At 71.0% G+C, this 56,820-nt stretch carries 54 protein-coding genes (1 of these 54 cut by a window edge); 31 read left to right on the top strand and 23 right to left on the bottom strand.

All coding sequences use genetic code 11. From position 1 onward, the window contains the following. Positions 1–26 precede the first annotated feature (26 nt). Complete coding sequence (locus KV381_RS10460) at positions 27–230, top strand: hypothetical protein (RefSeq protein ID WP_030077965.1); 204 nt, start codon at positions 27–29, stop codon at positions 228–230. Between the two features lie 206 nt (positions 231–436). Further along, a complete protein-coding gene (locus KV381_RS10455) occupies positions 437–694 on the top strand; it encodes a DUF6243 family protein (protein ID WP_030077967.1) in 258 nt (85 codons plus the stop codon). An 82-nt stretch (positions 695–776) separates the two neighbouring features. On the opposite strand, the gene KV381_RS10450 is transcribed toward KV381_RS10455, so the two are convergent. Further along, on the bottom strand, positions 777–1,580 hold the full coding sequence (locus KV381_RS10450) for an alpha/beta hydrolase (protein WP_218785104.1): 804 nt from the start codon (positions 1,578–1,580) through the stop codon (positions 777–779). Between the two features lie 204 nt (positions 1,581–1,784). Beyond that, positions 1,785–2,711, bottom strand: coding sequence for an SDR family oxidoreductase (locus KV381_RS10445; protein ID WP_218787198.1), 927 nt, complete (start codon positions 2,709–2,711; stop codon positions 1,785–1,787). A 118-nt stretch (positions 2,712–2,829) separates the two neighbouring features. Between KV381_RS10445 and KV381_RS10440 the strand changes: the two genes are divergently transcribed. Continuing rightward, on the top strand, positions 2,830–3,471 hold the full coding sequence (locus KV381_RS10440) for an XRE family transcriptional regulator (RefSeq protein WP_218785103.1): 642 nt from the start codon (positions 2,830–2,832) through the stop codon (positions 3,469–3,471). A 75-nt stretch (positions 3,472–3,546) separates the two neighbouring features. Here the strand turns inward: KV381_RS10440 and KV381_RS10435 are convergent, their stop codons facing one another. After that, entirely contained in the window at positions 3,547–4,836 is a 1,290-nt protein-coding gene (locus KV381_RS10435; protein ID WP_218785102.1) for a hypothetical protein, read from the bottom strand. 61 nt (positions 4,837–4,897) lie between these two features. After that, a complete protein-coding gene (locus KV381_RS36405; protein WP_373307669.1) occupies positions 4,898–5,200 on the bottom strand; it encodes a hypothetical protein in 303 nt (100 codons plus the stop codon). An 88-nt stretch (positions 5,201–5,288) separates the two neighbouring features. Here KV381_RS36405 and KV381_RS10425 point away from each other — a divergent pair, with 88 nt between their 5' ends. Both KV381_RS10425 and KV381_RS10420 read left to right on the top strand, forming a co-directional pair. Further along, complete coding sequence (locus KV381_RS10425; RefSeq protein WP_086777394.1) at positions 5,289–6,233, top strand: MerR family transcriptional regulator; 945 nt, start codon at positions 5,289–5,291, stop codon at positions 6,231–6,233. Between the two features lie 77 nt (positions 6,234–6,310). Then, entirely contained in the window at positions 6,311–6,877 is a 567-nt protein-coding gene (locus tag KV381_RS10420) for a GNAT family N-acetyltransferase (RefSeq protein WP_373307674.1), read from the top strand. A 99-nt stretch (positions 6,878–6,976) separates the two neighbouring features. Here KV381_RS10420 and KV381_RS10415 read toward each other — a convergent pair whose 3' ends face one another. Next, positions 6,977–7,582, bottom strand: coding sequence for an SMI1/KNR4 family protein (locus KV381_RS10415; protein ID WP_158688283.1), 606 nt, complete (start codon positions 7,580–7,582; stop codon positions 6,977–6,979). A gap of 81 nt (positions 7,583–7,663) precedes the next feature. Next, positions 7,664–10,336, bottom strand: a complete 2,673-nt coding sequence (locus tag KV381_RS10410; RefSeq protein WP_218785101.1) for a hypothetical protein — start codon at positions 10,334–10,336, stop codon at positions 7,664–7,666. Between the two features lie 417 nt (positions 10,337–10,753). Between KV381_RS10410 and KV381_RS10405 the strand changes: the two genes are divergently transcribed. The 3 genes from KV381_RS10405 to KV381_RS10395 all read left to right on the top strand — a co-directional run bounded on the left by KV381_RS10405 (position 10,754) and on the right by KV381_RS10395 (position 12,629). Next, positions 10,754–11,167, top strand: a complete 414-nt coding sequence (locus KV381_RS10405; RefSeq protein ID WP_218785100.1) for a hypothetical protein — start codon at positions 10,754–10,756, stop codon at positions 11,165–11,167. Positions 11,168–11,260: 93 nt separating this feature from the next. Beyond that, entirely contained in the window at positions 11,261–12,061 is an 801-nt protein-coding gene (locus KV381_RS10400; RefSeq protein WP_181008123.1) for a HEAT repeat domain-containing protein, read from the top strand. A gap of 178 nt (positions 12,062–12,239) precedes the next feature. Then, complete coding sequence (locus KV381_RS10395; RefSeq protein WP_230543882.1) at positions 12,240–12,629, top strand: hypothetical protein; 390 nt, start codon at positions 12,240–12,242, stop codon at positions 12,627–12,629. 67 nt (positions 12,630–12,696) lie between these two features. Here KV381_RS10395 and KV381_RS10390 read toward each other — a convergent pair whose 3' ends face one another. Then, on the bottom strand, positions 12,697–13,011 hold the full coding sequence (locus KV381_RS10390; protein ID WP_032785432.1) for a hypothetical protein: 315 nt from the start codon (positions 13,009–13,011) through the stop codon (positions 12,697–12,699). Positions 13,012–13,158: 147 nt separating this feature from the next. On the opposite strand from KV381_RS10390, the gene KV381_RS10385 reads away from it, so the two are divergent. Continuing rightward, complete coding sequence (locus KV381_RS10385; protein WP_218785099.1) at positions 13,159–13,821, top strand: ATP-binding protein; 663 nt, start codon at positions 13,159–13,161, stop codon at positions 13,819–13,821. On the opposite strand, the gene KV381_RS10380 is transcribed toward KV381_RS10385, so the two are convergent. From KV381_RS10380 to KV381_RS10365, 4 genes are all read right to left on the bottom strand, one after another. Beyond that, on the bottom strand, positions 13,806–14,210 hold the full coding sequence (locus KV381_RS10380; protein WP_103539061.1) for a hypothetical protein: 405 nt from the start codon (positions 14,208–14,210) through the stop codon (positions 13,806–13,808). The genes KV381_RS10385 and KV381_RS10380 overlap by 16 nt on opposite strands. Positions 14,211–14,281: 71 nt before the next feature. Continuing rightward, a complete protein-coding gene (locus tag KV381_RS10375) occupies positions 14,282–15,049 on the bottom strand; it encodes a hypothetical protein (protein WP_098024384.1) in 768 nt (255 codons plus the stop codon). 155 nt (positions 15,050–15,204) lie between these two features. Beyond that, positions 15,205–15,738, bottom strand: a complete 534-nt coding sequence (locus KV381_RS10370; RefSeq protein WP_103539059.1) for a GNAT family N-acetyltransferase — start codon at positions 15,736–15,738, stop codon at positions 15,205–15,207. Positions 15,739–15,753: 15 nt separating this feature from the next. Further along, positions 15,754–16,647 carry an NADP-dependent oxidoreductase gene (locus tag KV381_RS10365; RefSeq protein ID WP_218785098.1) on the bottom strand — a complete coding sequence of 298 codons (894 nt, stop codon included), beginning with the start codon at positions 16,645–16,647 and terminating at the stop codon, positions 15,754–15,756. A gap of 70 nt (positions 16,648–16,717) precedes the next feature. Between KV381_RS10365 and KV381_RS10360 the strand changes: the two genes are divergently transcribed. The 3 genes from KV381_RS10360 to KV381_RS10350 all read left to right on the top strand — a co-directional run bounded on the left by KV381_RS10360 (position 16,718) and on the right by KV381_RS10350 (position 19,789). Further along, a complete protein-coding gene (locus tag KV381_RS10360) occupies positions 16,718–17,311 on the top strand; it encodes a TetR/AcrR family transcriptional regulator (protein ID WP_030078000.1) in 594 nt (197 codons plus the stop codon). A 247-nt stretch (positions 17,312–17,558) separates the two neighbouring features. After that, on the top strand, positions 17,559–18,572 hold the full coding sequence (locus KV381_RS10355; RefSeq protein ID WP_306438144.1) for a 3,4-dioxygenase subunit beta: 1,014 nt from the start codon (positions 17,559–17,561) through the stop codon (positions 18,570–18,572). Between the two features lie 248 nt (positions 18,573–18,820). Continuing rightward, a complete protein-coding gene (locus KV381_RS10350; RefSeq protein ID WP_218785097.1) occupies positions 18,821–19,789 on the top strand; it encodes a glutaminase in 969 nt (322 codons plus the stop codon). 411 nt (positions 19,790–20,200) lie between these two features. Here KV381_RS10350 and KV381_RS10345 read toward each other — a convergent pair whose 3' ends face one another. After that, positions 20,201–21,694: an MFS transporter gene (locus KV381_RS10345; RefSeq protein ID WP_373461012.1), complete on the bottom strand. Its 1,494-nt coding sequence runs from the start codon at positions 21,692–21,694 to the stop codon at positions 20,201–20,203. 101 nt (positions 21,695–21,795) lie between these two features. On the opposite strand from KV381_RS10345, the gene KV381_RS10340 reads away from it, so the two are divergent. Together KV381_RS10340 and dusB are read left to right on the top strand one after the other, a co-directional pair. After that, positions 21,796–22,749, top strand: coding sequence for a helix-turn-helix transcriptional regulator (locus KV381_RS10340; protein WP_373461011.1), 954 nt, complete (start codon positions 21,796–21,798; stop codon positions 22,747–22,749). Beyond that, positions 22,746–23,894, top strand: a complete 1,149-nt coding sequence (gene dusB, locus KV381_RS10335) for a tRNA dihydrouridine synthase DusB (protein ID WP_030622103.1) — start codon at positions 22,746–22,748, stop codon at positions 23,892–23,894. Before KV381_RS10340 ends, dusB begins: the two co-directional genes overlap by 4 nt. 92 nt (positions 23,895–23,986) lie before the next feature. Here the strand turns inward: dusB and KV381_RS10330 are convergent, their stop codons facing one another. Further along, complete coding sequence (locus KV381_RS10330; protein WP_030622106.1) at positions 23,987–24,742, bottom strand: GntR family transcriptional regulator; 756 nt, start codon at positions 24,740–24,742, stop codon at positions 23,987–23,989. 267 nt (positions 24,743–25,009) lie between these two features. Here KV381_RS10330 and KV381_RS10325 point away from each other — a divergent pair, with 267 nt between their 5' ends. The 8 genes from KV381_RS10325 to KV381_RS10290 all read left to right on the top strand — a co-directional run bounded on the left by KV381_RS10325 (position 25,010) and on the right by KV381_RS10290 (position 35,155). Beyond that, positions 25,010–26,188, top strand: a complete 1,179-nt coding sequence (locus KV381_RS10325) for an ABC transporter substrate-binding protein (protein ID WP_030078016.1) — start codon at positions 25,010–25,012, stop codon at positions 26,186–26,188. Continuing rightward, positions 26,188–27,102 (top strand): ABC transporter permease subunit, encoded by a 915-nt coding sequence (locus tag KV381_RS10320; RefSeq protein WP_030622108.1) that lies wholly within the window; start codon positions 26,188–26,190, stop codon positions 27,100–27,102. Before KV381_RS10325 ends, KV381_RS10320 begins: the two co-directional genes overlap by 1 nt. Then, complete coding sequence (locus tag KV381_RS10315; RefSeq protein WP_256995037.1) at positions 27,090–28,007, top strand: ABC transporter permease; 918 nt, start codon at positions 27,090–27,092, stop codon at positions 28,005–28,007. Before KV381_RS10320 ends, KV381_RS10315 begins: the two co-directional genes overlap by 13 nt. 5 nt (positions 28,008–28,012) lie before the next feature. After that, a complete protein-coding gene (locus tag KV381_RS10310; protein WP_256995036.1) occupies positions 28,013–29,176 on the top strand; it encodes an ABC transporter ATP-binding protein in 1,164 nt (387 codons plus the stop codon). Further along, positions 29,173–29,865, top strand: coding sequence for an HAD family phosphatase (locus KV381_RS10305; protein WP_030078024.1), 693 nt, complete (start codon positions 29,173–29,175; stop codon positions 29,863–29,865). The genes KV381_RS10310 and KV381_RS10305 overlap by 4 nt, the downstream gene beginning before the upstream one ends. A 340-nt stretch (positions 29,866–30,205) precedes the next feature. Continuing rightward, entirely contained in the window at positions 30,206–32,917 is a 2,712-nt protein-coding gene (gene ppdK, locus KV381_RS10300; protein ID WP_086778201.1) for a pyruvate, phosphate dikinase, read from the top strand. 657 nt (positions 32,918–33,574) lie between these two features. Then, positions 33,575–34,612, top strand: coding sequence for a helix-turn-helix transcriptional regulator (locus tag KV381_RS10295; protein ID WP_030078028.1), 1,038 nt, complete (start codon positions 33,575–33,577; stop codon positions 34,610–34,612). Between the two features lie 132 nt (positions 34,613–34,744). Beyond that, positions 34,745–35,155, top strand: coding sequence for a VOC family protein (locus KV381_RS10290; protein WP_030078031.1), 411 nt, complete (start codon positions 34,745–34,747; stop codon positions 35,153–35,155). Positions 35,156–35,221: 66 nt separating this feature from the next. Here the strand turns inward: KV381_RS10290 and KV381_RS10285 are convergent, their stop codons facing one another. From KV381_RS10285 to nirB, 3 genes are all read right to left on the bottom strand, one after another. Further along, a complete protein-coding gene (locus tag KV381_RS10285) occupies positions 35,222–36,388 on the bottom strand; it encodes an alkaline phosphatase PhoX (RefSeq protein WP_030078033.1) in 1,167 nt (388 codons plus the stop codon). A 155-nt stretch (positions 36,389–36,543) separates the two neighbouring features. Continuing rightward, entirely contained in the window at positions 36,544–36,903 is a 360-nt protein-coding gene (gene nirD / locus KV381_RS10280) for a nitrite reductase small subunit NirD (protein ID WP_030078035.1), read from the bottom strand. Beyond that, the gene (nirB, locus tag KV381_RS10275; protein ID WP_193463924.1) at positions 36,903–39,527 is read right to left on the bottom strand and encodes a nitrite reductase large subunit NirB; all 2,625 of its coding nucleotides are present in this window, start codon (positions 39,525–39,527) and stop codon (positions 36,903–36,905) included. The genes nirD and nirB overlap by 1 nt, the downstream gene beginning before the upstream one ends. 167 nt (positions 39,528–39,694) lie before the next feature. Here nirB and KV381_RS10270 point away from each other — a divergent pair, with 167 nt between their 5' ends. After that, positions 39,695–40,486 (top strand): TSUP family transporter, encoded by a 792-nt coding sequence (locus KV381_RS10270; RefSeq protein WP_030078038.1) that lies wholly within the window; start codon positions 39,695–39,697, stop codon positions 40,484–40,486. A gap of 18 nt (positions 40,487–40,504) precedes the next feature. Here KV381_RS10270 and KV381_RS10265 read toward each other — a convergent pair whose 3' ends face one another. From KV381_RS10265 to KV381_RS10250, 4 genes are all read right to left on the bottom strand, one after another. Continuing rightward, positions 40,505–41,137 (bottom strand): class F sortase, encoded by a 633-nt coding sequence (locus KV381_RS10265; RefSeq protein ID WP_218785096.1) that lies wholly within the window; start codon positions 41,135–41,137, stop codon positions 40,505–40,507. An 82-nt stretch (positions 41,138–41,219) separates the two neighbouring features. Then, the gene (locus KV381_RS10260) at positions 41,220–41,765 is read right to left on the bottom strand and encodes a hypothetical protein (RefSeq protein ID WP_218785095.1); all 546 of its coding nucleotides are present in this window, start codon (positions 41,763–41,765) and stop codon (positions 41,220–41,222) included. 370 nt (positions 41,766–42,135) lie between these two features. Then, positions 42,136–42,597, bottom strand: a complete 462-nt coding sequence (locus tag KV381_RS10255) for a DUF5990 family protein (RefSeq protein ID WP_193463922.1) — start codon at positions 42,595–42,597, stop codon at positions 42,136–42,138. A 57-nt stretch (positions 42,598–42,654) separates the two neighbouring features. Next, complete coding sequence (locus KV381_RS10250) at positions 42,655–43,458, bottom strand: aminotransferase class IV family protein (RefSeq protein WP_218785094.1); 804 nt, start codon at positions 43,456–43,458, stop codon at positions 42,655–42,657. A 70-nt stretch (positions 43,459–43,528) separates the two neighbouring features. Between KV381_RS10250 and KV381_RS10245 the strand changes: the two genes are divergently transcribed. The 3 genes from KV381_RS10245 (at position 43,529) to KV381_RS10235 (ending at position 45,116) form a co-directional block, all read left to right on the top strand. Further along, on the top strand, positions 43,529–44,164 hold the full coding sequence (locus tag KV381_RS10245) for an NADPH-dependent FMN reductase (RefSeq protein WP_218785093.1): 636 nt from the start codon (positions 43,529–43,531) through the stop codon (positions 44,162–44,164). Between the two features lie 92 nt (positions 44,165–44,256). Then, on the top strand, positions 44,257–44,598 hold the full coding sequence (cutA, locus tag KV381_RS10240; RefSeq protein ID WP_218785092.1) for a divalent-cation tolerance protein CutA: 342 nt from the start codon (positions 44,257–44,259) through the stop codon (positions 44,596–44,598). 8 nt (positions 44,599–44,606) lie between these two features. After that, positions 44,607–45,116, top strand: coding sequence for a gamma-glutamylcyclotransferase family protein (locus KV381_RS10235; RefSeq protein WP_107057947.1), 510 nt, complete (start codon positions 44,607–44,609; stop codon positions 45,114–45,116). On the opposite strand, the gene KV381_RS10230 is transcribed toward KV381_RS10235, so the two are convergent. Then, positions 45,113–45,928 (bottom strand): vancomycin high temperature exclusion protein, encoded by an 816-nt coding sequence (locus KV381_RS10230; protein WP_373461009.1) that lies wholly within the window; start codon positions 45,926–45,928, stop codon positions 45,113–45,115. The genes KV381_RS10235 and KV381_RS10230 overlap by 4 nt on opposite strands. 292 nt (positions 45,929–46,220) lie before the next feature. Here KV381_RS10230 and KV381_RS10225 point away from each other — a divergent pair, with 292 nt between their 5' ends. The 5 genes from KV381_RS10225 to KV381_RS10205 all read left to right on the top strand — a co-directional run bounded on the left by KV381_RS10225 (position 46,221) and on the right by KV381_RS10205 (position 53,305). Further along, entirely contained in the window at positions 46,221–47,141 is a 921-nt protein-coding gene (locus tag KV381_RS10225; RefSeq protein ID WP_218785091.1) for a sirohydrochlorin chelatase, read from the top strand. Positions 47,142–47,195: 54 nt separating this feature from the next. Beyond that, positions 47,196–48,554, top strand: a complete 1,359-nt coding sequence (locus tag KV381_RS10220; protein WP_193463917.1) for a deoxyguanosinetriphosphate triphosphohydrolase — start codon at positions 47,196–47,198, stop codon at positions 48,552–48,554. A gap of 138 nt (positions 48,555–48,692) precedes the next feature. Continuing rightward, a complete protein-coding gene (locus KV381_RS10215; protein ID WP_218785090.1) occupies positions 48,693–49,952 on the top strand; it encodes an NAD(P)/FAD-dependent oxidoreductase in 1,260 nt (419 codons plus the stop codon). A 93-nt stretch (positions 49,953–50,045) separates the two neighbouring features. Continuing rightward, positions 50,046–51,974: a DNA primase gene (dnaG, locus tag KV381_RS10210; RefSeq protein ID WP_193463915.1), complete on the top strand. Its 1,929-nt coding sequence runs from the start codon at positions 50,046–50,048 to the stop codon at positions 51,972–51,974. A 239-nt stretch (positions 51,975–52,213) separates the two neighbouring features. Next, entirely contained in the window at positions 52,214–53,305 is a 1,092-nt protein-coding gene (locus KV381_RS10205) for an RNA polymerase sigma factor (protein WP_030078059.1), read from the top strand. 15 nt (positions 53,306–53,320) lie between these two features. Here the strand turns inward: KV381_RS10205 and KV381_RS10200 are convergent, their stop codons facing one another. After that, positions 53,321–55,249 (bottom strand): ABC transporter ATP-binding protein, encoded by a 1,929-nt coding sequence (locus KV381_RS10200; protein WP_030622146.1) that lies wholly within the window; start codon positions 55,247–55,249, stop codon positions 53,321–53,323. After that, positions 55,249–56,820, bottom strand: the 3' portion of a protein-coding gene (locus KV381_RS10195) for an ABC transporter ATP-binding protein (protein ID WP_030622149.1). The gene runs 162 nt beyond the window's last position; the window shows 1,572 of its 1,734 coding nt (coding positions 163–1,734); the start codon falls outside the window, past its right edge — the gene reads right to left on this strand; its stop codon occupies positions 55,249–55,251. The genes KV381_RS10200 and KV381_RS10195 overlap by 1 nt, the downstream gene beginning before the upstream one ends.

Here is a 56,820-nt window from a genome sequence, read left to right as displayed (position 1 = left end):
CCCGCCACCGTTCCGGGAGGTACGCGATGCCGTCGATCACCACCAGCAAGGTCAGCAGATGGGACCAGCACGGCCGGGAGCACGTCGTGCAGGTGAAGAAGTCGGGCATGACACGCCAGTTGACCTGCTCCACCTGCGCCTGGCGCCGCTCGGCGCAGTTCCTGCCCTGGCTGAAGGCCGAGGAGCATCTGGCCGAGGCCCATCAGGCGACGGTCGACCCGACGGCCTGAGCTCCGACGGCCCGAGACCTGACGGCCCGAAAACCCGGTGCGGCGCGTGCGGGCGGCGCGGTACGGTTCCGGCATGTCTTCGTTCTTCCAGATCTACGAGTGAGAGCGCGGCGGGTGCGAACTCCCCGCCGCAGCCCGGGGACCGGCGCGACCGGCCCCCGAACACCGTCACCTGACTCACTTCACACCCCACAGGGGAGAACGCCATGGCCAAGAGCCGTAACAACCTGCTCGGCGTCGGCGGACAGCGCAAGAAGCTGTCCCGCGCCGACCAGCAGGGCGCGGGTTCCGCGCGAGGCGCCGACCGCAAGGCAGCCGAGGACAAGAAGCAGGAGCTGGTCCGCAAGATGCGCGAGCGCGCCGAGGCCCAGGCGGCAGCGACCGCCGAGCCGACCGCCGGGCAGAGCGGCGAGCCGACCGCCGAACAGGGCGGAGAGCAGGGCGCGTCGCCCGCGCAGAGCTGAGCCGGTACCTGAGCGGCTGAGCAGTACCCGTACGACGGTGTGGGCCCGGATCATCCGTGATCCGGGCCCACACCCATGTGTCTCAGGGGGCCGTGGAAGCGGTCCCGGACGCCGCCCGCTCCGCATGCAGATGCCGGGCGAAGAACCGGGCCCCTGTGTCGAGTTCGAACTGTGGGACACCGGTGTGCCCGCCGAGATTGGCGTGCAGGGTCTTCTCCCGGGAACCGAAGGCGTCGAACAGATCCAGGGCCGCCTGCCGGTCGTTCCCTTCGTCGTCCCACTGCAGCAGGACGTGCAGCGGAATGGTGACCCGGCGGGCCTCCTCGAACACGGCGGCGGGCACGAGGCTCCCGGCGAAGAGGCCGGCGGCCACGATGCGCGGCTCGACCACGGCCAGGCGGACGCCGATGGAGATCACCCCGCCCTCGTATCCGACCGGCCCGCCGATCCCGGGCAGCGCCAGGAGCTCGTCCAGGGCGGCCTGCCACTCCGGGACCGCCCGGTCGACCATCGGGAGGATCAGGGCGTCGACGATCTCGTCGCCGACCGGCCCGCCGCCCTCCAGCGCCCGGCGCAGGTCGGCGCGAGCCTGCTCGGCGGCGGCCCAGCGGGGGCGTTCACCGCTGCCGGGGAGCTCGATGGTGGCCGCGGCGAACCCGTACTCCGCCACGTAGTGCCGCGCCCGCGCCGCCAGCCGGGGGTACATCCTGCCCAGCCCCAGCGGTGGGTGGCCGATCAGGATCAGCGGCGCCGATGCGGATACGGGGAACATGGGGGATACGGGGGATTCGGCGGCGGGCGTCCACAGGATGCCGGGGATCGCGCCGAGGGTGAACGCACGCTCGACCACGTCGCCGTCGAGTCGCTGTTCGGAAGAGAAATGCACGGTCGTGCCTTTCGGGAGTGCGCGTGAACGGCGCTCCCGGACGACCTATCGCCCGACCGTGACCCCGAAGGGGAGCACCCATGTCGACATTGCGTTCACGGATACCACCCCCTCGGTCTTCAGCACGGCTCGCGAAAACGTAGCAAGGGGCGCGGTGATGGTCCAACCGGTTTTCGGGCGACGACGGCAGTTCGGCGACAGGCCCTAGCCCGGCAGCGCGACCCCGGCCAGCTCCTCCGAGACCCGCCACACCCGCCGGGCCTCCTCGGGGTCGGTCAGCCGGCTGTACATCGTCTGCTCGGCGGGCGGGCCGCCCATGTTGCCGGGGCCGCTCGGCCCGTACAGGGTGCCGCCCCGGGCGTCGGGCGAGGTGGCGGCGTACAGCGCGGGGAACTTCGCGCTCTCCACGGTGCCGACCACGAGCCCCCGGGCGGACAGCAGACGGATCATCCGCACGCCCAGCGTGTCCTTGGCCCGGCCCACCTCCGGCCGGGCGGCCAGCAGGCTGGTCGGGGCGATGCCGGGGTGGGACAGGTTGCTGGTGATGCCCCAGCCCTCGGCCCGGCTGCGCCGGTCCAGCTCCAGGCCGAAGAGCCCGAAGGCGATCTTCGACTGGCTGTAGGCGCGCATGCCGTTGTAGGACCGCTCCCAGTTCAGGTCGTCCCAGTTGATGGCGTTGCGGTTGGCGGCCACGCTGATCTGCGAGGTCACCCGGGCCTGCCCGGCCCGCAGGAGAGGCAGCAGCCGCAGGACGAGGGCGACGTGACCGAGATGGTTGGTGCCGAACTGCAGCTCGAAGCCGTCGGCGGTCGTCTGCCGGTCGGGCGGGGTCATCACCCCGGCGTTGTTGACCAGGAGGTGGAGGGGCCGGCCCTCGTCGAGGAGGGCGGCACCGAGGGCGGCGACGGAGTCGAGCGAGGACAGGTCGAGCGCCCGCAGCGACACGTTCGCGCCGGGCGCCTGCCGCCGGATCTCGGCGACCGCCGCCTCGCCCTTGCGCGGGTTGCGCACCGGCAGCACTACCTCGGCTCCGGCGGCGGCGAGCCGTGTCGCGATCCCGAGGCCGATGCCGTCGCTCCCTCCGGTGACGACGGCGCGCCGGCCCGAGAGGTCGGGAACGGAGATGTCGATGGTGGCGTGATGAGTCCTGGGGGCGGGTGACGCCGACGCCCCGGCCCATCCAGGACCTCCCGATCCACCGATCGACCGGCGGCTGGAGCGGGAGCGCGGCCCGCATCCGTCCGAGCAGATGATCGCCTCGATCGCGCAGGGGCTCCACCTCTCCCTGGACGAGCGCGACCACCTCTTCCGGCTCTCCGGACACATGCCACCCGCCCGGGGCACGACCGGCGAGCACATCAGCCCCGGCCTCCTCCGCATCCTCGACCGGCTGGACGACACCCCCGCCGAGATCGTCACGGAGCTCGGCGAGACGCTGCTGCAGACCCCGCTCGGCGTCGCCCTCACCGGCGACACGACCCGGTACACCGGCCTCGCGCGCAGCATCGGCTACCGCTGGTTCACCGACCCCGCCACGAGGACGCTGTACGCGGCCGAGGACCACGCCTTCCTCTCCCGGATGTTCGCCTCCGGCCTGCGGGAGCTGGCCACCCTGCGGGGGACCGGCTCCCGGGCCGCGCACTGCGCCGAGCTGCTGCGCGAGGAGAGCCAGGAATTCCGCCGGTTCTGGGACCAGCACGAGATCGGCATCCGCCCCGACCAGGTCAAACGCTTCGTCCACCCCGAGGTCGGCGTCCTGGAGCTGAACTGCCAGCGCCTGCTGGACCCGGACCAGTCGCACAGCCTGCTGGTGTACACGGCCGCGCCGGGCAGCGAGAGCCACGAACGGCTGCGGCTGCTCTCGGTCATCGGGACGCAGACGCTGCGCTGAGCCCGGGACCACGGGGTACGCCCGTCGGCCCCGGGCCCTGCCCGGCCCGCGAGCAGGACGCGTCGCCCACGCCGCTCAGCCGGCCTCGCCCAGGTGGCTCAGGGCCTCGCGGAAGTCGTCGAGGGCGGGGCCCAACTCGCGGGCGGCGATACGGAAGGCCGACCGTTCGATCAGGGTCCTGGCCAGGGTGCGCGGCCCCTCGGCCGGGTCGTACCGGGGCAACTGACGGGCCTGGGTGACTCCTTCGTCGAAGAGGGGGCGCACCTGCTCCGCGAACAGATGGGTGCGGTTCTCCCAGTAGACGGCGGAGCGGACGGTGAGGACGTTCTGCACCCGGACCAGTTGGGCCAGGCGCGCCGCCGGATCCTCGGCAGTTCGCCCAGCGAGGGCGTCCACCTCACGGCGCAGGGCAGCACGGCTGTCGAAGTAGCGCTGTCGGGCGTCGGGCGACCACTCCGTCGGATTCGTACCCGAGGGTGTACGTGGCCCGTCGGACCAGGACCCCACGCCCTCCGTACCGGAGACCGTCAGCAATACCGCCCAGAACGACGCCTCGTAGCCGCCCCAGGACACCCGCTCACCTGACGCGGCCCGTTCGGTCAGCTCCGTCAGTACGGCGAGTGCGTCCCGCCGCACGCGGGCCGCCTGGTCGTCCTGGCCGTGGAGGCCGAGCATCCGGGCGTACCCGATGAGCGCGTGGAGATGGCACACCACCGGGCCGCTTCTCCTCGCGGCTTCGGCCGCTTCCATGGCGACGAACTGCTCGAACGCGGCGCGTGCTTCGCCGGATCGGCCGGCGTCGTGGAGAGCGGCGATCCACTGCATCAGTGACCAGGCGAGGGCCCCGTCGCTGCGCCCCTCGGGCAGGAGCGCCGCGACCAACTCGTCCATGGCGTCGGCGGCCTCGGCGTACCGGCCCTCCTCGGAGAGCCCGGCGGCCCACTCGCTCAGCCCTTTGGCCACGGGCTCCCCGGACCGTTCGGCCTGCGCACGGCTGATGGCGAGCATCTCGGCGCGCAGGGCGAGGCCTTCGGTACGTCGCCCCCGGCGGTACAGCTCTCGCTGGCACGACCTGAGGGCCTGGTACAGGACATCCGCACGGACGGGCTCGGCCGGATCGATGCGTCGCGCCGCCTCGACCGCCTCCTCGCACAGCTCCAGCGAGGACGGATGCCACGTGCCGGAGCCGGCGTAGCCGAGATGCTGAAGCTTCCTGGCCAGGAGCGGCAGGTACGCGGCGGGACTGACCTGAGCGAGCACCCGATAGGCGTCGACTTCCTCGCGCAGTGTGCGGCGCCCCGACGCGAGCAGCACATTTCTCGCCCGCACGATGTCGTCCTGGTCGACTTTCCCCCACTGATTCATGACGGAGATTCTGGGTGCCTCGAACAAGGCCCCACAAGGCGGTTGAGCTGTGCCGTTACTCCTACGGAAATGCCTTCTGACCTGTCATGATGGGTGTGACATCTTCACGGCCGGAGTTCCACGCGACGCGGGCCGTCGGACTCGGCCAGCGGAACAAATGCGGATGCTGTCGGGCCAGTTCGCCGGTGATGGCCGCGTCGGTGGGGTCGGTCATCTCCCAACTGTGTCCGGGCGGATGTCCGTTGAACAATTCGCACGCGTCGTCCGCGTTGCCGGGGTCGCGGTCCGTGACTGCAAGGCCGTGGACGGCCCCGTGATTGCCGTCCGCGTCACCGCCTTCGCGGCGTACGTCGCGGGCGTCCAAGGCGGGACGTTCGACTGAGGAGCGGTTGGGCCGACGGAAGGCCGAAGGGGCTTGCGTCTCCCGTAGGGGGAGACCCAAAGGTGGGGGCATGAACGGCGACACGCTCTACTCGATCGGCGAGCTGGCCCGGAGGACGGGTCTCACCGTCAAGACCATCCGGTTCTACTCCGATCGCGGAATCGTGGCGCCGACGGACCGCAGCCCGGCTGGCTACCGCCTCTACACCGTCGATGCCGTCGCACGCCTGGACCTCGTGCGGACCCTGCGCGAGCTGGGACTGGACCTTCCCACGATCCGCAAGGTCGTGGACCGCGAGCTCTCGCTTCCCGCGGTCGCCGCGGCGCACGCCGAAGCGCTGGCGGTGCAGATCCGGGTCCTGAGCATGCGGCGTGCGGTGCTGACGGCGGTGGCCGAGCGCGGGTCCACACCGGAGGAGACGGAACTGATGAACCGGCTTGCCCAGCTGTCCCAGGACGAACGCCGACGTCTGATCGGCGATTTCCTCGACGCCGTCTTCGGCGGTCTTGACGCCGCCCCCGCCGCCCCCGCGTTCGCGGGGGTCATGCGCTCGATGACCCCCGAGCTGCCCGACAACCCGGACGCGGAACAGGTTCGGGCGTGGGTGGAGTTGGCGGAGATGTCGCAGGATCCGGATTTCCGCGCCCTGGTGCGGCGGATGATCGAGGACCTGGCAGCCGAGCAGGCGCGAAGCGGTACGACGGTCCCGCGCCGCGACATCGCCGCCGCCGTCCGCGACGAGGCCGGCCCGGCCCTGGCCGCCGGCCTGGACCCGGCCTCCGCCCAGGCCGATCCGGTCGTCGCGGCGTTCACGGCGCACTACGCGCAGCTCATCGGCCGCCCCGACGACGTCGATCTCCGCCGCCTGCTGGCGGCCCGGCTGGAGAACGTGAACGACCCCCGCAGGGAGCGGTACTTCCAACTGCTCGCGGTGGTCAACGGCTGGCCGGCCCCGGAGAGCCTGGCGCCCGTGCTCAACTGGTCCGTCGAGGCCCTGCGGGTCCGGACAGCGTGATGACGGTGTGGTCGCAAGGCGGCTGGGGCCGGACGCGGCCGGTGTCTGCTGAAAGCACCGCCGTACATGAGGGACCGCTGAATGCCCCCGTCGTACTTCAGGTGGCCGCGACGTCGGCCTCTCCCGCTCTCGTTCTTCGCCCCTGGCGCATGGCGGACGTTGCCGCATTGGTCGAGGTGAGCCGGGATCCCGCATTGCGTCGGTGGGCGGCCTCTGCCGTGGACGATGATGCTGACGGGGCACGGTGGGTGCAGGCCCAGCAGCGGGGCTGGGCGGCGGGCGACAGGTTCGGCTTCGCCGTCCTTGAGGCCCAAACCGCCGCAGGACGCGCACAGTTGATGGGCAATGTGGTCCTCAAGGATGTCGCCCACGGCAAACCGGCGGCCGAGGTGGGCTACTGGACCGCGGCGCACGCTCGCGGGCTGGGAGTGGCCCCCCGCGCTCTGGAGGCACTCACCAGCTGGGCCTTCGAGGCCTTCGGAGCCGCCGGGCTGGAGCGTCTTGAACTCCTGCACCAGGTGGACAACTTGGCGTCGTGCCGGGTCGCGCAGAAGAGCCGGTACGACTTCGACAGCGTCCTGCCCGCGACGCCGCCTTCCTTCCCCCTCGATGGCCACCTGCACATACGGCGCTTGAGTGCCTGAGTCCCTCCCGGCTCCTGCGGATCGGCTGAGGCTGCCCACACCACCGGGGCCTTCGGGCGTCCGGGCCGGGGAGCCGCCTGCCTCTACGACGCCGCGCCTTCAACCTCGGTCGGCAACGCGGTCCCAGCCCAATCTTCCGCTGTCATCGACGATGCGCCTGAAGCCATTGAAAGGATCGCCCGTTTCCAGCGCATCTGCTGCTGCCCGCAGGAAGCTGGAGAGGCTTCCCCACGCATGATCTGAAGGAAAGGAAATTTCGCCGATCTCATCGCGGGAGCCTATTCGCCCACGCCGCATGCCGGGGCGATCGTCGACGGCCAGATAACCCCCTCCGTCATCAGAAGCGACCGCGATCCACTCCGGGTGCCAGCGCGCGTGAATTCCATCTATTTCCAATGGGATATCCTGCGCCAGGTATTCCTGTCTTGTCTCGTTCTCGATTTCGACCTGCAGTTGTTGATGGTCGACAAGCGAACGAGTCCCGAGAAGTACATAGACAGGAGGGAGGCGCATGGGGTCGCTTCCGTTGTGGCAGAGCAGTGAGTCGGCCAACTCTGTCGGAAGTGTCAGCCCCAGATCGTTTTCCGCTGCTGCTATCTCCTCCCGCGTAGCGGGCGGAGGAAGGGCGCCATACGTGGCGGGCGCACACTCGCGAAGCCAAGATTCGATACGTTGCCATGTCTGGCTGACGTGCTCCTGAGTCACTTTGCCTCCACCGATCAGTAGTTGCCGTCGGTGGTGCCTCGCCTCCGGAGCGAGGCACCACCGACACGAGATATGACTGACCTACTCGAGCACGAACTGCTTGCTCATACGCGAGGCACCTGACGAGGGAACCAGCCTGAACGAGACGAATCGAGGCTTATAGATGCTCACGTCCCGGAACAGTGCTCCTTCGGGCGCCCATCGATTGTCGAAGCTGTTTACATTGTAGGACAGCGTCCAACGATCGCCCGACTGAAGTGTCGGGTGAGCGTGAGCATTGTACGCGAAGATGTTCGGATCTCCATAGCTTCCCCATGGACCGGTCTCCGGCATTCGGTAGACCTCGTCATTGCCGTCCCAGTACCCGAAGGCGCCGAATGGGTCGCAGCCCGACCAGATTCGAATCTTGTTGTTGAAGGCGAGCGTGCTGTCCTGGCTGATCACCACGAACTGCCCGTTCCAAGGGGTGACGCTATATTCGTTCGATACCCCTTCGAGGTACTCGTTTCCCTCTGTTTCGCCCCGCATCCAGGTGTTTTCGGTCAGTCCCAGTCTGAAGAATTGCCAGTCGTCCACCTTTGACAGGTCGCTGCCCTTGACACGCGCTATGCGCATCTTCTTGTTTGTTTGATCGTCGCTGACGCCGTAGATGTAGGTATAGCCATCCCCGCTGCGGGAGGCAGGCAGCAACGCGGATCCCCACGCAGCGCCTGTGGCAGAAGGTAGCGGATCTATCCACTTCGGCTTGGTCAGATCACTGAGCTCGAAAGTTGCGACAACATTGCGAACAAACTCAAAAGGCATCGCACTTCCATCACCGGTTCCGCGATATTCCTGGAACATGATCTGCAGGTACTGAGAACCGTCGATATTGGCGATCATGCCATCGCCGAGCCAGAACCATCTGTTGTCGATGGCGGGCGGCATGAACCCGGTAGGCTTGGTTTTGCTGCCGCCCGTGATCGTCGAAAGACTGTTTCCGTTCTGTACCAGGAACGAACTGTTGACGAATTTGGATGTGGTAGGTCTTGTCCCATCGCTGTTCTCCGGCCCGAGGAAGGTGTCGGAGAAGAGGAACAGGCGACGACCGTCGGGTAGGTCGAACGAATATGTGGAATCCCCACCTGTCCATCCGTCGGGGGTGCTTCTGGCGTAGCTGTTGAAGAGTTGCTCCGGCGCGGCGTTGGCTTGAATCTCCTTTACTTCTGGCAGGTCACTATTGGGGCATTGACGGTATTCTACGTTTGCTGCTACACCGCTCGGTCCGGGCGCCGGCCCCTGGTACTTGCTGCCGTCTGGATTTCTCAGTTCTACGTAGAATCGATCATTTCGGTCGTCGACGTAGAGGATTCTTTGAGCCTTGTAAAATGACTCCAGCCGACTTCCGGCCTTTTGGTTATGTTTTTTGTTCAGTGGCTTTACGGCGTAGTGGGAAGTGCCTGATCCGCCTGTCTTTGCACCTTGCCGCGTGGACTGGAACGGATACTCGTCGCAGTCGAGGGTCTGACCCTTGGTATAGCCGTCTCCCCAGTATTTTTTGCAGGTGTTGACTGCGTGGGTGTGATTCTGCTCCTTCTGGCTGCTGGGTAGGCGAACCAAGGGGGATCCGCTACCGACTGTGCCAGGTATGTACTTGTTGGATTCGGACACCGGGAAAGTCTTGTCCGGGGTATTCAGGGCGGACCATATGAGGTCTGCCGAATCCTGGACATCACTGTCAACGACCAAGGTGAATGTTTCTATCACTTGGTCGTAGACGCAGCCGTGCGCAGACCCTATGTAAGTGGCAGAGTCACATCTAAAACTTTCGCCTCCGTAAGTATTGGAGTCCACGATGTCGGACGTTACCGTCGCTTTGAAGCTATGCTCGTGGAAGACCAGCTTGTCGCCTGTCAGGACGCCGGAATCCGAAGTGAAGTCGAATAGTGCTGACTGGAGTCCGTCCCCGGATATCCATTCCTGAAGAGTGCGTGTGACTCCATTACGGCTGTCTGGCAGACAAGAACCTTGAGGAGTGTTGGTCTTGCAGTCGGCAGACATTCCCAATCTCGTGGTGAGAGAGGGGGCGCCGGTAATGCTGGGCAAATCCGCCATGAACATGACACGCATGGACCTGTCGGCGACAGTGGGTCCTTTATGTCCGATACCCATGAAAGTGAAACGGAACGTGACAGCCCCAGTCGGGGTGCAGCCAGGGTTGCACCTAAATGTGTGAACTGGCTGGTTGAACTTCTTGCACCACGCCCAATGGTCCACGACAAGGCTCTCTTTTCCCCCGTACGGGGCATCCCAGCAGAATGACATATTGCTGGGGGGTACGGAGGCTGCGGCGAATGTCTCGATTCTGGCTGGGTGTGCGGAAGTCTCGGCCACATAGTCGACGCGCGCCTGAGCTTGCTTCTTGGTCTCACTCGATGCCGCGTCAATCAAAGGATCGCCCGGCTCCCCGTCGGTGGGGTAGGGAGCCCCCAGTTGCGCGACGTAGGCGGGATCGGCGGCGCTTCCTTGAGGCTGGGGTGTGGGTGTTTCAAATGTCGTGGACTGTTTTATGGGTGGGTTGATGTCCTGCCGTCTGGGTTCCGTCTCGATCTTCTGAGCCTGTTCTTTCGGTAGGCTCGATAGATCTGTTTCCTGTGATTCTGATGCGAGGGAAGTCGCTTGATTGAAGGCCTCTTCTGTCCCCTGGGCGGCCGTAGTGAATGAAGTGAATAGGGTAGTGCACAGTGTCGCGAGCACGAGATGCTTGAGTCGCATCAATGGGGCGGTCCTTTTCTTGGGTGTGCTTGACCATGGCAAGCGCAACTGGGCTCAGGTGGCCTGAGCGGGAAGGCGGGCGAGGTGCGAGTACGGTGCGGCTGCGTTAATTGACGATTTCAGCCGGTGCTTGTGGCGTAAATGCCTGTACCTGAAATGAAATGCCCCCCGGTGCGGTGGTTCTCGCTCATCGACGTGCGGTGCGGTCGCCACTTGTCGCTTGTCCTGCGCGACTTGTTGGCCGATGGAAACTGTGGGGGGAGGCGGTGAACGTAACATGAAGGCGCAGCCCGTGGGGAAGAATTATTGCCCTCACGTTGAGGCGATCTGTATATGCATGAAGTGGGCCACTGTGCCGAAAATGACGCAAATAGTGATCTGGCTGACTTTCGCCCGGGCTCGCGCTACGGTGCGGAGATGACGAAGTGTGCGGTCGCGTATCTGCTCATTGCTTCAGTCGTAGTCGTTGCCGTCGCTGGTTGCGGCAGCAACGTGCAAGTCGAGGGTTCTTCGCCGGACCCGTTCACCAGCGTGGTGCCCGCCCCGACTGGAGATGGAGGTCAGCAGTCCGACTTTTCCGTGAAGGTCGACCCGGCGGTGGGCGATGCTGCAAAGGGGCAGCCCTGCACGGCAGGGGAGGGCGCGCTGGGGGTTGACGAGCAGCGTGAGCAGTACACCTGCAGCAAAGGGCGATGGGTGCATATCATTTGGGAACCGCCGAAAGTGGGCGAAACGTGTCCTGGTGATGAAATTCGCTACTTTTATCAGAACAGTAAGGCGACCCATGAGTGCATGGACGGTCGGTGGCAGCTCGCAACGAACAAGGGCTGACACCATGAGTTGGACCGACCCTGACGGGCCTCGTCGCATCGCCGACCCGTCGGAGCCGTCCGACGATCGGGCCGGTGACTAGCATCTCGTGCCATGGCGATGTTCGTGCACCTGACCTCGGCGGCGAACGCGCCGCGCATCCGGCGGTCCGGGATCCGGGCGGCCGGCCCTGGGCAGGGCGGCGGGCGCGGGGTCTACTGCTTTCCGGTGCTGCCCTCGTACACCCTCACCCACCAATGGCTGCGCGAACTCGCCCGGTTCGGCAGCCGGGGCGGGCTCGTGGCCGTCCATGTGCGACTCGACGACGCCGAGGACGTGCTGGTCGGGCGCTACACCGACCGGGCGCGCGACGCCCGGGTCGCCGTTTCCGCAGCCGAGTCGGTGCGGCGGATCGCCGCGCTGGAGGACCCGCGCGGATGGGAGGTGTTCGTCCCCCGGACGATCCGGCCGCGCGAAGTGCACCGGATCCGCACCGCACCGCAGGTCGCGGGCTGGCGGTACCTGCCGGACGCCCATGGTGTGCGCCCCTGCACCTGTTTCGGGTGCCGCGTGCGCGGCGGGTACGGGGCGCGGCGCCTGCGCGAGCGGCTGCCGCATCCGCTGGACGGCCCGCCGCCACCCGTCAAGGTGCTGCTCGCCCGGGTCGAGGCCGGTGCCTCCGGGGACCCGGCAGCGCTGCGGGAGGCCCTGCACTGGTTCGGCATGCGCCGGCGCGGCCCGGTCGACCGCTTGAGAGGCCTCGCCGCCCACCCCGACCCCGGGGTGCGGGAGGAGTTGGTGTGGGCGGTCGCCCGTTGGACCACTCCCGGAGTTGCCGAGCTGCTGGACGGCCTGGCCGACGACCCGCACCCGGATGTCCGGGAGGCGGTGGAAGCGGTCCGCGATCCGGGATGACCGAGGGCATGTGTCTCCGCGGGCGTACCGACGGCCCCCACGGCCCCGGGGGCCACGAGGAGTGGGGGAGACTCCCGCCATGGGATCGTGGGGAACTCTGGGGCCGGCACTTCTGTCTCTCGCGGGAGTCGCACTCGGCGCGGGTGGGTCGCTGTTCGGGCAGTACCTCCTGTCGCGGGTGAGCGCCCGACAGCTCAAGGTGCAGGAGTCGGCCGCGCATCGTGCCGAACTCAAGGACGCGGTACTGAAGTTCCTCGGTGTCGCCGCGCAGGTGGAGAAGACGGCCCTGCCGCGCACGGAGGAAGGCGGCAGGCCGGTCGGTGATGAGCTGGGGCCGCTCGTCGACGAACTCTGGCTCGCACAGGCGGAGATCGATCTGGCCGCCAGGAGCGAAGGGTTGCGGGGCGCCACCTATCGCTATGCGTTCCGTCTGGCCGAGGCGGCCCGGGGCGAGGTGAGCGACGCTTCCGCGCTGCGTGAGCCGCAGAAGGAGTTCATGGACGCCGCGTACGACGACATGTGGCCCGGCCGGCGAAGGGCAGGGGCCACGGTGGGCAGGCGGTCGTGACGAGTCGGGCGACGCGCCGGTGAGGGGTCGGGCGACGCGTGATGAGGAGCCGGGATCGCCTCGCTGCTCAGCCGCCGTTCCCCACCGGGTACGCGTAACCGATGTACTGCAGACGCGCCACGCCCGCGACGAGGAAGGCGAGCGGGGGCACCAGCCACCAACGGCTGAGAGTGCGACGCGACACGGGGGACGCCGTGAGCAGTGCTGTGAGCACCCCCGACACGATCAGCAACCAGGATGCCAACTCGATGCCCGTCAGGGTGTGTTCGTCCCAGACTCCCTGCGGCTGAATCATGAGAGCGCCGTACGCGATGTAGGCGTTGAGCAGGTTGGCGAGGGTGAGGACCACGCCCCAGGGCCCTCGAAGCAGACCGGTCGTCATGTCAGGGCGCTCCTCGCGTCGTTCAGGTTCTCTGTCGAAGCCGCGGCCGTGGACCCGGGCGGCGTCATCCTGCCAGGAAGGGTTCGGTGCGGTGCAGCTCCACCGGACTTGGCCGGGCCCGCCGCCGTACCCGGCAGGATGGGGCTCATGCCGAACAACTCACCGGACCGCGCAGACGGCGGCCTCCGCGCAGACGGCGGCCTCCGCCCCGATGGTCATGCGTCCGCGATCCGGATTCCGGCCGGACTCGTCGTCCTCGTCGGCCCGCCCGCCTCCGGCAAGACGAGTTTCGTCCGGGCGCTGGTCGAGCGGGGGCAGATCGAGGCGGAGGCCGCGGTGTCCAGTGACGAGATCCGTGCGGAGCTGTTCGGCGCTGCGGGTGGCCCGGAGCCGACGGACTCCGACGCGGCGGATGCGCGGATCTTCGAGGAGCGTGACCGCCGGATCGTCGCCCGGCTCGCCGCCGGGCGCACCGTGATCGCCGAGTCGACGAACGTCACGCCTCAGGCGCGCGCACGACTCATCGCCCTCGCCCGGCGCTTCGACGCCCCGGTGACCGCCCTGCGATTCGCTCCGGATGTCGCCGACCTCCTCCAGCAGTACGCCGAGCGGGGCCGCACGGACCTCACCACGGCGGACGTCCGCGCCTACGCGGCCGTGATGAGCCGTGACGCCGGTGCCGACCGGCTCCGGTCCGAGGGGGCGGCCGCCGTCCACGATGTGCCGGGCCGCCGCCGGTCGGTCATGCCCGCCGAAGCCGCCGCACGCTTCGCCTTCGGCCGGGTGCTGCCTGGCTACCACTTGACCTGATGGAATTCCATCGTGCCGAAGGTCGTGAAGTCCATGACATAGCTCCACAGCGCGTACCTTCGCTGACCGGCGTCCCGATAGGTCTTGCCGAAGCCGTTGTCGATAATCTCGTTCCAGCCCTCGCCCTGTCCGTAGTGCGCGAACAGCCGGTCGTTGCGCCGCGCCGCGTCCTCTCCGGACTCCGCCGGGGTCTGGTAGATCACCTCGTGCAGCCGGCCGTGCCAGAGGGTGAGAAGCAGCCGGCCGCCGTCGATCACGTAGGCGTCCACGACCGCGTCGGGAGCGTGCTCGTGAGGGCCTGACGACGTGAGTTCGCCGGGGACCCGTATCTCGTCGGCGGAGCACAGCAACTCCAGCAACGGCAGGGAATCGGTGGGGTGGTGGTCCATGAGGGGCCACCCTAGGCCGTATCCGTACCCGGTGGGCCGACTCCCGCCGGCCCACCGGGTACGGACGGGTGTCACTTCACCACGACGTTGTCACCGGACGACTTCGACGGGCCGGTGGTGGTGTTGCCGCCGTACGACCAGCGCCAGGTGCCCGTCTTTGCGGCCTTCACGGTCGTCTTGAGGTTGCCCGAGCCGTTCGCGTACACCTTCTTCACCGTGGTGTACGAGGAGGAGCCGGAAGGCTTGAACTGCAGGCTGACGTGGCGGCCCCCGTAGGCGGCGTACTTCCTGGTCTCCCAGTTGGCCCGGGTGACCTTTCCGGTCACGGTGATGGTCTTGCCCTTGGCCACCGGTTCGGGCGCGGCGTTGACGGTCAGGCGGGAGTTGCGCTTGACGTATACCGCCATGCCCTTGTCGTCGGTGTCACCGCTGCCGTCCTTGAAGTGCACCTGGGCCCCGACCCGCCATGCCCCGGCCTCGCTGTTGCGCATGTCCCACACGCTCGGGTCGAAGTACATCCGCTCGTTGATGTCGCAGATGCCCGGGCCCTTGGTGGGGCAGTCGTTCGTCTCGATCGAGTGCCACAACTGCTCCTCCCCTTTGTTGCGGTGGAGGAACAACAGCCCCGGCGCCTTCCACTGCTTCGTGGTCGTCATCCGGAAGGACGCGGGCACCGCGACCTCCTTCGTCGTCCCGATCACGATCGGCTTGCCGCCGTTCACCTGGATACGGCTGAACGAGGCCCCGCCCTCGGCCGCCCCGGCCGGCACCGCGGCCACGGCCGTGAACACCGCCGCCGCACCGCCGGCCACGACGGCTCTCCAGACCCGCTTTCCCACCTGATCCCCGATCTCCGTACGGAAAGGCGCCGGAGGCCGAACCCTCCGGACGCTTTACAGACAGCCGGTGTCCACGCGGGGTTGTACAGCCGCGCATCACGATGGGGCATCGGCGGTGGTGGTGTCGTGTCAGCGGTCGCGGTCAGCGGTCGTGGTCAGTGCCGACGGCCTTCGGGGAAGCGGAACTCCAGGAGCGGTTCCCCGGTTTCGCCCGGCACCTGCCGGAACCCCGCCTTCTCCCAGGCGCGTACGGCCCGTACGTTCTCGCGTACGGGATCGACGGTCACGCGCCGCCAGCCGAGCTCCCCGCCCACGTGCGCCAGCAGCGCCCGCGTGGCGTCCGGGCCCAACCCCCGTCCCTGTGAGACCGGTTGAAGCACCAGGTCGATGCCGCCTTCGGTGCCGCTCTCGGTGCCGTCCTCAGGTGCGTCCGCGTGCCAGAACTGGGCGTAGCCCACCGGCACGCCCTCGGCGAGCACGAGATAGGACTGCACGCGGGGCCGACGCCGGCCGACGTACTTCTCGGCCACCTCGTCACGCGACAGCGGTACGCCGCCCCAGTACGTGACGAAGTCCGGCGAGGCGAACCACCCGGCCAGCAGGTCGAGATCGTCCTCCGTGGTCGGGACGAGGCGGGTCAGTACGCCGTCGAGCGTGGTCGTCGTGGTTGCCGTGGGTTCTTCGGGCATGTGCCTGTCTCCATGTCAGATGACTATGACGCGGCGGCCCCGGGCGTGGCCCGCTCGGCTGTCGGCGTGCGCGGCCGCCGCGTCGCCGAGCGCGTAGGACTTCTCGACCGGGATGTGCAGCCTGCCGTGCGAGATCAGCGTGGCGGCCTCGGCCAGGGCGTCCGGCACGCTGCCCGCCACGCCGGAGAACCGGACGCCGAACCGCGGCGCTTCCAGGTCGGCGATGGAGACGACCTTCGCCGGATCGCCGGTCAGCTCCACCAGTTCGGGGATCACGCCCGAGCCCGCCAGGTCGAGGGCCGCGCCGACCGGGCCGAGCCGCCGCACCCGCTCGACCCAGCCTTCGCCGTACGTCGTGGCGAGCGCGCCCAGGCCGCGCAGGTAGTCCTGGTTGGCGGCCCCCGCCGTGCCGATCACCGGGATGCCCCGGTCGCGGGCGATCTGCAGCACCGCCGAACCGACTCCGCCGGAGGCGCCGCTGACCAGCAACGTCTCTCCGGGGCGGGCGCCGACCTCGCGGAGGACGCGCAGCGCGGTCTCCACCACGGACGGGTAGCCGGCCGCCTCCTTGAACGTCAGGCCCTCGGGCATCCGGGCCCAGGCCGACAGCACGGCGAACTCGGCGTACGTGCCGGCCCCTTCGCCGAAGACGTGGTCGCCGATCTCCACCCCCTCGACGCCCTCGCCGACCTCGTCCACCACCCCGGCGGCATCGATCCCCACCCCTGACGGCAGCGAGATCGGGTGCGCGCCCAGGACCTGCCCCTCGCGCAGCCGCCAGTCGACGGGGTTCACCCCCGCCGCGCGCACGGAGACACGTATCCGGCCGGGGCCCGCGTGGGGCTCCTCGGCATCGACGAGGCGGAGGACGTCGGGGCCGCCGAACGCGGCGAAGGTCACTTTCTTCATGCGGCCGACCGTAACACTAACGGTTAGCTTTTTGTATCGGTTACGTATGCGGATTTGGTAGCGTCACGTCATGACCGAGCAGACCGGCCGCCGTGAACGCAAGAAGGCCGCGACCCGTCAGAAGATCGCCGACACCGCTCTGCGCCTCTTCCTGGAACGCGGTTACGAGGCCGTGGGCATCCGCGACGTGGCCGCCGAGGCCGACGTGGCGGTCACCACGCTCTTCTCCCACTTCGCCTCGAAGGAGGCGCTGGTCTTCGAGCAGGACCCGGGCTTCGAGCAGGGCCTCCTGCGCGCGGTGGCCGACCGCGCTCCGGACGAGCCGCTGATCCCCGCGCTCCGTCGCGAGGTCCACGCCCTGGTGCGCCACTGCACGGCGCCCGAGGCCGCGCCGGTCTGGAACATGATCGAGTCGTCCCCGGCACTGCGGGAGTACGAGGAGTCGATGCGGCTGCGGCACGCGGAGTCGCTGGGTGCGGCCCTCGCCGCCGACCTCGGCGTACCGGAGACGTCGATCGCCTGCCGGACCATCGCCCGCTTCGTGATCGACGCGTACGCGCTGGCCCGCGAGGCGGCCGATCCGGAGGCGGCGGTGGACGAGGTCTTCCGGATGATCGAGGCGGCCTGGGGGGTGGCCCGCCTCGACCGGCCCATCACCGCGTGACCAACTGCTCCAACGGCAACGTCATCGACCACTCCGGCGCCGAGGCGCTGCCCGGCCACTGAACCGGGGGCCCGGGACACCCCGTGAGAACAGGGCCCGGGCGACGGACGCCCGGGGCCCCTGCGGCGGCCATTCTCAGCGTGTGCACAGGCGGCTCCGAGGCCCGTCATGGGTCCGGCCGCGATGGTGGGCAGCGGGGTCGACGTACCCCGTTGTCCCGGCACCGCTGACGGAAGGCGCACACGCGATGAGGAAGCCGAAACCCGGCATGACGCCCGAAGGCCCCGCCTACGAAGGGCGTCTGCTGCCACATCCGGAGGAAGAGGTCGTCGATCAGGGGCTGGGGTTCGACCTCGGCACCCTGCACTCGCGCAGAAGGATCCTGGGCTTCCTCGGCGGGGTCGGCGGAATGGCCGCTCTGGCGGCGTGCGGCTCGGGCTCCACGTCCGCGAACGGCGCCTCCGCCTCGGCCTCCGCCTCGGCGGCCTCCTCGCTGACCGAGATCCCCGACGAGACGAACGGCCCGTACCCCGCGGACGGCACGAACGGGGTCAACGTCCTGGACAAGGACGGCATCGTCCGCCAGGACATCCGGTCGAGCTTCGGAGACTCCAGCGCGACGGCCGAGGGAATCCCCTTCACCTTCGAACTCACCGTGCTGGACATCGTCGAAGGCGGCGAGCCGATGGCCGGTGCGGCCGTCTACGCCTGGCAGTGCGACCGGGACGGCGCGTACTCGCTGTACTCCGAAGGGGTCGAGAACGAGAACTACCTCCGCGGCGTACAGGTGGCGGACGACCGGGGCCGGGTGAAGTTCGTCAGCGTCTTCCCCGCCTGCTACCCGGGGCGCTGGCCGCATGTGCACTTCGAGGTCTACCCCGACCTCGACTCCGTCACCGACTACGACAAGCGCCTGTCGACCTCACAGCTGGCGCTCCCCAAGAAGGTCTGCGACAGCGTCTTCGCCACGGCCGGTTACGAGTCCTCCGTCGAGAACCTCGCCCAGCTCACCCTCAAGACCGACAACGTCTTCGGGGACGACGGCGGTGTCCACCAGCTCGCCGCCACCACCGGGTCCCCGAAAGCCGGCTACACCGCGACCCTGACCGTGCCCATCGACACCAGCACCGAACCCACCGGAGGCAACGCCCCGGGCGGAGGATCGGGCGGAGGGCCGGAAGGCGGCAGCGGCGGGGGCCCGGGCGGAGGCGGGCAGCCGCCCAGCGGAGCCCCGACGGGCGCACCGCCGTCAGCGGGATGACCCCGAACCCGCGCGGTGCGTGACGTACGGCGCGTGACGTACGGCGCGTGGCGTGCGGCGAGTGACGTGCGGCGAGTGACGTGCGGCGCATGGCGAACGGCGCGTGCGTACGGCGCACGGTGCGCGTCACGCGGCGTGTGGAGCGTGGCGACGGAGGCGTTTTGGCTGCCTCCGGTGGGCGGGTCAGACTGTGGACGGTCTCCCGCCCGCCGGGCCTCCCCGCTCCTCCTCCCCGTCAGGAAAACGCCGTGTCCCACGCCTCCGCCGCCCCCCGGGCGGACAGCGCAGCCCCGAGCGCCGGCTCGTACCGCTTCAGCGCCGTCATCAGCCGCATAGCCGAGGAGATGGCCGCACTCGACGACCACGGCAGCCCCGCCGACTACATACCGATGCTCGCCGGAGCCGACCCCCGCCGGTTCGGCATGGCCGTCGCGGAGCCGGACGGGACCGTCTACGGGGTCGGCGACTGGCAGCAGCCGTTCTCCACGCAGTCCATCACCAAGGTGTTCGCCCTGGCCCTGGCGCTCTCCCTGGACGGCGGGCAGCTCTGGCGGGGCGTGGGCCGCGAGCCCTCGGGCAACCCCTTCAACTCCCTCGTACAGCTGGAGTACGAGAACGGGATCCCCCGGAACCCGTTCATCAACGCCGGGGCCCTGGTGGTGACCGACCGGCTGCAGGCGCTCACCGGGGACGCGGCCGGCCAGGTGCGGGAGCTGCTGCGCTCGGAGAGCGGGAACGCCGCCATCGACTTCATGCCGGAGGTCGCCGCCTCCGAAGCGGCCTTCGGCGACCGCAACGCCGCGCTGGCCCACTTCATGGCCTCCTACGGCAACATCACGCTCCCGGTCCCCGAACTGCTCTCCGCCTACTTCCGGCAGTGCTCGATCGAGGCGTCCTGCGCGGACCTGGCCCTCTCCGCCGGATTCCTGGCCCGGCACGGCGTCCGGGCCGACGGTACGGCGCTGCTGACCCGCAGCCAGGCGAAGCAGGTCAACGCGGTCATGCTCACGTGCGGGACGTACGACGCGGCCGGGGAGTTCGCCTACCGGGTGGGGCTGCCCGGCAAGAGCGGCGTCGGCGGCGGGATCATCGCCATCGTGCCCGGCGTGTGCACCCTGTGCGTGTGGAGCCCGGGCCTGGACCGGCGCGGCAACTCGGTGGCGGGCGTGTCGGCCCTCGACCGCTTCACCACGCTCACCGGGCTGTCCGTGTTCTGACGTCTGTCTTCTGACTGGCGATCAGGCGGTACATCGGGTCCGGGCGGGCCGTGTCCTGGTCCGGTAGCGCGGCGAGCCGTCGGCACACGTCGGCCACCCGGTCCCGGGGACCTTAGCGGATGGACTCCGGGGCCTCGCCCGCTCCGGCCGGACGGTGGAGGGTGATCTCAGCGCTTCTGGAAGTACGCCACGACCCCCGAGACGGTGATGGCGAGGCCCAGAGCGCCGATGCCGAACAGCCCGAGGGTCGTCCGGGCCTCGGTCCGACGTCATGCGAGGACGAGCCCGCGCGAACTCAGGGGTTGCGCGTGCCACCTGAGGTGGGCGGCCTGCCGACGGCCTCATGCCCACCGAGGACGCGCCCGGCGCGTAGGCGTGCCACCGGCAGCCCGTCCGCGCCGCCCCCGCCGCTCACGCCACCGTGCGCGGCAGCCGCAGGCTCAGCCCGACCGTCAGTGCCACCGCCGCCAACTGCACCAGCAGGGTCACGACCAGGGCGTCCCGCATGCCCAGGCCCGGTGCCAGGGCCAGGAACAGGGTGCCCAGCGTGGCCACTCCGAGGGCCAGCGCCGCCTGCTGCGTCGTCGTCATCACGCCGCCGCCCACCCCGGCCTTCTCCGGCGGTACGTCGGAGAGCACGATCCGGAACAGCACGGGGAGCTGGAGACCCTGGCCGAGGCCCGCGATCGCCACTCCCGGCAGCAGGCCCCACAGGCCCAGGCCCTGCCAGGCGACGTGCGCGGTCAGCGCCAGGACGACGATGCCCACCGCCTGGATCAGCCCGCCCGCCGTGACCACCCGGGTGCCGTACCGGCGTACCAGGCGCGGGCCCGCCAGCGAGGCGCCGAAGAAGGCCAGCGCCATCGGGGCCAGCGAGAGGCCGGCCGCCGCCGGGCCGAGGCGCAGGCCCTGCTGGAGCGCCACCGCGATGACGAACATGAAGCCGCCGAAGCCGATCGAGAACGGCACCACCAGCGCCAGGCCCCGCCGCAGCGACTCCAGCCGCAGCAGGCTCGGCGGGACCAGCGGCACCCGGCCCAGCCGGTCGGCCCGCCGCTCCACGCGGTAGAAGGCGTACGCGGAGAAGGGGAAGAGGGCCAGCGAGACCCAGGTCCACAGCGGCCAGCCCGCCGCCCGGCCCTCCGTCAGCGGGGCCAGCAGCGTGATCAGGGAGAGGGCGAGCAGCAGGGTTCCCGGTACGTCCACGGGGGCCGGGCGGTCCGAGCGGGTCTCCGGGACCGCGCGGGCGGCCAGGATCAGGCCCACCACCGCCACCGGCACGTTCACCAGGAACACCGACCGCCAGCCCGCGCTCTCGCCGAACACCGAGGACATCGGGGCGGCGGCGACCAGCACCCCGCCCAGGATCTGGCCCGCGACCATCGACAGCCCGGCCGTCGCCCCGTACAGGCTCATCGCCCGGGCCCGGCGCGGGCCCCGCGTCGCGGCCTGGATCGTCGCCAGCACCTGAGGCAGCATCAGCGCGGCGGCCGCACCCTGCGCCACCCGGGCGCCGACCAGCGTCCAGGCGTCCGGGGCGAGCCCGCAGGCCAGCGAGGTGATCCCGAAGGCAGCCATACCGATCAGGAACAGCCGCCTGCGGCCCACCATGTCGCCCAGCCGTCCGCCGAGGACCAGCAGCACGGCGTACGCGAGGCCGTAGCCGGCGACGACCAGCTCCAGCATGGCCGGGCCCGCGTCCAGATCGCGGTCGATCGTGGGCAGCGCGACGTTCACGATGAAGAAGTCGATGAGCGGGAGCGCCGCGCCCAGCAGCACGGTGAAGAGGCCGAGCGCGCCGAGCACGGGCGTGGGGTGGTCGTGGCGGACCGGGCCGGTGGGTTCGCCGGTGGCGGGGGTGGCCCGTTCCGGCGTGAGGGATGTGTGTACGGATGATTCACTCACGCCGTCGACTCTGCCGCCGAACCCAACGTGGTACCAGAGTGTTTTTATCCTGGTACAAGCAGTACCTGGCAACAGGCCGGGGCGCCCGGCACGCTGGAGGCATGACGACCATGGCAGCCGCCCGCCCGTCCGCGACCGGCGCGCTCCCCGAGGAGCGCGAGGAGTCCGCGTCCGACGCCCGGAGGCACGAGCTCGCCGCTTTTCTGCGCAGCCGCCGCGAGCGCATCACCCCCGAACAGGTCGGTCTGGTCCGGGGCCGGCGCCGCCGCACCCCCGGGCTGCGCCGCGAGGAGGTCGCCCAGCTCTCGGCGGTCGGCGTCACCTGGTACACCTGGCTCGAACAGGCCCGGGACATCCAGGTCTCCGCCCAGGTGCTGGACGCTCTCGCCCGCGCCCTGCAGCTCGACCCGAGCGAGCGCAGCCACCTCTTCGCGCTCGCCGAGGCCGTCGACCCGGCCCCCGGCACCCAGTGCCCCACCGTCACCCCGGCGCTGCGGACCATGCTGGAGCAGCTGGATCCGATTCCGGCCTGCATCCAGAACAGCCGGTACGACGTCCTCGCGTACAACCGCACCTACGCCCGGCTCCTCTGCGACCTGGACGCGGTGCCGCCCGAGGACCGCAACTGCCTGCTGCTGGCCTTCACCCACGACGACTGGCGGGCCTCGGTCGTCGATCTGCCGGAGGTCACCCGGACGATGGCCGCCAAGTTCCGCGCCGCGATGGCCGGACATCTGGCCGAGCCCGCCTGGAAGGCGCTGGTGCGGCGGCTGGAGGCCCGGTCGCCGGAGTTCCGCGAGGTGTGGGAGCGCCATGAGGTGATCGAGCAGCAGGGCCGCACCAAGTACATCCGCAACGCCCACGTGGGGCTGCTGTACGTCGAGCACACCAACCTCTGGCTCGGCCCCCTCAGCGGCCCGCGCATGGTCAGCTACCCGCCGGTGGACGCCGAGACCCGGACCCGGCTGGAGCGGCTGCACCGGATCGCCCTGGACGCCGAACCAGGGGCGGCCGGGGCCGCCACCCGTCCGGCGTACGCGACAATGGAGCAATGACCACGCTCGCCCCCGCCCTCCCGCAGCTCCGCATCGGCCCGCACACCGTGCAGCCGCCGGTCGTGCTGGCCCCGATGGCCGGCATCACCAACGCCCCGTTCCGGACGCTGTGCCGGGAGTTCTCCGGGGGCAAGGGGCTGTTCGTCAGCGAGATGATCACCACGCGGGCGCTGGTCGAGCGCAACGAGAAGACCATGCAGCTCATCCACTTCGACGCGGCCGAGACCCCGCGCTCGATCCAGCTGTACGGAGTGGACCCGGTCACCGTCGGCAAGGCGGTCCGGATGATCGTCGACGAGGGCCTGGCCGACCACATCGACCTGAACTTCGGCTGCCCGGTCCCCAAGGTCACCCGCAAGGGCGGCGGCTCCGCGCTCCCGTACAAGCGGCCCCTGCTGCGCGCCATCCTCCACCAGGCCGTCTCCAACGCCGGTGACCTCCCGGTCACGATCAAGATGCGCAAGGGCATCGACGACGACCACATCACCTTCCTCGACGCGGGCCGCATCGCCGTCGAGGAGGGCGTCACCGCCGTCGCCCTGCACGGCCGGACCGCCGCCCAGCACTACGGCGGCACCGCCGACTGGGACGCCATCGCCCGGCTCAAGGAGCACGTCCCGGAGATCCCCGTCCTCGGCAACGGCGACATCTGGTGCGCCGACGACGCCCTGCGGATGATGCGGGAGACCGGCTGCGACGGGGTGGTGGTCGGACGCGGCTGCCTCGGGCGGCCCTGGCTCTTCGCCGACCTGGTCAGTGCCATGGAGGGCCGTACGGAACGGCACGCGCCCACCCTGCGCGAGGTCGCGGACGTCATGGTGCGCCACGCGACGCTGCTGGGGGAGTGGATCGGCGACGAGACCCGCGGCGTGATCGACTTCCGTAAGCACGTGGCCTGGTATCTCAAGGGCTTCGCGGTCGGCTCCGAGATGCGCAAGAAGCTGGCGATCACCTCCTCGCTGGAGGAGCTGGCCGGCCAGCTGCACGAACTGGACCTCGACCAGCCCTGGCCGGACGGCGCCGACGGACCGCGCGGCCGCACCTCGGGCAACAACCGGGTCGTCCTGCCGGACGGCTGGCTGAAGGACCCGTACGACTGCGCAGGGATCAGCGCCGACGCGGAGCTGGACACCTCGGGCGGCTGAGCCCGCACGCGAAGCGAACGACGGCTGAGCCCGTACGCGAACGGCGGCCGAGCTCGTACGCGAACGACGGCTGAGTCCGTACGCGAACGAGCTCAGCCGCCCACGCTCGGCCCCGCCCGCCGCTCCAGCGGCGCCGCCGCCGCGCTGTTCATCACGTTGAAGACGACGCTGCCCGCCCGGTAGCGGTCGTCCGTCCACTCGATGGCCCGGCCCGCCGCCGTGTACGTCAGATGGCGTTGCCGCAGCAGCGGGCTGGCCCGGCGGATCCGCAGCAGCCGGGCGTCCTCGCTGCCCGCCGCGACCGCGTCGATCAGGTGCTCGCCGTGGTGGGCCACGATGTCCGCCCGCTCCGCGATGCTGTCCATGATCGAGACGCAGTCCACCGGCAGCGCGCGGACCACCGGGGCCACCCAGTCCGCGTACACCGTCCGCTCGACCATCACCGGCTCGCCGTCCAGGTGCCGCAGGCGCAGGACGTACAGGATCTCGGCACCCGGCTCGGTGTCCAGGCGGGCCGCCTCCTCGTCGGTGGCGGGGCGGGTGGTGCGGGTCAGGATGCGGCTGGAGACCTCGCAGCCCATCGCCCGCGCCCACTGGGCGAAGCTGTTGAGCTGCTCGAAACTCTGCCGGCGCTCCTGGCGCAGGACCACCCGCCGGGCGCCCTGCCGGGAGCCGATCAGGCCCTCGGAGGCCAGCAGCGCCACCGCCTGGCGGACCGTGCCGCGCGAGGCCTCCCACCGGGCGGCGAGGTCGCTCTCGGACGGCAGCCGGGAGCCCGGCGGATGGACGCCGCTCCGGATCGCCTGCCGCAGCGACTCGGCGATCTCCTCGTAGCGTGAACGGCCCACGCGGCCCCCGTCGATCGACTGATAGGGAACCGTGCTGTGCACAGGAGCATGTTTGCGCCACAGTCCGGAATCCCACTCTAACGTCCGCTCCAGGCCTCGCCGCGCCCGGTTCCGTATCTACCACAACCCCGATATGACGGGCTTTCCTCTTCCTCGTCTCTTGCCACACCGGACATCGGACGTTAACTCCCCGGACACCCGAGCCGGGCGAACTGATGCCAGCTTGTATGAACAAGTGGCCCTCACTTCGCTCCCGGGAGACACACCGTGCGCAGAGCCCGACCCCGCCCCCGTATCCGCGCCAACGGCCGTGCCGTTGCCGCACTCGCCCTCTCCACCGCCGCCCTCACCGCGCTCACCGCCTGCGGCGCCGCTCCCGAGGAGAAGGCCGCCACCGGGGTGAACGGGGTGAAGTCCACCGAGGCCACCTCGGTCGCCGACTTCGGCGGGCTGGAGAAGCTGGTCGCCGCCGCCGAGAAGGAGGGCGAGCTGAACGTGATCGCCCTGCCGCCGGACTGGGCGAACTACGGCGAGGTCATCAAGGCCTTCCAGGCGAAGTACAAGGTGAAGATCAAGAGCGAGACCCCGGACGCCTCCAGCTCCGACGAGATAGCCGCCGTCAAGTCCCGCAAGGGCCAGAAGCGCGCCCCCGACGTCCTCGACCTCGGCATCGCCTTCGCCCGCAGCGGCGCCGCCGAGAACCTCTTCGCCCCGTACAAGGTCACCGCCTGGGACCAGATCCCCGACAGCCAGAAGGACGCGGACGGCCGCTGGTACAACGACTACGGCGGCTACGTCTCCATCGGCTGCGACGCCGCCCGCATCACCACCTGCCCCGAGACCTTCGCGGACCTGCTGAAGCCCGAGTACAAGGGCAAGGTCGCCCTCAACGGCAACCCGACCAAGTCCGGCTCCGCGTTCGGCGGCGTGTACGCGGCCGCCCTCGCCGACAAGGGGTCGTTCGGCGACATCCAGCCCGGCATCGACTTCTTCGGGAAGCTGAAGAAGAGCGGCAACTTCATCCCCGTCGAGTCCACCCCGGCGACCGTCGAGAAGGGCGAGACGCCGATCAGCATCGACTGGGACTACCTGAACGCCGGGTACGCCGACCAGTTCAAGGGCAAGGGCGTCGACTGGAAGGTCTCCGTACCGGCCGACGGCGTCTACGCCCAGTTCTACTCGCAGGCCATCAACAAGGAGGCCCCGCACCCGGCCGCCGCCCGCCTGTGGATGGAGTACCTCTACAGCGCCGAGGGCCAGAACCTCTGGCTCAAGGGCTACGCCCGCCCGGTGCTGCTGCCCGCCATGACCGAGGACGGCACCGCCGACAAGACCTTCGTCGCCAAGCTCCCGAAGGTCGAGGGCACCCCGTCCTTCCCCTCCTCCGACGAACTCGACAAGGCCAACGCCACCCTCGCCGAGAACTGGGACAAGGCCGTCTCCTGATGACCGTCCCGCACCCGTCCGCCGCCCCGGGACCCGGGGCGGCCACCGCGCAGGGCGGTGGCCGTGCCCGCCGCCGCCCGTCCCGTGCCTGGCTCGGCGCGCTCCCGCTGCTCGTCTTCGCCGGGCTCTGCTTCGGACTGCCCGCCGGGGCCCTGCTGTACGGGGCGCTCACCCGCACCGACCCGGTCGCCGGGACCACCGAGTTCACCGGCGACCACCTCGCGCGCTCGCTCCAGGGGCCCTACCTCACCTCGCTCACCGGCAGCGTCCAGCTCTCCGCGCTGACCGCCGCGCTCGCCACCGTGCTCGGGGTGCTGATCGCCCAGGCCGTCGTCACCTCCCGGCGCGGCGCCCTGCGCGGTGCGGTCCTCACCGCCTCCGGCGTGCTCGCCAACTTCGGCGGGATCCCGCTCGCCTTCGCCTTCGTCGCGACCCTCGGCATCTCCGGGGTCGTCACCGAGATCGGGCACCTGGACGCGCTCGGCTGGAACCTCTACTCCTTCACCGGGCTCACCGTCATCTACCTCTACTTCCTCGTCCCGCTCATGGTGCTCGTCGTCGTCCCCGCGCTGGACGGACTGCGCCCGCAGTGGCGCGAGGCCGCGCTCAGCACCGGGGCCTCCACCTGGCAGTTCTGGCGCCATGTCGGACTGCCGGTCCTCGCACCCTCGCTGCTCGGCGGCTTCGTCCTGCTCTTCGGCAGCGCCTTCGCCGCCCACGCCACGGCCGCCGCCCTGGTCGGCGGCTCCGTCCCGCTGGTCACCCTGAAGATCGCCGACGCGCTCTCCGGCAACGTCCTGGTCGGCCAGGAGAACGTGGCCCTGGCGCTGAGCCTCGACATGATCGTGATCGCCGGACTGGTGATGGCGGTCTACCTGCCCCTCCAGCGACGGAGTTCCCGATGGCTGCGCTGACCCCCCTCTCCACGGATCCCGTCCCCACGGACTCCGTCGCCGCCCCGGTGCGGACGGCCCGTCGCCGCCGCCCGCGCTACTGGCGCGGGGCCGTACTCACCGTCGCCGGGCTGTACTTCCTCGCCCCGCTGGTCTCCTCGTTCGTCTTCACCGTCCAGGTGCCGAACCAGGGCCTCACCTTCGCCGCGTACAGCGGGATCCTGTCGGCCGACGGCTTCACCGAGAGCCTGTTCCTCTCGCTCTCCCTCGCCGCCGCCACCATCGCGCTGGCTCTGCTGCTCGTCGTGCCCGCCCTCGTCGCGGTCCGGCTCGGGCCGCCCCGGCTGCGCGCCGTCGTCGAGGTCGTCTGCATGCTGCCGCTGGTGGTACCGCCGATCGCGCTGGTCACCGGGATCGCCACGGTGCTGCGCTGGGGGCCCGACCACTTCTCCCGCACCCCGCTCTACCAGACCTTCCTCGCCGTGCAGAACGAGTCGTTCCCGGTGGTGCTGGTCCTCGCCTACACCGTGCTGGCGCTGCCGTTCGTGCACCGCTCGCTGGACGCCGGACTGCGCGCGGTCGACGTGCCCACGCTGGTGGAGGCGGCCCGGAACTGCGGGGCCGGGCGGCTGTACGTGATCCTCCGCGTCATCCTGCCCAATCTGCGGTCCTCGCTCGCCGGGGCCTCCTTCCTCACCCTGGCGCTGGTGCTCGGCGAGTACACCGTCGCCTCGCTGCTGGGCTTCCGGCCCTTCGCGGTGTGGATCGTCTCCGTCTCCGGCGCGGAGGCCCGGATGTCCGTCGCGGTGTCCCTGCTCAGCCTGCTGATCACCTGGGCCCTGCTGCTCGTCCTCTCCCGCGCCGGAACCGGCTCGTCCGCCGCCGTTCCCGCCGCCGTCCCCACCCCCGTACCCGGCAAGGAGTAGCACCCATGTCAGCCCTGCCCGCCCCGCCCACCGCCGCCCGACGCCCCGATCCGGCGCGGGCCGCCTCGGCCGCCGACGGGCGCGCCGCCACCGGAGCCCGGGTGGAGTTCCGCTCGCTGCGCCGGGCGTTCGGCCCGACCGTGGCCCTCGACGGACTCGACCTCACCGCCGAACCCGGCGAACTGCTCGCCCTCCTCGGCCCCTCCGGCTGCGGCAAGACCACCGCGCTGCGGGTGCTCGCCGGCTTCGAGCAGCCGGACTCCGGTGAGGTGCTGGTCGACGGCGAGGACATCACCCGCGTCCCCGCCAACCGGCGCGACGCCGGGATGGTCTTCCAGTCCTACAGCCTCTTCCCGCACCTGAACGCCCGCGACAACGTGGCCTTCGGCCTGCGGGTACGGAAGGTGTCCGCCGCCGAGCGGCACGCCACCGCCGCCGAACTCCTCGACCTGGTCGGGCTGCCCGACCACGGCGGACGCTTCCCGCACCAGATGTCCGGCGGCCAGCAGCAGCGCGTGGCCCTGGCCCGCGCGCTCGCCCTGCGGCCCCGGGTGCTGCTGCTGGACGAACCGCTCTCGGCACTCGATGCCAAGGTGCGGCTCTCGCTCCGCGAGGAGATCCGCCGCCTCCAGCTGTCGCTCGGCATCACCACCATCTTCGTCACCCACGACCAGGAGGAGGCCCTCTCCATGGCCGACCGGGTCGCCGTCCTCAACGCGGGCCGCCTGGAACAGTGCGCGCCCCCGGCCGAGCTGTACGAGCGCCCCGCCACCGCGTTCGTCGCGGAGTTCGTCGGCACCATGAACCGGCTGCCGGGCCGGCTGACCGGGACCGGATCGGTCGAGGTCGCGGGCGCCACCCTGCCGGTCGACGGCGAGGCCCCGGCGGGCGGCGGCCCCGTCGACGTGCTGATCCGCCCCGAGGGCATCCGCGCCGACGCCGACCCCGAGGGCACGGCCACCGTCGTCTCCGCGTCGTTCCTCGGCTCGGTCACCCGGGTCCTGCTCGACCTCAGGGGCGGCGTCGCGCTCAAGGCCGACCTGCCCTCCCGCGATGCCGCGGACCTGCTGCCCGGCGTACGGGCCCGGGTCACGCCCGTACCGCGTCCGGTCCTCGTCGTCCCCGCCACCCCCGTAACGGATGAGCGCACCGGGAAGGCGTCGGTATGAGCGCGCCCGCCGCCGTGCTTTTCGACATGGACGGAACCCTCGTCGACACCGAGGTGCTGTGGTGGGAGACGGCCGACGAGGTCGCCGCCGGACTCGGCCACCGGCTGTCCGGCGCGGACGCCCCGGAGGTCGTCGGCCGGGCCGTCGCGGACACCGCCGCTCATCTGATCGCGGTGACGGGCCGGGCGGCCGAGGCGCTGGACGGCGTGGCCGCCGAGCTCACCGGCTCCTTCTTCCGCAAGGTCGACGCGGGCGCCCCGCTGCGCCCCGGGGCCGCCGCGCTGCTCACCGCCCTGGAGCGGGCCCGGGTGCCGTTCGCCCTGGTCAGCGCCTCGCCCCGGAGTGTGGTGGACGCGGTGGTGGCGGGCTCGCTGGCGGCGGCGCCCTTTGCCTTCACGCTGTCGGCCGACGACACCGTACGGACCAAGCCGCATCCGGATCCGTACAGGGCGGCGGCGACCCGGTTCGGCGTCCCGGCCTCGGCCTGTGTCGCCGTCGAGGACTCCCCGGACGGCACCGCCTCCGCTCACGCCGCCGGGTGCGCGGTGCTGGTGGTGCCCTCGCTGCTGCCGGTGGAGCCCGCGCGGGGGCGGACCTTCGCCCGTAGCCTGGAAGAGGTCGACCTCGGGGTGCTCAGTGACTGCCTGAGGCGTCCGGATCCTGAAATTCCAGGTCCGAAACCGGCGTGATTCGCGCCACCCTTGATCGGGGTTGCGCTCAGATGAGCGAAATCAACATGGCTGCACTTCTGGAAGACGTGGCACTCAGTGCCACCTTGATGGCTTCGAGAAGTGGACTCACTTGGTGAGCTGGCCGCTCACCTGAGCGGATATGGTCAAGTTTCGGCCATGCCGCCTTCAGGAGGTGAAGGCAGGAGATCAGATGCTCCGGCCGGGCGACCCTTTCGATCTGCTGGCGGACGGGTGGTTGCGGCCGCATGACGACCAAGTGGACGTACCCATACACCTTCGATCTGGGTATGTTCCTCGCCGTCAGGGCAGCCACCGCGTCCTCGAGGAGTCGAGACCCGTGTCGGAAAACAAAGATCCCCAGAAGTTCGTCTACGACTTCACCGAGGGCAACAAGGATCTGAAGGATCTTCTGGGCGGCAAGGGCGCCAACCTCGCCGAGATGACCAACCTCGGGTTGCCCGTCCCTCCGGGCTTCACGATCACCACCGAGGCCTGCAAGGTCTACCTGGAGAGCGGCGACGCGCCGACCGCGCTGCGCGACGAGGTGAGTGCGCACCTCACGGCGCTGGAGGAGCGCATGGGCAAGCGGCTCGGCCAGGCCGACGACCCGCTGCTGGTCTCCGTCCGCTCCGGCGCGAAGTTCTCCATGCCCGGCATGATGGACACGGTCCTGAACATCGGTCTCTCCGACGCCTCGGTGGCCGGTCTCGCCACCCAGTCCGGCGACGAGCGCTTCGCCTGGGACTCCTACCGCCGCCTCATCCAGATGTTCGGCAAGACCGTCCTGGGCGTCGACGGCGACCTCTTCGAGGAGGCCCTGGAGGCGGCCAAGCACGCCAAGAAGATCACGGTCGACACCGACCTCGCCGCGGCCGACCTCAAGAAGCTCGTCAAGCAGTTCAAGAAGATCGTCGAGTCCGAGGCCGGACGCGAGTTCCCGCAGGACGCGCGCGAGCAGATGGACCTCGCCATAAACGCGGTCTTCGACTCGTGGAACACCGACCGGGCCAAGCTCTACCGCCGCCAGGAGCGCATCCCCGGCGACCTCGGCACGGCCGTCAACGTCTGCTCGATGGTCTTCGGCAACCTGGGCCCCGACTCCGGTACGGGCGTCGCCTTCACCCGCGACCCGGCCAGCGGCCACCAGGGCGTCTACGGCGACTACCTCCAGAACGCGCAGGGCGAGGACGTCGTCGCCGGTATCCGCAACACGGTGCCGCTCGCCGACCTGGAGTCGATCGACAAGACGTCGTACGACCAGCTCATGCAGATCATGGAGACGCTGGAGAACCACTACAAGGATCTCTGCGACATCGAGTTCACCATCGAGCGCGGCCAGCTCTGGATGCTCCAGACCCGGGTCGGCAAGCGCACCGCCGGCGCCGCCTTCCGCATCGCCACCCAGCTCGTCGACCAGGGCCTGATCGACGAGGCCGAGGCCCTCCAGCGGGTCAACGGCGCCCAGCTCGCCCAGCTGATGTTCCCGCGCTTCGACGACGAGGCGAAGACCGAGCTGCTCGGCCGGGGCATCGCCGCCTCGCCCGGCGCCGCCGTCGGCAAGGCCGTCTTCGACTCGTACACCGCGATCAAGTGGTCCCGCTCCGGCGAGAAGGTCATCCTGATCCGCCGCGAGACCAACCCCGACGACCTCGAAGGCATGATCGCCGCCGAGGGCATCCTGACCTCGCGCGGCGGCAAGACCTCGCACGCGGCGGTCGTGGCGCGCGGCATGGGCAAGACCTGTGTCTGCGGCGCCGAGGACCTGGAGGTCGACACCAAGCGCCGCCGGATGACGGTCGGCGGCACGGTGATCGAGGAGGGCGACCTCGTCTCCATCGACGGCTCCACCGGCAAGGTCTACCTCGGCGAGGTACCCGTCGTACCGTCCCCGGTCGTCGAGTACTTCGAGGGCCGGATGCACGCCGGGGCCGACGACGCCGACGAGCTGGTCGCCGCCGTGCACCGGATCATGGCGTACGCGGACCGGGTGCGCCGGCTGCGGGTGCGGGCCAACGCCGACAACGCCGAGGACGCGCTGCGCGCCCGTCGCTTCGGCGCCCAGGGCATCGGCCTGTGCCGCACCGAGCACATGTTCCTCGGCGAGCGCCGCGAGATGGTCGAGAAGCTGATCCTGGCGGACACCGACGACGAGCGCGAGAGCGCGCTGGCCGCGCTGCTCCCGCTCCAGAAGGCCGACTTCATCGAGCTGTTCGAGTCGATGGACGGACTGCCCGTCACCGTGCGGCTGCTCGACCCGCCGCTGCACGAGTTCCTGCCCGACATCACCGAGCTGTCGGTGCGCGTCGCGCTCGCCGAGTCCCGCAAGGACGCCAACGAGAACGACCTGCGCCTCCTCCAGGCGGTGCACAAGCTGCACGAGCAGAACCCCATGCTGGGTCTGCGCGGTGTGCGCCTCGGGCTCGTCATTCCGGGCCTGTTCGCCATGCAGGTCCGCGCCATCGCCGAGGCCGCCGCCCACCGCAAGAACGCCAAGGGCGACCCGCGCGCCGAGATCATGATTCCGCTGGTCGGCACGGTCCAGGAGCTGGAGATCGTCCGCGAGGAGGCCGACCGCGTCATCGCCGAGGTCCAGAAGGCCACCGGCACCGACCTCAAGCTGACCATCGGCACCATGATCGAGCTGCCGCGCGCCGCGCTGACGGCGGCCCAGATCGCCGAGGCCGCGCAGTTCTTCTCCTTCGGCACCAACGACCTGACCCAGACGGTGTGGGGCTTCTCCCGCGACGACGTGGAGGCCTCGTTCTTCACCGCGTACCTGGAGAAGGGCATCTTCGGGGTCTCCCCGTTCGAGACGATCGACAAGGACGGCGTCGGCGCGCTGGTCCGCAGCGCCGTCGAGGCCGGCCGGGCCACCCGCCCGGACCTCAAGCTCGGTGTCTGCGGCGAGCACGGCGGTGACCCCGAGTCGGTGCACTTCTTCCACGAGGTGGGCCTGGACTACGTGTCCTGCTCACCCTTCCGCATCCCGGTCGCCCGCCTTGAGGCCGGCCGGGCCGCAGCCGAGTCCCGGGGCAGTGACAGCCGCTGACCCGGACTCACCGGTCCGGGGTGCACGAACACCCCGGATCTCCTGGGCAGGGCTGCACGAACAGCCCTGCCCACCGACCAGGGCCGCGAAGGCCCCGCCGAGAAGCGGCGGCACCCTGTGCGGGGGTGCCGCCGCTTCGCCCTGTCCTGACGTGTGACGGCCCAGGCGCCGACCGGAAGTGACCGGTGGTAAGAGACCGGATGTGCCGGGAAGTGACCGGCGGTACGGGAGCGGCGTGCGCGAAAATGACCGGCGGTACGGGGAAGCCGTCAGGAGTGCGCACCGAAAACCGCGCGAGGAATGTGGCGCAGAGCACATTGCTTCGTTTAATGCGCAAAGAAATTCGGGTGACGGCCGGGGGACCGGGGTGCGGTCCATGGATCCCCACCCATGGACCGCACCCGGCTTACCCCCGTCGGGTACGGAGCCGCACCGTCGCCCACCGCCGCCGAACACACAAAGCCCCCCACGGCCTTCACGTGCTCATCCGGTGGGCACCGGATGCGTACCCGACGCCGTACAGCCTCTTCGGTGAAGCGGAACGGGGCGACACCTTTCACTTCTGGCCGAAACCCCGTGGTGACCTCCTGTGACGGTCCGCATACCCTTCGGTGGGGGCAATTGCGGATGCAACAGAATGCAACAGGTGGGGGAGTAGTGCTGCGTATCCATGTGTCCAGGCTGGACCTTTCGCGGGTGCGGATGGCCACGAGGCCGGACGCACTGTGGGAAACCATTCTCAGTTTTCACCGGATCAGGGACCGGCGCGCTTCGACGGTGTTCGGGAAATGGCGTACGGAATCCCGGGCGCGGTTGAATGGTGAAGCACAGCTGCTGGCGGCGGTCGTTCCGCCCCGCGGCTATTTCCCGGATTTCCTGACGCCCTCTCAGGAGGGCGCCGAGCCTTTCGGGCTCGAAGCCGGAATGGAGGCCCTGCGCGACACCCCCGCCGACCGCGTCCACGCGGAGCTGGAGCTGCTCGCCGCCGGACGTGTACGGCGGCGAGCAGACCGGTCGGTCGGTCAGCGGGCCGCCGGTGCCGGAAGAACGAGCGCGGCGCTGCCCGCCGCGCTCATGGAGGGCCGCGCCGAGCCGCTCTCCCGGCTCATAGGGGCCCTCCGCAGCTACCACCACGCGGCCGTCGAGCCCTACTGGCCGCACATCAGGGCCAGCATCGAGGCGGACCGCGCCGTGCGCGGCCGGGCCCTCCTGGACGGCGGCGCCGACGGACTGCTGGGCACCCTGCCGCCGATGATCCGGTGGCGCTCCCCCGTGCTGGAGGCGGACTACCCGGTCGACCGCGATCTGCATCTGGACGGGCGCGGACTGCTGCTCCAGCCGTCCTTCTTCTGCCGGGGCACCCCGGTCGTCTACCGCGACCCCTCGCTCCCGCCGGTCCTCGTCTACCCGGTCACCAACCCCGGCGCCCCGGTCTTCGCCGAGCCGGGCCCCTGGCTCGGCCGGCTCGTCGGACACACCCGCTCGGCCGTCCTCTCCTCCATCGGCAGCGGCTGCACCACCAGCGAACTCGCCCGCCGCGCCGGGGTGTCGCTGGCCTCCGCGAGCCAGCACGCCTCCGTGCTGCGCGAGGCGGGCCTGGTCCTGACCCTGCGCCACGGCAGCTCGGTCCTGCACACCCTGACCCCGCTCGGCGGCTCCCTGCTGCGCGGCGGCGCCCCGCTCGCCCTGCCCTGAGCGGCGCTCCCGGCCCGTCGGAAAAATCCGTCCGCCGATCGGCGATGAGTTCCGCGCGGCCCCGCCGTCTAACCATCGAAAGCGCCGGACGGACCACCGCGGGCGCCACGGGACAGAGGAAGAGGAACGACCATGGCTCAGATGATCTTCGTGAACCTGCCGGTGAAGGACCTGGAGACCACCGTGGGCTTCTTCGGCAAGCTCGGCTTCACGACCAACCCGCAGTTCTCCGACGACAAGACCGCGTGTCTGGTCATCAGCGACACGATCTTCGCCATGCTGATGACGGAGGAGCGCTTCAAGGACTTCACCAAGAAGGACGTCGTCGACGCCTCGCGGGCGACCGAGGTCATCCTCGCGCTCAGCGCCGACAGCCGCGAGAAGGTCGACGAGATCGCCGACGCGGCGCTGGCCTCCGGCGGGTTCCCGGCGGGCGAGACGCAGGACATGGGCTTCATGTACGGCCGCTCGTTCCAGGACCCCGACCACCACATCTGGGAGGTCATGTGGATGGACCCGGCCGCCGTCGAGGGCCAGGCCTGAGCGGCCCGACCCGCGACCGCGTGCGCCGGGGGCACGGGGGAGCCCCGGCGCACGCGGGCGTCCGCGTCAGCTGCGGAACGGCCCCTTCACCTCGTACGTGATGCCGCCGGAGGAGCTTCCGCTCGTCCCGCGCTGCGAGGAGAAGTAGAGCCGGGTGCCGTCCGGCGAGAACGCGGGCCCGGTGATCTCCGAACCGGACTGCCCGGTGATCCGCAGGAACGGGGCCACCGTGTCGTCCGGCGTGATCAGGCAGATCTCCATGTTCCCGCCGTCCTCGGCGATGTAGAGGTCGCCGGATCCGGACCGGGTGACGTTGTCCACCCCGGTCAGCGGGGCGGAGCCGCCCGTCACCAGCGAGTCGTCGTAGGCGAGCGAGATCGACGAGGTGGTCGCGTCGTACGCCCACACCCGGTTGTCGCCCTTGGTGGTGAACCAGCAGGTGCCCGCCGCGTAGAAGCAGCCCTCACCGCCGTTGAACACCTTCGCCCCGGACACCTGGTGCCGGGTCTGGGTGGAGGAGGCGGCCGGGTCCGGCACGTTGGCCCAGCTCACCGGGCCGGAGGTGGCCGTGCCCGCCACCAGCACCTGAAGCGTGCCGCTCGACAGATTGCCCCAGGTCGTGGGCCGGAAGCGGTAGAAGCGGCCGTCGCTCTCGTCCTCGGTGAGATAGACGTAGCCGTGGTCCGGGTCGGCGGCGGCGGCCTCGTGCTTGAAGCGGCCCATCGCCGGACGCCGCACCGCGGCGTTCACCCCCCACGGGTCGGTCTCGTACACATAGCCCCGGCTGACCTCCTCGCAGGACAGCCAGGTCTTCCACGGGGTGGCGCCGCCCGCGCAGTTGTTGTTCGTGTCGCCCAGGATCCGGTACGCGGAGGTCACCGTCCCCGACGAGGTGAACTTCACCGCGCTCGCCCCGCCCCCGCTGCTCGGGGACACCTCGGCGTTGGAGACGTAGATCCAGCCCGAGCCGTCGGCGTACGTCGCGCCGCCGTCGGGGGCGCTGTGCCAGCGGTAGGAGGTGCCGGGCACGGTCTGCCCGGAGCGGGCGATCACCCGGCTGGTGAAGCCGTTCGGCAGCTGGATGCCGTCGCTGTTGGCCGCCTGGAGGGCGCCGTACGGGCCGGGGGCCGGCTGGGCCGGGTCGGCGAAGGCGGCGCCCCGCCACAGCGTGCCGCCGAAGGCCGCCGTCGAGCTGCCGATCACCGCGGTGCGCAAGAAGGTCCGACGTTCCACGATCACTCCACGCATGAGTGTGGCCCGCCGCTCCGGACGGGCCGGCGGGTCGCGCGTGAGGACTGTAGGAGTGCGGAGTTGACGGAGCGTCAAGCACAGATGAACGGACGGCGGATGGCCTGCGCAGGCCATCCGCCGCCCCCGGAGGGCCCGGGTCAGTCCGCCCGTACGGCGAACACCGGCACCGCCGCGTCCTCGTCGTCCAGGCACGCGCCCGTCGCCAGGTCGAAACGCTGCTTCAGCAGCGGCGAGGCCACGAACGGCCGCCCGCCCGCCGAGCCGAGCAGCCCGCGCGACAGGACGTACGCCCCGGTGAACGGGTCCCGGTTGCCGATCGCGTACACCCGGCCGGCCCGGTCCATGAAGACGGCCGCCTGGTCCCCGTCCGGCAGCAGCACCGCCACCCCCCGCCCGGGGATCAGCAGCTCCCGCTCGCAGACCGTCAGCCAGTCCTCTCCGTGGGCGAGCCGGACGGAACCGGTGCCCCGCGCTGTCGTGATCGTTGCCATGGCCATCAGGATGCGGTCCCTTCGAGCGTGCGGACGGCGAGCACCGGACCGGCGAGCAGCTCCAGATCTGGCTTGATCTGATCCCTCTCCGGAACGAACCTCACCGAGGGGTCGGGGGCGTCGGGCGCGTTGACGAAGGTGACGAAACGGCGCAGCCGCTCCGGGTCGCCGATGGTCTCCGCCCACTCGTCGCGATAGCCCGCGACATGGTCGGCCATCAGCCGCTCCAGCTCCTCGCAGAGCCCCAGCGAGTCGTGGACGACCACGTCCCGGACGTGGTCCAGGCCGCCGTCGATCCGCTCCAGCCACGCGGAGGTGCGCTCCAGACGGTCGGCGGTACGGATGTAGAACATCAGGAACCGGTCGATCAGCCGCACCAGTTCGGCGTCCGAGAGGTCCTGGGCCAGCAGATCGGCGTGGCGCGGGGTGGCCCCGCCGTTGCCGCCGACGTACAGATTCCAGCCCTGGGCGGTGGCGATGATCCCGAAGTCCTTGCCCCGGGCCTCCGCGCACTCGCGGGCACAGCCGGAGACCGCCGACTTCAGCTTGTGCGGGGAACGCAGACCCCGGTAGCGGAGCTCCAGATCGATCGCCATCCGCACCGAGTCCTGCACGCCGTAGCGGCACCAGGTCTGCCCCACACAGGACTTCACCGTGCGCAGCGACTTCCCGTACGCGTGCCCGGACTCGAAGCCCGCGTCCACCAGCCGGGTCCAGATCAGCGGCAGCTGGTCGACCCGGGCGCCGAAGAGATCGATGCGCTGACCACCGGTGATCTTCGTGTAGAGGCCGAAGTCACGGGCCACCTCGCCGATGACGATGAGCTTCTCCGGGGTGATCTCGCCGCCCGGGATACGCGGCACGATCGAGTACGACCCGTTGCGCTGGAGGTTCGCGAGGAAATGGTCGTTGGTGTCCTGGAGCGCCGCCTGCTCGCCGTCCAGCACATAGCCGCTCGCGCCGACCGTGGGCGCCAGCGAGGCGATGACCGAGCCGACCGTCGGCTTGCAGACCTCGCAGCCGTCACCGCCGCGCGCCCCCTCACGGCCGTGCGAGTCGAGCAGGGCGGCGAAGGAGGTGACCTCCAGGGTGCGGACGATCTCGTACAGCTCGCTGCGGCTGTACGGGAAGCAGCCGCACAGCCCCGCGTCCTCGGGCGGCGGCATCAGCTGCCCGATCACCTTCAGGCAACTGCCGCAGCCCGTACCGGCCTTGGTGCACTTCTTCACCTCGGGCAGCGTGGTGTGCTCGCAGACCGCGCCCTTGGTCACGTTGTGGCAGGAGCAGATCACCGCCTCGTCCGGCAGCGCGGAGGGACCGAGCGCCACCGGGCCGCCCGCCCCGGCCGGCAGCACCAGCTGCTCGGGCGCGACCGGCAGTACCGTGCCCGTCATCGGCCGCAGTGTGCCGTACTGCTCCGCGTCCCCGACCAGCACCCCGCCCAGCAGGATCCCGTCCGGGCCCATCACCAGCTTCTTGTAGACCCCCGCCCGGGCGTCGGAGTACACGACGTCGAGCGAGCCCTCGGCGCTCCCGTGCGCGTCGCCGAACGAGGCCACGTCCACGCCGAGCAGCTTCAGCTTCGTCGACAGATCCGCCCCGGTGAACGCGGACCGCCCGCCCGCGATCACCTCGGCCGCCGCCAGGGCCATCTCGTAGCCCGGCGCGACCAGCCCGTACACCCGGCCGTCGGCGGCCAGCGCGCACTCGCCGATCGCGAACACCGCCGGGTCGGAGGTCCGGCACTCCTCGTCCACCACGATCCCGCCGCGCTCCCCGACCGCCAGACCGCACTCCCGGGCCAGCTGATCGCGGGGCCGTACGCCCGCCGAGAAGACGACGAGATCGACGTCGAGCGAGGAGCCGTCGGAGAGGGCCATCCCGGTCACCGCGCCGTCCGCGCCCGCCAGGACCTCCTGCGTACCGACCCCCGTGTGCACGGCGAGCCCCATGTCCTCGATCGTCCGGAGCAGCGCCGCGCCGCCGCCCTCGTCGACCTGGACCGGCATCAGCCGGGGCGCGAACTCCACGACGTGGGTGGCCAGCCCGAGCCCCTTCAGCGCCCCGGCCGCCTCCAGACCGAGCAGCCCGCCGCCCACCACCGCACCGGTCACCGCGCCCTTGGCGTACTCCTCGATCGCGAGCAGGTCCTCGATCGTCCGGTACACGAAACAGCCCCGGGCGTCCTTCCCCGGCACCGGCGGCACGAAGGGGTACGAGCCCGTCGCCAGCACCAGCGTGTCGTACGCGAACACCGCCCCGGACCGCGCGGTCACGGTCCGGGCCGTACGGTCGACGCTCTCGGCCGGGTCGCCGACGTACAGCTCGATGCCGTGCCGGTCCATGAAGTCCGGCTCCACCAGCGAGAGGTCCTCGGGGCTGCGCCCGTCGAAGTACGAGGTGAGCCGCACCCGGTCGTAGGCGGGCCGGGGCTCCTCGCAGAGCACCACGACCCGGGCGCCGCCGGCCGCCGGGGTCAGCCCGCGGTCGGCGAGGGCCTCCAGGAACCGCTGGCCGACCATGCCGTGCCCGACGACCACGATCGTCGGAACGGCGCCGTGCGCCAGGGCGTTCGGGGTGCTGTTCGAGGCGGCGGCGGTGGTGCGCGGCTCGAAGGTGGGCTCCGGCATCTCAGTGGCCTCCGTCGGTTGTCCTCATGCCCCGAGCCTGGGCGGGCGGTGTTACCCGGCCGCATCCCGCCTGTTTCCCGGGCGGAACCTTGCGCTCAGCGGCCGGGCGGGGGCCCTGTGAGGGACCGGGTGAGGAGGCAGGGGCGACAGGCGTCTAATGTCGGTTCGTGCCTGACATAACAGTGACGACCCTGATCCTTCTCTGCCTCGCCGCGGCCGCCGCGGGCTGGATCGACGCGGTGGTGGGCGGCGGCGGCCTGCTGCTCCTGCCCGCACTGCTCCTCGGCCTCCCGCACGTCCCGGCCGCCCATGTCCTCGGCACCAACAAGGCCGTCGCGATCGTGGGCACCTCGGGCGCGGCCGTCACCTTCCTGCGCAAGGCTCCGGTACGGGTGGGGCTTGCGGTGCGGGTCGGGCTGATGGCGCTCGCCGGGTCGATGACCGGGGCGTTCTTCGCCGCCGGGATCAGCAGCGAGCTGCTCCGCCCGGTGATCATGGTCGTGCTGCTGGGGGTCGCGGCCTTCGTGATGCTGCGCCCGTCCTTCGGCACGGCGGCGGCGGGCGACGGCACGGACCGGCCGGTCACCCGGGCCCGGATCATCACCGCGATCGTGCTGGTCGGCGGCGGTATCGGCTTCTACGACGGGCTGTTCGGGCCGGGCACCGGCACCTTCCTGGTGCTGGCCCTGACCGCCGTGCTCCATCTGGACCTGGTGACCGCGTCGGCCACCGCGAAGATCGTCAACGTGTGCACCAACGCGGGGGCGCTGGCGATGTTCGCGTACCAGGGCACGGTGCTGTGGCAGCTCGCGGCCGTGATGGCGGTCTTCAACCTGGCGGGCGGGATGATCGGGGCCCGGATGGCGCTGAGCCGGGGGAGCGGCTTCGTCCGGGCGGTGCTGCTGACGGTGGTGTTCTCGCTGGTGGCGAAGCTGGGCTTCGACCAGTGGAACGCGTAGCGCTTTCGGGCGAGGTGGTCAGCGCACGTTCGTGAGGTGCGCGTACGCCACCACGTTGCCCTGGTAGCCGGTCTCCTTGGAGAAGCCGCCGCCGCAGGTGATCAGCCGGAGCGAGGCGTGCGGCGAGTCGCCGTAGACGCGCTGGTCGGGGAAGTCGTCGTTGTCGTAGACCTCGATGGCGTCGATCGAGAACACGGCCGTGCGCCCGTCCTCGCGGACCACCTCGACGGTGGTCCCCTTGGTCAGGGCCCCCAGGGCGTAGAAGACGGACGGGCCGTCCGCGTTGTCCACGTGCCCCGCGACGATCGCGGTGCCCCGCGCGCCGGGCGGCACGCCGTCCGCGTACCAGCCCGCGAGGTTGCGGTCCTCGTCCGGCGGTACGTCGAGGCTGCCGTCGGCGGCCAGCCCCAGCCGGGTCATCGGCGCGTCCACCTCGATGCTCGGGATGCGGATGCGGACCGGCTCGGAGCGGTCCAGCGGCTCGGCGACCGGAGAGCCGGGCTGGAGCTGGGGCCCGGCGGCGAAGGCCTGGGCGCTGGAGGGCTGCGGCGGGATCAGCTGGCCGCCGGGCCCGTTCTGGATGAGCCAGATGCCGCACAGCACGGCGATGCCCACCAGCCAGCCCTTGGCCTTCTGCGCGTTGGGGGACACGGCGTCGTCCTCGGTCGGTGGTCCGGTACGGGCGGGGCGCGCTCGGGGACGCGCCCCGCCCGGTCAGAGGGGAAGCGGTGGTTCAGCTTCCTTCGGCGCCCTCGGAGCGGCGGCGCAGCAGCCACAGCCCGCCGACGGCCGCCAGACCGATCACGCCGACGCCGAGGGCGACCTGCGTGGAGTTCGGTTCGACGCTGCCGCCGACCCCGGTCCGCACATGGCCGGACGGGCGGTCGTGGATGGGCTTCTCGTGCTTGCCGCCGCCGATCACCTTGAGATCGCCGACCGCGTCCTTGCCGTTGTCGCAGGAGACGATGATCTCGTAGGTGCCGGGCCGGGTGTCGTGCGGCACGGTGAACTGGCCGACCACGACCTCCTTGTGGGTGCCGGGGCGCATCTCGAAGTCCCCGGCGTCCAGCTCGTTCGCGTCGCCGATGCCGGAGCCCTTCTTGCCGCAGGCGGTGGTGTTCACGGTGACGGTGGCGCCGGGCACCGCGGTCGCCGGGGTGATCTCCAGACGGCCGAAGTCACCCGCGTACGCGGACGGAGCGGCGGCGGTGAGACCGAACGCGATGACGGTGAACGCGGCACCGACGGTGCCGGTCACGAGGCGGGCAGGACTGCGCATGGGGATCCTCCGGGCAGACGGCGCGAGCGGGTGTGTCCTGACCCGAGCCAACGGGGACCGGGCCCGCCACGCCTTCTGACGCCAGGTCAGCTTTCACCCGTACGGACCGGCGCGGCACCCTTGCCGGAATGGATCACCGCAGGTCGCGGCGGTGCGACTGGGCCGTTCGGTCCGTGCTGCCGCCCCGGGTGCCGATCGGGTGAGAGGTCCATGGCGAGTGTGACGCAGGTCACATGAATGACCTCGTGGGCCCCGGGCACACGGAAGACACCCCCCACGGGACGGATCACCGCCCCCCACGGCACCCGCCCCCACCGGCCCTCCCCCCCCGGGACCGGTGGGGGCGGTGTCGGATCCGGACCCGGCCCGCTCACCCCTCCTCGGCGGCGCTCCAGACGATCCGCGGCGGACGTACCCGGGCGCACAGCGGCTGCCCCTTGGTGTCGGTGAGCCCGAGCCGCCCGGTGAGCCGCCCGGAGCGCGCGGCGGCTTCGAGGATCTCCGGGTCGATGTCGCCGAACATCAGTTTGGCGCGCCGGAACATGGTGAAGACCCCGGCGTCGTCCACCGTGCCCCAGGACAGATAGACGAACCGCCCGCCCAGCCGGTTCTGGACGTACGGCCCCGACACCTCGATCCCGTCCGCCGTCGCGGTGGCCGTGCAGTCGAGCACCCACGAGGCGGAGGGGGCGTCCCCGGGGTGCAGGCCGAGCAGTTCACCCGGCCGGTCCTTGCGCTGGACGCCGACGTGGATGTTCTCGTACCCGGGGAAGTCGCTGTCCGGGCCGCAGCTGCGACCGGGAAGGGCTGAGGCCTCGATATGGATCCGCATGCCCCCATGGTCCGGCACGGCCGAACCCGCCGGCCCCGCCCTTCCCGGGCGGGCGGCTCAGACGACGTCCTCCGGAGCGCCGGCGTACACCGCGCCCAGGTCCTTCATCAGCTCCTCGTCGACCGTGAAGCCGACGTCGTCGATCCGCCGCACCGGCGCGATGCCCTGCGAGTTGCAGACGAAGGCGGAGCGGTAGCGGCCCACCCCGTCCGGACCCTCCAGCGTCACCGGGCGGCGCACCGACGGCCGCCCGGCCCGGGCCAGCTCCTGCTCCAGCAGCGTCATCGTGATGCCGGTGAGCGCCGGGGCGCCGGGCCACACCACTGAGGTACCGTCCCAGAAACCGATGTTGGTGACCGCCCCCTCGGTCACCACCCCGCCCGGCGCGGTCAGCAGCGCCTCGTCGAACCCCGCCCGCCCGGCCAGCATCCCGTAGTACGTCTGCCCGAACTCGCCCGGCCGCTTGATGTGCGGAGCCGTGCGCGCGTACGGCGCCGACATCAGGCTCCGCGCCCCGGACGGCGGCACGGCGGGCTCCCGGACCGTCACCATCAGGGTCGTGCGCGTCGCGCCGGGCGGCAGATAGCCGTTCACCCGCACCGAGGCGTCCCGCCGCCCCGCGCCGTCCAGGGCGTGCCGGATCAGCTCCCGCACCCGGTCGCCGTCGAGCGGCAGTGCGAACAGCTCCCGGTTGGCGGCGTCCAGCCGGGCGAGGTGCAGCGCGAGCCCGCGCGTCCTCCCGTCCCGCACCTGGAGGGCGGTGAAGTGGCCGTAGCCGTACAGCGCGGGGATCCGCAGGGTCTCCTCGGTGGCCGGGCGGCCGTCGAACTCGATGTGGGGCGTGGGCGGGTGCGTCGTCATGCGGCCACGGTAGGCGTGCCGTACGGGCGGGCTTGACCTCAACCGCGGTTGAGGCTGAAGGATCGACGCCATGGACACCACAGCCGCATCCACCTCTTCCGCGTCATCCACGGCCTCCTCCGCCGAGCCCGGCCCGCTCAAGGTGGCGGTCATCCTCGGCAGCAACCGCGACGGCCGCTTCGGCCCCGTCGTCGCCGACTGGTTCCTGGCCCGCGCGGCCGGACACCCCGGCGTCGCGACCGAACTGATCGACGTCGCCGAGGCGGACCTCCCCACCGCCATCACCTTCAGCCCCGGCCCGGAGGAGGCGGCACGGCTCGCCGCGGTCTCCGAACGGCTCGCGGCGGCCGACGCCTTCGTCGTCGTCACCCCCGAGTACAACCACTCGTTCCCCGCGCCGCTGAAGTCCCTCATCGACTGGCACAGCGCCGAATGGCAGGCCAAGCCCGTCGCCTTCGTCAGCTACGGCGGCATCTCCGGCGGGCTGCGGGCCGTCGAACAGCTCCGGCAGGTCTTCGCCGAGCTGCACACCGTCACCGTCCGCGACACCGTGTCCTTCCACAACGCCGGAGTCCTCTTCGACGACGAGGGGCGCCACCTGGACCCGGAGCCCGCCGACGCGGCGGCCAAGACGCTGCTGGACCAGCTGGTGTGGTGGGGCACGGCGCTGCGCGACGCCCGGAATCTCCGTCCGTACGGCGCCTGACGGCATGGGGGCCGACAATCACATCGAAGGCCCACGGGCGGGAAGCCCGCCGTAGTCCGTATTCCGCATTCCGCATTCCGAGGAGACCGACGATGACAGCGCCGCCGGCATGGCTGACCGTACTGACCACGACCGACAACGAGGACAAGGCCCAGGCCCTGGCCCGGTCGGCGGTGGAGGCCAGGCTGGCGGCCTGCGCGCAGATCTCCGCCCCCGTCACCTCCGTCTACCGGTGGCAGAACGCCATCGAGACGACCGAGGAGTGGCAGGTGTTCTTCAAGACGACGGCGGAGCGCTACGGCGAACTGGAGGAGCACCTCCAGCAGGAGCACGACTACGACACCCCGGAGATCATCGCCCTGCCGGTGGTCCGCGGCAGCGCCCGCTACCTCGGCTGGGTGACGGCGGAGACGGCGCCCCCGGCAGCCCTGTGACGGCGGCCATGACCACGACCGCCCCCGGCGGACCCGTCGCCGCCGAGCTGCCGTTCTTCGTGTACGGGACGCTGCTGCCGGGCGAACCCAACCACGACCTGTTCCTCCGGGGCCGTACGGCGGGGGAGCGGCCGGCCGTACTGCCCCGGGCCCTCCTCTACGACGGCCCCGGCTACCCGTACGCGATCGAGGGCCACGGCCGCGTCCACGGCACCCTCCTCGTCGCCGCGCCCGGGGTGTACGGGGAGCTGCTCGGGCTGCTGGACCACCTGGAGGAGTTCCTCGGCCCGGGCCACCCGCGCAACCTGTACGAACGGGTCGCCCGCGAGGTCGAGCTGCCGGGCGAGGCGGGCGAGGCGGGCGAGGCGGGTGAGGCGGACGCAGGCGACGGGGCGGGCGAGTCCGTGCGGGCCTGGGTCTATCTCGCCGCGGCCGCCGTCACCCGCTCGCTGCGGACGGGCGGCGTCCTCATCCCCGGGGGCCGGTGGACCACCGGCCGTACGCCGGGAGGTTCCTAGGGGGTGTCGGCCAGCGCCTCCGTCACGCCCGGCTCCTCCGGCCCCAGGAAGCGCGGGTCGGGCCGGAACAGGGCGTCCAGGGCCGCCTTGCCCGAGGCCGCCAGCTCCCGGACGCCGCCGTAGTACCAGACGGAGTCGCGTGGCTCGTCGACCCCGACGCCGTACGCGTCGATCCCGGCGGACCGGCACAGCGTGACCGCCCGGTGGATGTGGAAGTCCTGGCTCACCAGCACCGCCCGGTCGACGCCGAAGATCTTCTTGGCCCGGACGCAGGAGTCCCAGGAGTCGAATCCGGCGTAGTCGCTCACGATCCGCTCGTCGGGCACCCCGCGCCCGGTGAGATACGTGCGCATCGCGTCCGGCTCGTCGTACTCCACCCGGCTGTTGTCCCCGGTGACCAGGACGACCTTCACCTTCCCGGTGCGGTACAGCTCGGCCGCCGCGTCCAGCCGGTGCGCGAGGTACGGGGTCGGCCGGCCCTTCCACAGCCCGGCGCCGAACACCACGGCGACCTCCCGCGCCGGAGCTTCGGCCGTCGTGCCCACCCGGTCGCCGGCCTCCAGCCGCATCCAGGTCGCGGGCAGCAGCGCCAGCACGCAGGCGGCCATCAGCCCCTGTACCAGCCGCCGCCGGCCCCGCCGGGTGCGCGGCAGCCGCAGGACGGGCCGGGCCGGCCACCGGACCTCCTTCAACCGCCGCCCGAGCGGCCCGGACCGCCCGAGCGACCGCCCGGATCTCCCGAGCAGCCCGGACCGCCCGAGCAGCCCGAGCACCTTCCGTCTCCCGCCGGTCTCGCCGGTCTCGCCTGTCACCTCGGCCTCTCCGGCTTCCCCGGCTTCCCCGGTCCTCCCGGCTTCTCCGGCCTTCCCGCGCACCAGAACCCCCACCCGTCCGTAGCCCACCGCACCCGCACCCATGTCCGTGTGCGCCCCGCGCCCCCACCCCATCTGACGCCCGGAACGTCACGAAGGTTCGCCCGCCGCCCCGGTTGTGGCATCTGCCACCGGCGTACGCACACCGCTCCCGGCCCCGCCGTGAGGCGGCGGAAAACCCCCGTGACCCTCGCGCAACGGCCCGGCAACCTCCGCCCGGCACCATCAATCCATGACGGAGCCGGCCCCGGAACAGTCTCAGCAGCCACCCCCGCCGATCGACAGCACCGCGCAGCTCCTCACCCGTATCACCGACCGGCTCGGCGCCCAGCTCAGCCTCGTCTCCCGGAACGGAACCCGCAGGCCCATGCACCGCACCCGGCAGCCCGACCGCCCCGCCCCGCACCCCGACGGAGCGCCCGCCCCGTCCCTGGTCGCCGTGGCGCACGGCAGCCGCGACCCGGAGGCCCTGCGCACCGTGCTGGCCCTCCTGGACCGGGTGCGCGAGCTGCGCCCCGGCCTCGACGTCCGGCTCGGCCACATCGAGCTGAACCGGCCGCTGCTCCCGGACACCCTGGACGGCCTGCGCGGGGCCGACGCCGTCCTCGTACCGCTGCTGCTGGGGCGTGGCCACCACATCAAGCGCGACCTGCCCGCCACGGCGGCCGCCGCACCCGCCGTACGCACCAGGATCGCCGCGCCCCTCGGCCCGCACCCCCTGCTCGTCGAGGCGCTGTACGGGCGGCTCGTCGAGGCCGGCTGGGACGCCGCCGACCGGGGCGGGCGGGGCGCCGCCGTGGTCCTCGCCGCCGCCGGATCCCGCGACCCCGACTCCGCCCGGGACACCCGGCGCACCGCCCGCCTGCTGGCCGAACGGCTCGGTGTCCCCGTCGTCCCCGCGTACGCCTCCGCCACCACGCCCACCGTCCCCGCCGCCCTGCGCGCGCTGGCCGCCCGAGGGCGCCACCGGGCCTTCGTCGCCTCGTACTTCACCGCCCCCGGCCGCTTCGCGAGGGCCTGCGCCGAGGCCGCACCGCACCGGGCCGCCGCCCCGCTCGGCGCCCACCCGGCGATGGCCCGCCTCGTCCTGCACCGCTACGACCAGGCACGAGCAGCGGTCGCCCCCGCCGTGAGCCTGCTCGCTTCCGCCTGACATCCCGGGCCCGCCCGCGTCCGGTTGTCCGTCCCGGTCGCTAATGTCGGAACCATGGACGGCACACAGGGCGCACCCGGGGCAGAACCGGCACACGGCACATCAGGCACGCAGGGCGCACACCGGACCACGGGGTCGAGTCCCTACGGCTCCGCCGACACCGAGCGCTTCGACACCGAGGAGGACAAGCGGCCCGGCCGCACCGCCTTCCAGCGCGACCGCGCCCGGGTCCTGCACTCCGCCGCCCTGCGCCGGCTCGCCGGAAAGACCCAGGTGGTCACGCCCGGAACCCGCTCGCTCGTCTGGGACGCCAGCCCCCGCACCCGCCTCACCCACTCCCTGGAGTGCGCCCAGGTCGGCCGTGAGCTCGGCGCGGTCCTCGGCTGCGACCCGGACCTGGTGGAGACGGCCTGTCTCTCGCACGACATGGGCCACCCGCCGTTCGGCCACAACGGCGAACAGGCGCTCAACGACTTCGCCTCCGACTGCGGCGGCTTCGAGGGCAACGCCCAGTCGCTGCGCCTGCTGACCCGCCTGGAGCCCAAGCGCTTCGTCCGCGACCCGCGCACCGGCGAGCTGGTCAGCGTCGGCCTCAACCTCACCCGGGCCGCCCTGGACGCCGCCACCAAGTACCCCTGGCCGCGCGGCGCGCACCCTGCCGACCCGCACTCGGCCAAGTTCGGGGTGTACGCCGACGACCTGCCGGTCTTCGCCTGGGCCCGCAAGGGCGCGCCCGAGGACCGCACCTGCTTCGAGGCCCAGGTGATGGACTGGTCCGACGACGTGGCGTACAGCGTCCACGACTTCGAGGACGGGCTGCACGCCGGGCACATCGACCCCAACTGCCTCTACGCCGAGCCGGAACGCGAGGAGATCTTCGCCGTCGCCATCGGCCGGTACGTCCCGGCCGGCACCGATCCGCAGGAGCTGTCCGAGGCCCTGGACCGGCTGATCGACCAGGACTGGTGGCCGCACGGCTACGACGGCTCCGCCGTGGCCCAGGCCCGCCTGAAGGACGCCACCAGCCAGCTCATCGGCCGCTTCTGCACGGAGGCCGAGACCGCCACCCGCGCGGTGTACGGCCCCGGCCGCCTCGGCCGGTACGGCGCCGAGCTGGTCGTCCCGCGCGCCGTGCGCCACGAGTGCGCCGTGCTCAAGGCGGTCGCCGACCGGTACGTGATGCAGCGCGCCGAGCAGGAGACCCTCCGCGCCGACCAGCGCATCGTCATCGCCGAGCTGGCCGCCGCCCTCACCTCCCGCGCCCCCGAGGGCCTGGAACCGCATTTCCGCGCCCTGTTCGACCAGGCGCCCGACGACCACGCCCGCAAGCGCGTCCTCGTCGACCAGATCGCCGCCCTCACCGACGCCTCCGCACGATCCCTGCACGCCGCGCTCACCGCCCTTCGCGGCTGACCGGCAGACTGGTAGGGACCGGACATCCGACCACTGGGTGTGACCTGTCCGGGGCACACCCTCTTTCGCCATCACGCTGCGTGCGGGACGCTCGCAGCTGTGGGGGCGCCGCGCAGCACAGCACTGAGGAGGCATCACGTGGTCGACGCACACCAGACGTTCGTCATCGTCGGAGCGGGACTCGCAGGGGCGAAGGCGGCCGAAACACTGCGCGCCGAAGGGTTCACCGGCCGGGTGATCCTCATCGGCGACGAGCGCGACCACCCCTACGAACGGCCGCCGCTCTCCAAGGGCTACCTGGACGGCAAGGCCGAACGCGACAGCGTTTTCACCCACGAACGCCCCTGGTACGCGGGCGCCGACATCGAACTGCACCTCGGCCAGCCGGTCACCGCGCTCGACCGGTACGCCAGGACCGTGCAGCTCGGCGACGGCACCGTCATCCACTACGACAAGCTGCTGCTGGCCACCGGCTCGGAGCCCCGCCGCCTGGACATCCCCGGCACCGACCTGGCCGGCGTCCACCACCTGCGCCGCCTCGCCCACGCCGACCGGCTGCGCAACGTGCTCGCCGCCCTCGGCCGCGACAACGGCCACCTGGTCATCGCCGGAGCCGGTTGGATCGGCCTGGAGGTCGCCGCCGCCGCCCGGGGCTATGGCGCCGAGGTCACCGTCGTCGAGGCCGAGCCCACCCCGCTGCACCAGGTCATCGGCCCCGAGCTGGGCCAGATCTTCACCGAACTGCATAGTGCGCACGGCGTCCGCTTCCACTTCGGCGCCCGCCTCACCGAGATCACCGGCCAGGACGGCATGGTCTTCGCCGTCCGCACCGACGACGGCGAGGAGCACCTCGCCCACGACGTCCTCGCCGCGATCGGCGCCGCCCCGCGCTCCGCCCTCGCCGAGGCCGCCGGACTGGAGATGGCCGAGCGGGCGCACGGCGGCGGCATCGCCGTGGACGCCTCGCTGCGCACCTCCGACCCGCACATCTACGCCGCCGGGGACGTCGCCGCCGCCGTCCACCCGCTGCTCGGCACCCGGCTGCGCGTCGAGCACTGGGCCAACGCCCTGAACGGCGGACCCGCCGCCGCCCGCGCCATGCTCGGCCGGGACGTGACGTACGACCGCGTCCCGTACTTCTTCTCCGACCAGTACGACCTGGGCCTCGAATACTCCGGCTGGGCCCCGCCCGGCTCCTACGACGAGGTGATCATCCGGGGCGACGCCGGGAAGCGGGAGTTCATCGCGTTCTGGCTGAAGGACCGCCGTGTCCTCGCCGGGATGAACGTCAACGTGTGGGATGTCACCGAGACGGTCCAGGAGCTGATCCGGGCCCGTCAGCAGCACGACCCCGAGGCCCTCGCCGACCCGTCGGTCCCGCTGGACTCGCTGCTCTGAGACGTACGGCCGGGGTGCGGGCGGCGCCACCCGCACCCCGGCCGGCCGCCCGCCGGGGCCCGGACTGTCCGAGGCCACCCGTAGACTTCACCCGTGGCCGGCAGGATCAACGACGACGACGTGAAGGCGGTACGGGACGCGGTCCCGATCGACGCCGTCGTGTCCGAGTACCTCCAGCTGCGCAACGCGGGCGGCGGAAACCTGAAGGGCCTCTGCCCGTTCCACGACGAGAAGTCCCCCTCCTTCCAGGTCAGCCCCGGCAAGGGTCTGTTCCACTGCTTCGGCTGCCAGGAGGGCGGCGACACGATCGCCTTCGTGATGAAGATCGACCACCTCTCCTTCTCGGAGACGGTCGAGCGCCTCGCCGCCAAGGCGGGCATCACCCTGCGGTACGAGGAGGGCGGCTACAACCCCTCCCACCAGCGCGGCGAACGCATCCGGCTGATCGAGGCCCACCAGGCGGCCGCCGAGTTCTACGTCCGCGCGCTGGAGAGCCCCGAGGCCGAGATCGGCCGGAAGTTCCTCGCCGAGCGCGGCTTCGACCAGGACGCCGCGACCCACTTCCGGGTCGGCTACAGCCCGGCCGGCTGGGACCACCTCACCCGCTATCTGCGCGGCAAGGGCTTCAGCGACAAGGAGCTGATCACCTCCGGGCTCTCCCAGGACGGCCGCCGCGGCCCCATCGACCGCTTCCGCGGCCGGCTGATGTGGCCGATCAGCGACACCGCGGGCGACATCGTCGGCTTCGGCGCCCGCAAGCTCCGCGACGACGACAACGGCCCGAAGTACCTGAACACCCCCGAGACGCCGATCTACAAGAAGTCCCAGGTGCTCTACGGCATCGACCTGGCCAAGAAGGACATCGCCAAGGCCAGCCGCGCCGTCGTCGTCGAGGGCTACACCGACGTCATGGCCTGCCACCTCGCCGGGGTCACCACCGCCATCGCCACCTGCGGCACCGCCTTCGGCAACGACCACATCAAGATCCTGCGCCGCCTCCTCATGGACAACGGCAGCGCCCGCGTGATCTTCACCTTCGACGGCGACTCGGCCGGCCAGAAGGCGGCCCTGCGCGCCTTCGAGGACGACCAGAAGTTCGCCGCCGAGACCTACATCGCCATCGCCCCGGAGGGCATGGACCCCTGCGATCTGCGGCTCGCCAAGGGCGACGACGCGGTGCGCGACCTGGTCGAGCCGCGCACCCCGCTCTTCGAGTTCGCGCTGCGCCAGATCGTCGGCCGGTACGACCTGGAGACCCCGGCCGGGCGCGGCGCGGCGCTCGACGAGGCCGCCGCCGTCGTCGCCAAGATCAAGACGAGCAGTGTGCAGCGCGAGGTCGCCGTCCAGCTCGCCGGGTTCGTCGGCATCCTCGACCAGGAGTTCGTCGTCCGCCGCGTCGCCCAGCTCGCCCGCTGGGCCCGCGACAAGGGCGGCGACGGCGAGCGCGGCGGACCCCAGGGCGGCCGCGGCGGACCCCGGGCGCCCCGTGGCGGCGCCCCGCAGCCGGCCGCCCCCGCCCCCGGCTTCTCCGGCCCCGCGCTCAACCTCCGCAGCCCCGCCCACCGCACCGAGCGCGAACTGCTGAAGCTGGCCCTCCAGAAGCCCGCCCTGGTCTCGCCGGCCTTCGACGCCTACGGCGTGGACGAGTTCACCGCCCCGCCCTACGCCGCCGTGCGCCGCTGCATCGAGGAGGCGGGCGGCGCCGAGCAGGGTCTCGCCGACAACCGCGAATATCTGGTCGCCGTCATGGACGCGGCCCCCGACAACACCGTCCGCAGCCTCGTCACCGAGCTCGCCGTCGAGGTCTTCATGAGCAGGACGATCGACGAGACCTACGCGGGTGTCCAGCTCGTCCAGGTCCGGCTGCGCGCCGTGGACCGCCGTATCAACGACGTACAGGGCAGCCTCACCCGCCTCGGCAGCAACGTGGCTCCGCACGAGCTGGCCGCCGCGCAGAACGAGGTCTGGGTGCTCCAGCAGTACGCCCAGTCCCTGCGCGCCCACGGCGCCGCCGCACTCTGAGCCCGCCCGCCGCCCACCCGCCGCCCGGCGGGCCGGCCCGGGCGGAACCGGCGGGGCCGGTAACCACCCGGTGACGGACCGGAACCAGAAAGTCCTCGCACGCCCCTCGTGACAGTCGTGTGTCGTACCCCACACTGGGGAATGTCTGAGTCATCGGAGCACGCCGGTCCACGGGGACACCCGGGGCCGGGCAGACCTCCACCCCGTCATCCGGCAGCGATCACCTGGAGGTCGCCCCCGTGCAGACCCGGACCGTGACGACCACGACCGAGCCCATCGCGGCCATCCCGGCGCAGCACAGGGCCCTGCACCACCCGGAGACCACAGCCGGCCCGCCCGGACACGCACCCGAGGCAGTCATGGTGGAAGCGACGCATCTCCCCGAACCGCCGGAGCCACGGAACCGGGCGGACTCCGGCGGCCCCACCTCCGATCTGTTCCGGCAGTATCTGCGCGAGATCGGCCGCATCCCGCTGCTCACCGCCGCCGAGGAGGTCGAGCTCGCCCGCCGCGTCGAGGCCGGGCTCTTCGCCGAGGAACGCCTCGCGGGCACCCCCGACCTCGACTCCCGCCTCGCCGGGGACCTGGACCGGCTGGTGGTGATGGGCCGCACCGCCAAACGCCGCCTCATCGAGGCCAACCTCCGCCTCGTCGTCTCCGTCGCCAAGCGCTATGTGGGCCGCGGGCTGACCATGCTCGACCTGGTCCAGGAGGGGAACCTCGGGCTGATCCGGGCGGTGGAGAAGTTCGACTACGCCCGGGGCTACAAGTTCTCCACGTACGCCACCTGGTGGATCCGCCAGGCCATGTCCCGCGCGCTGGCCGACCAGGCCCGCACCATCCGCGTCCCGGTCCATGTGGTGGAGCTGATCAACCGCGTCGTCCGGGTCCAGCGCCGGCTCCTCCAGGAACGCGGCGTCGAGCCGACCGCCGAGGACATCGCCGCGGAGCTGGACCTGACGCCCGAGCGGGTCACCGAAGTCCTCCGCCTGGCCCAGGAACCCGTCTCGCTGCACGCCCCCGTCGGCGAGGAGGACGACGTCTCCTTCGGCGACCTCATCGAGGACGGCGACGCCGCCTCACCCGTCGAGTCCGCCGCCTTCCTGCTGCTGCGCGAGCACCTGGAGGCGGTCCTCTCCACCCTCGGCGAACGCGAACGCAAGGTCGTCCAACTGCGGTACGGCCTGGAGGACGGGCGGCCCCGCACCCTGGAGGAGATCGGCCGGATCTTCGGCGTGACACGCGAACGCATCCGCCAGATCGAGTCCAAGACCCTCAGCAGGCTGCGGGACCACGCCTTCGCCGACCAGCTCCGCGGCTATCTCGACTGATCCACGCGAGAACGGTCAGTCCACCTCGGCCAGCGCCTCCGCGAACTGGGCGGCGTACAGCCGGGCATAGGCTCCACCGGCCGCCAACAGCTCCTCGTGCGTGCCCTGTTCGACGATCGAGCCGCTCTCCATCACCAGGATCACGTCCGCGTCCCGGATCGTGGAGAGCCGGTGCGCGATCACGAACGACGTACGCCCGTGGGCCAGGCGCGCCATCGCCTTCTGGATCAGCACCTCGGTCCGGGTGTCCACCGAACTGGTCGCCTCGTCGAGCACCAGGATCACCGGGTCGGACAGGAACGCCCGCGCGATGGTGATCAGCTGCTTCTCGCCCGCGCTGACCCCGGTGCCCTCGTCGTCGATCACCGAGTCGTACCCGTCGGGCAGCGTCCGGATGAACCGGTCGGCATGCGCCGCCCGGGCCGCCTCCTCGATCTCCTCCCGGGTGACCTCGCGCGAAGCGCCGTACGCGATGTTCTCCGCGATCGTCCCGCCGAACAGCCAGGTGTCCTGGAGCACCATGCCGATCGAGGACCGCAGATCGTCGCGGGACATCTTCGCCACATCGACCCCGTCGAGCGCGATCCGCCCGCCGGTCACCTCGTAGAACCGCATCAGCAGATTGACCAGCGTCGTCTTGCCCGCCCCGGTCGGACCGACGATCGCGACGGTCTGCCCCGGCTCCACGCTCAGTGACAGATCCTCGATCAGCGGCTTCTCCGGCTCGTAGCGGAAGGACACCTTCTCCAGCGAGACCCGGCCGGCCGGCCGCTCCGGGCGCTCACCGTGCTCCGGATCCGCCTCCTGCTCCTCGGCGTCCAGCAGCTCGAAGACCCGCTCCGCCGACGCGATGCCGGACTGGACGAGGTTGGCCATCGAGGCGACCTGCGTCAGCGGCATCGAGAACTGCCGCGAGTACTGGATGAACGCCTGGACGTCACCGATCGACAGCGTGCCCGAGGCGACCCGGAGCCCGCCGACCACCGCGACCAGCACATAGTTGAGGTTGGAGATGAAGAACATCAGCGGCTGCATGAGCCCGCTGGCGAACTGGGCCTTGAAGCCCGCCTCGTACAGCGCCTCGTTCTGCTCGGCGAAGTCCCGCGCGGACTCCCGCTGCCGGCCGAAGACCTTCACCAGGTTGTGCCCGGTGTACATCTCCTCGACATGGGCGTTGAGCGTGCCCGTCACCCGCCACTGCTGCACGAACTGCGGCTGCGACCGCTTGCCGACCTGCGTCGCCACGACCACCGACAGCGGAACCGTCACCAGCGCGACCAGCGCCAGCAGCGGCGAGATCCAGAACATCACGACCAGCACGCCGACGATGGTCAGCAGCGAGTTGATGAGCTGGCCCATCGTCTGCTGGAGCGTCTGCGAGATGTTGTCGATGTCGTTCGTCGCCCGGCTCAGCACCTCACCGCGCTTGGACCGGTCGAAGTACGACAGCGGCAGCCGCGCCAGCTTCGTCTGGAGGTCCTCACGCAACTGGAACACGATCCGGTTGATCACCCGGATCGACAGCCGCGTCGCCACCAGCATCAGCAGCCCGGCCCCGACATAGACCGCCAGGGCCAGCAGCAGGACGTTCCCCACCGCCGCGAAGTCGATGCCCTCGCCCGGGGTGAAGCCCACCCCCGAGAGCATGTCGGCCATCGAGCCGCGGCCCTCCTCGCGCAGCCCCTCGATCGCCTGCGCCTTCGTCGAGCCCTCGGGCATCTCGCGCCCGATGACACCGGCGAAGATCAGGTCGGTAGCCCTGCCGAGGATCTTCGGCCCGGCCACCGAGAGGCCGACGCTCACCGCCACCGCGCCCAGCATCAGCCAGAGCGAGGTCTTCTCCCGGCCGAACCGCTTCAGCAGCCGCTTGCTCGACCCCTTGAAATCCATCGACCGGTCGGTGGGCGCGCCCCCGGCCATCATCCGTCCGCCCGGACCGGCCATTACGCGGCCTCCGCTTCCGTCAGCTGGGAGAGCACGATCTCCCGGTACGTTTCATTGCCTTCCATCAGCTCGTGATGGGTGCCGGACCCCACGAGCCGGCCCTCGTCCAGCACCAGGATCCGGTCCGCGTCACGGATGGTGGACACCCGCTGCGCCACGATCACCACGGTCGCCCCGGCCGTCTCCCGGCCCAGCGCCGCCCGCAGCGCCGCGTCGGTCGCGTAGTCCAGCGCGGAGAACGAGTCGTCGAACAGATAGATCTCCGGGCGCTGCACCAGCGTCCGCGCGATGGCGAGCCGCTGCCGCTGACCGCCCGACACATTGGTGCCGCCCTGCGCGATCGGCGCGTCCAGCCCGTGCTCCAGGGCCTCCACGAACTCCTTCGCCTGTGCCACCTCCAGCGCGTGCCACAGCTCCTCGTCGCTCGCGTCCGGGTTCCCGTACCGCAGGTTCGTCGCCACCGTCCCCGAGAAGAGGTACGGCTTCTGCGGCACCAGCGACACCGTCTTCGACAGCAGCACCGGATCCAGCGTCCGCACGTCCTCGCCGTCGACCAGCACCTCGCCGTCCGTCACATCGAACAGCCGGGGTACGAGCCCGAGCAGTGTGGACTTCCCGCTGCCTGTGGACCCGATGACCGCGGTGGTCTCCCCGGGCCGCGCCACCAGGTCGACGTTCCGCAGCACCGGCTCCTCCGCACCCGGATATCGGAACTCCGCGCCCCGCACCTCCAGATGCCCGTGCCGCCGCAGCTCGGTGACGGGCGCGACGGGCGGCACGACGCTCGACTCGGTCCCGAGGACCTCCTCGATGCGCTCGGCGCACACCTCGGCGCGCGGCACCATCATGAACATGAAGGTGGCCATCATCACGGCCATCACGATCTGCATCAGATAGGCGAGGAACGCGGTCAGCGCACCGATCTGCATCCCGCCGCTGTCGATCCGGTGCGCGCCGAACCACACCACCGCGACCGACGACAGGTTGACCACCGTCATCACGGTCGGGAACATCAGCGCCATCAGCCGCCCGGTCGCCACCGACACATCGGTCAGCTCGGTGTTCGCACCCCGGAACCGCTTCTCCTCGTACCCGTCCCGGACGAAGGCGCGGATGACCCGGTTGCCGGTGATCTGCTCGCGCAGCACCCGGTTCACGCCGTCCAGCCGCTCCTGCATGGTGCGGAACAGCGGCCCCATCTTCCGCACGATGAGACCGACCGAGACCCCGAGCACCGGCACGACCGCCAGCAGCACGGTGGAGAGCGGCACATCCAGGCCGAGCGCCATGACGATGCCGCCGACGCACATGATCGGGGCCGACACCATCAGCGTGAACGCCAGCAGCACCACCATCTGGACCTGCTGGACGTCGTTGGTGGTCCGGGTGATCAGCGAGGGCGCCCCGAACCGGCCCAGCTCACGGGCGGAGAAGGACTGCACCCGGTCGAAGACGGCGGCCCGCACGTCACGCCCGAGAGCGGAGGCGGTACGCGCCCCGTAATAGACGGCCCCCACGTTGCAGAGGACCTGCAGAACACTGACGGCGATCATGAGACCGCCGAACTCCAG

This window comes from Streptomyces sp. WY228, assembly GCF_019287315.1.
GTDB classification, from domain to species: Bacteria; Actinomycetota; Actinomycetes; order Streptomycetales; family Streptomycetaceae; genus Streptomyces; species Streptomyces caviscabies.
This window is presented reverse-complemented; position numbering and strand designations above follow the sequence as displayed.

Coding starts and splice junctions, on each gene's coding strand:
- KV381_RS10460 (WP_030077965.1), top strand. CDS start 27: ATGCCGTCGATCACCACCAGCAAGGTCAGCAGATGGGACCAGCACGGC.
- KV381_RS10455 (WP_030077967.1), top strand. CDS start 437: ATGGCCAAGAGCCGTAACAACCTGCTCGGCGTCGGCGGACAGCGCAAG.
- KV381_RS10440 (WP_218785103.1), top strand. CDS start 2,830: ATGATCGCCTCGATCGCGCAGGGGCTCCACCTCTCCCTGGACGAGCGC.
- KV381_RS10435 (WP_218785102.1), bottom strand. CDS start 4,836: ATGAATCAGTGGGGGAAAGTCGACCAGGACGACATCGTGCGGGCGAGA.
- KV381_RS10425 (WP_086777394.1), top strand. CDS start 5,289: ATGAACGGCGACACGCTCTACTCGATCGGCGAGCTGGCCCGGAGGACG.
- KV381_RS10410 (WP_218785101.1), bottom strand. CDS start 10,336: ATGCGACTCAAGCATCTCGTGCTCGCGACACTGTGCACTACCCTATTC.
- KV381_RS10405 (WP_218785100.1), top strand. CDS start 10,754: ATGACGAAGTGTGCGGTCGCGTATCTGCTCATTGCTTCAGTCGTAGTC.
- KV381_RS10400 (WP_181008123.1), top strand. CDS start 11,261: ATGGCGATGTTCGTGCACCTGACCTCGGCGGCGAACGCGCCGCGCATC.
- KV381_RS10390 (WP_032785432.1), bottom strand. CDS start 13,011: ATGACGACCGGTCTGCTTCGAGGGCCCTGGGGCGTGGTCCTCACCCTC.
- KV381_RS10385 (WP_218785099.1), top strand. CDS start 13,159: ATGCCGAACAACTCACCGGACCGCGCAGACGGCGGCCTCCGCGCAGAC.
- KV381_RS10380 (WP_103539061.1), bottom strand. CDS start 14,210: ATGGACCACCACCCCACCGATTCCCTGCCGTTGCTGGAGTTGCTGTGC.
- KV381_RS10370 (WP_103539059.1), bottom strand. CDS start 15,738: ATGCCCGAAGAACCCACGGCAACCACGACGACCACGCTCGACGGCGTA.
- KV381_RS10365 (WP_218785098.1), bottom strand. CDS start 16,647: ATGAAGAAAGTGACCTTCGCCGCGTTCGGCGGCCCCGACGTCCTCCGC.
- KV381_RS10360 (WP_030078000.1), top strand. CDS start 16,718: ATGACCGAGCAGACCGGCCGCCGTGAACGCAAGAAGGCCGCGACCCGT.
- KV381_RS10355 (WP_306438144.1), top strand. CDS start 17,559: ATGAGGAAGCCGAAACCCGGCATGACGCCCGAAGGCCCCGCCTACGAA.
- KV381_RS10340 (WP_373461011.1), top strand. CDS start 21,796: ATGACGACCATGGCAGCCGCCCGCCCGTCCGCGACCGGCGCGCTCCCC.
- dusB (WP_030622103.1), top strand. CDS start 22,746: ATGACCACGCTCGCCCCCGCCCTCCCGCAGCTCCGCATCGGCCCGCAC.
- KV381_RS10320 (WP_030622108.1), top strand. CDS start 26,188: ATGACCGTCCCGCACCCGTCCGCCGCCCCGGGACCCGGGGCGGCCACC.
- KV381_RS10315 (WP_256995037.1), top strand. CDS start 27,090: ATGGCTGCGCTGACCCCCCTCTCCACGGATCCCGTCCCCACGGACTCC.
- KV381_RS10310 (WP_256995036.1), top strand. CDS start 28,013: ATGTCAGCCCTGCCCGCCCCGCCCACCGCCGCCCGACGCCCCGATCCG.
- KV381_RS10305 (WP_030078024.1), top strand. CDS start 29,173: ATGAGCGCGCCCGCCGCCGTGCTTTTCGACATGGACGGAACCCTCGTC.
- KV381_RS10290 (WP_030078031.1), top strand. CDS start 34,745: ATGGCTCAGATGATCTTCGTGAACCTGCCGGTGAAGGACCTGGAGACC.
- nirD (WP_030078035.1), bottom strand. CDS start 36,903: ATGGCCATGGCAACGATCACGACAGCGCGGGGCACCGGTTCCGTCCGG.
- nirB (WP_193463924.1), bottom strand. CDS start 39,527: ATGCCGGAGCCCACCTTCGAGCCGCGCACCACCGCCGCCGCCTCGAAC.
- KV381_RS10260 (WP_218785095.1), bottom strand. CDS start 41,765: ATGCGCAGTCCTGCCCGCCTCGTGACCGGCACCGTCGGTGCCGCGTTC.
- KV381_RS10255 (WP_193463922.1), bottom strand. CDS start 42,597: ATGCGGATCCATATCGAGGCCTCAGCCCTTCCCGGTCGCAGCTGCGGC.
- KV381_RS10250 (WP_218785094.1), bottom strand. CDS start 43,458: ATGACGACGCACCCGCCCACGCCCCACATCGAGTTCGACGGCCGCCCG.
- KV381_RS10245 (WP_218785093.1), top strand. CDS start 43,529: ATGGACACCACAGCCGCATCCACCTCTTCCGCGTCATCCACGGCCTCC.
- cutA (WP_218785092.1), top strand. CDS start 44,257: ATGACAGCGCCGCCGGCATGGCTGACCGTACTGACCACGACCGACAAC.
- KV381_RS10235 (WP_107057947.1), top strand. CDS start 44,607: ATGACCACGACCGCCCCCGGCGGACCCGTCGCCGCCGAGCTGCCGTTC.
- KV381_RS10225 (WP_218785091.1), top strand. CDS start 46,221: ATGACGGAGCCGGCCCCGGAACAGTCTCAGCAGCCACCCCCGCCGATC.
- KV381_RS10220 (WP_193463917.1), top strand. CDS start 47,196: ATGGACGGCACACAGGGCGCACCCGGGGCAGAACCGGCACACGGCACA.
- KV381_RS10200 (WP_030622146.1), bottom strand. CDS start 55,249: ATGGCCGGTCCGGGCGGACGGATGATGGCCGGGGGCGCGCCCACCGAC.